The sequence below is a fragment of the Mesorhizobium sp. WSM4989 genome (genome assembly GCF_029625795.1).
In the GTDB taxonomy this organism is placed as follows: Bacteria; Pseudomonadota; Alphaproteobacteria; order Rhizobiales; family Rhizobiaceae; genus Mesorhizobium.
The window spans coordinates 1,424,781-1,480,990 of record NZ_JARTVN010000001.1; the positions used below are offsets into that span (position 1 = coordinate 1,424,781).

Genomic DNA, 56,210 nt, shown 5'->3' on the forward strand with positions numbered 1-56,210 from the left:
GGGCACCAACAGCCTGTTCGAGAACATGACCGTCTCGCTCACCGACCAGGACGGCCAGAACGCCACCGGCACGCTCTCCGTCAACATCGTCGACGACGTGCCGACCGCGGTCGCCGACACCGATGCCGTGCCTGCGGGCTCGTTCGCCTCGATCGGCGGCAACGTCATGACCGGCGCGGGCAGCGACGGCAATGCGGCCGGCGCCGACACCAAGGGCGCCGACGGCGCAACCGTGGTCGGCGTCGCGGCCGGCAACACCAATGCCGATCTCGACAGCGCCGCCACCGTCGGCTCCGTCATCCAGGGCACCTACGGCAAGCTGACGCTCAATGCCGACGGCTCCTACACCTATGTCCGCGACGCCGGCACCGCCGGCGGCCATGACGACGTCTTCACCTACACCATCAAGGACGGCGACGGCGACACCTCGCACACCACGCTGACGATCTCGATCGGCAACACGCCGCCGACCATCACCGACCTGACGCCGGCAGCCAATGGCGGCGACGTGACGGTCAACGAGGACGACCTGCTCGCCAGCCGCGGCGCCGGTGAATCGGCCGGCTCCGACACCTCCAAGGAGAGCACCACCCAGGGCGGCACCTTCACCATCGCCTCGCCCGACGGCATCGCCACGCTCAGCATCGACGGCCACGCCTTCATCACCAACGGCGTCTTCAGCGCCGGCTCCTTCACCACGGCGCTCGGCAACACGCTCAACGTCACCGGCTACAATGCCGCAACCGGCGTCGTCAGCTACACCTACACGCTCAACGACAACGAGACGCATGCCGCCGGCCAGGGCACCAACAGCCTGTTCGAGAACATGACCGTCTCGCTCACCGACCAGGACGGCCAGAACGCCACCGGCACGCTCTGCGTCAACATCGTCGACGACGTGCCGACGCTGAACAGCGTGCAGAGCCAGCAGGCCAGCAACGACCCCGCGCAGACGCCCGCCGTCGGGGCCATCAATTTCGTTCCCGGTGCTGACGGCGCCGGCGCGGCCATGACGATCACGGTCAATACAACCGGATTGACCTCCAATGGGCACAATCTTGTCACAGAGCAGGTCGGCAACGTGCTGACGGCCTACGCCGACAACAACAACAACGGAAGCCATGACGCCGGCGACACGGCGGTCTTCACGGTCACGGTGAACACCGCGGCCGGCACCTCGGGGCAATACACCTTCGATCTGCTGGCCAAGCTTGACGGGTCGACAAGCAATGTCTCTGTCGCCTCAAACGGCGCCTTTGGCTCCGGCCCCAGCAATTCCATCGTCGTGACGGCCGGCGGCCAGAACATCGTGATGGTGACCGGATGGGCACCCACGGATGCCGGCGGCATCTTCACTGGAGCTCACGAGGCTGCCTGGCTGGCAGGCGGCAATCCGTCGCTCGCGCAGACGTCCAATGTCAACGGCTCGACCGCCGGTTGGGGACTTGGCAACAACAACTTCGACGCGGGCGAGTTCATGCGCTTCGATTTCGGTGCGCCGAACGACTACGACGGCGCTGGCGGCTATACGCCCCCGGCCATCACCATGGCGAATGTCAGCTATGCCAAATTTTCGTTCGACGCGGTGAGCGCCAGCAACAAGGTCGAATTCGTCGCCCACTACACCGACGGAAGCACCGCTTCCTTCATTCCAACGACCGGTGCGACGTCGCTGACCATCAATTCGCCTGCAGGCCTGCAGATCGCCTGGGTCGACGCATACGAGTCTTCGGGCAAGACCAAGCTCAACCTCACGGACGTCGGTGTGACATCGACCACGGTCGACCACACGATTCCGGTGACGCTGCAGCTTACGGACGGTGACGGCGACCAGACTGGAACGGCGAATTTCACTGTTCACGTCAAAGACGGCTTGACGCCTTTCGCCGTCGCCACCCCGGTGGTGCTCGACCTCAATCACGACGGGATCCAGACCACCGATCTCACGCACTCCACCGTTTCGTTCGACTACAACGGCGATGGTGTCGCCTCGAAGACCGCCTGGGTAGATTCGCATGACGGTATCCTGGCGATCGACCTCAACGGCGACGGCAAGGTGAACAACGGTTCGGAAATCGTCTTCACCCAGCACGCCGCGGGTGCTGCGACCGACCTTGCCGCGCTCGAGCAGGTCTACGACACGAATCATGACGGCAAGCTGACCGCCGCCGACCACGACTTCGCGCAATTTGGTGTCTGGCAGGATGCCAACGGCAATGGCGTGTCGGACCCAGGTGAGTTCAAGAGCCTTGCCGCTTTGGGCATCGTCGAGATCGGACTGGAAAGCAACAACCAGCATTCGGTGTCGGCCGACGGCTCGGTCCTGACCTATGGCGAAGCAACTTTCACGACCGCCAATGGCGAGACGGGCGCGGTCGCCGATATCGGATTCGGCAATTTCGATAGCGCCGCTTCCGGAGCTGCGTCGACCATGGCCGGCACTTCGGGCGCCGATACGTTCAAGCTGGACAGCCTGGACATCAAGGATCTGATCACCGACTACCACGGCTCGGAGGGCGACAAGATCGACCTCAGCGCCCTGTTCGACACCGCGCCTGCCGGCAATATCAACAACTACGTCCACTATAACAGCGAAACCAATACGGTGAGCGTGGACGCCAGCGGCTCGGGCAATCCCACCAACTTCGTCGACGTCGCCGTTCTTCAGAACGCGCCTGCGGCCGGAACGATCAACATCCTCTATGATGACTCGAACCATCAACAGCACACGGCCACGATTTAGTGCTTATGCGCGGCCGTGCTGCTATGCTATGCGTTAGCGAACCGTGAATTTGCAATTTGGAGAGGGGCTTACATGAAACATTCCGTAAGACTGCTGGCTTCGGCCGTCGCAGTGCTGCTCGCCGGGTCGACCGGCTTTGCCGCAGATATCATCGGCGAGCCGGCGGTGAATTACTGCCGCACCGTCGGCACCTCGGACCTGGTGCTGACCGACAATATCGTCGAGCTCAAGGACAGGGTGGTGAAGCTGATGGACGAATCGGTTGCCGTCGCCAACAGTCCGGAATGGATCAACTCGTCGCGTCCGGCCTTCGTCTGGGCATCGGAAGCCAAGGTCGCCTGCGGCAAGGCCTATGGCTACCTCAAGACGAACTACAAGGACGAGGACTACCTCAACAAATGCGAATGCTTCCACGACCGCATGGTCGAATACATGCACTGAGCTGACGGGCGCGCCGACCAGCTGCGATGATGGCCAAGACAGTCTGCGCCGAGGCCGACGCTTGCGTGCGACCGGCGTGGGTCGCCACGCATGCCGGCGTGGCGCGGCGTTTCCGACGCGGGTTTTCGCGAGCGTTGGAGCGGTTCATCGTTTCCGGGAAACGCCGAACTGGTCCGGCTATGCGTTTTTGCGCAATCGCGGACGGGAAACCGCTGCGCACTTTTCCTGGAATTGCTGCGGCGCTCGCCTTTGCCGTTGTCGCGGCGATCTCCGGCTGCCAGTCGAAGAACGGCGCATCGGAGGTGCTGGATCCCGCCGCGATAGCCGTTCCGGCAAGCCAGGCCGGAGCCACCACCGCCGCGCCCGCGCAGCTGACCGCCAGTTCCGCAGCAACCGCCCCCAAGGCCAATCTGACGCTCGGCACGGGCTCGACCAAGATCGCCATGCTTTTGCCGCTCTCCGCCCCCGGCAGCGCCGGCGAGGACGGCAGGAAGATGTATGATGCCGCGCGGCTGGCAATGGCCGATCTCGGCGACAAGCTGGTGACGCTGACGATCGAGGACACGCGCGGCGACAGCGGCTATGCCAAGGACCTGGCGGTGAAGGCGATCACTTCGGGCGGCGTGAAAATCGTCATCGGGCCGGCCGAGCTTGCGGCGGCCCAGCACCTTGCCAAGCTCTCCGGCACGCAGCGGCCGCCGGTGCTGGCGCTGGCCGACAATTTCGCCGGCGGCCCGGGCGTCTATTCGGTGCGGCTCAGCGAAGCCGACAGCGCGGCGGCGGGCGCGGCAGCGATTGCCGGCAAAGGCGCCAAGAAATTCGTGCTCCTGGTGCCGGCGGGCGCGAACGCCGGCGCCGTCGAGGCGCGGGTCGCCAACGCGCTCAGCATCTATGGCGCGACGCTTGCCGTGACGCTTCCCTATTCGGCGTCGGACGCCGCCAAGGTGGTGTCGGACATGGGCTCGCTGGTCGAGGCGCCCGACGCGGTCGTCGTCGCCAGCGGTGACGGCAGCCCTGTTGCCGTGCTGGCGGCGCTTAAAGCGAAGGGTATTCCGGGCAAGGCCGTGAGCCTGATCGGCACCGAGCGCTGGCTCGAGCGCCCGATCGATCCGCTCTATGAGGGCGCCTATATCGCGACGCTCGACCAGAGCGAGACCGGACCGATCGCCGACCGTTTCAAGGCGACCTACAACTATCAGCCCGACGTCAACGTCGCCTACGCCTATGATATGGTGGCGCTGTCGGCCGGCATAGCAAGCTCGGTCGGCCCGAACGGTTTCTCCAAACAGGTGCTGGAGAACGCCAGCGGCTTCCGCGGCTCGACCGGCCTGTTCCGCTTCCGCGCCGACGGCTCGAGCCAAAGATCGATGCCGTTTTTCAAGGTGGAAAAGGGTAGACTGAAGCTGGTGGAGAAACAGACCGCGGGGTTTTGAAAGCGCTGGCTAGTTAAGCTGCCCTAGAACCCCGGAGCTACTGGCCAGTGCCACATTGGCATAGATCTGAAACGCGATCGTGCAGATCGCAGCTGCCGAGATTGGCACGCCGAAAGGCACGACGCCTTTGCGATCCAGGTGCTGCACATAATGGCGGAACATCCCGGCCGGCAAAAGAAAAGGATTTTTTACCAGGACCGCTGTAGCGAGTGCGAAACCCAGCAGAAACACCGAAAAGACGACGAGACCGCTTCCTCCAATCAGAAACGGTGTGACCGCCATCAGCTTCACATCGCCGGCACCGACCTTGCGCAGAACCCAGAACGGAAAGAGCGCGATGAACAGGACAAGGCCGGCAATGGCGCTCAGGCCCATGTCCCACCACGAGCCCGCCTGGACGGCTAGGAGCTGCAACGCTCCCAGCCCGAGGCAAAGCAGCAGCAGAACGTCACGGTTGGCGATTTTCTGGGTCGAAAAATCGACCCAGGCGACCCTAGCAAGCAGTGGAATGGCTAAAGCCTTGAGCAGCAGCGACGCGGCAAGCAAGAGGCTCATGAACGCTCGATGTTCCGCACGCTGGACGACAGAAGCTTCAGATTGTTGGCCACGGTCGGATCGTTGGGGGCGAGTTCATAGGCCTTGAGGAAATTCGCCCGCGCGTCCTGCAGCTTGCCGCGCAGCAGATAGGAATAGCCGACGTTGTTGTAGTATTCAGGGGTCGCGCCGAGCAGCTTGTAGGCCCGCCTATAGGCCATGTCGGAAAGATCGAAACGACGAATGCGGTCGCAGGAAGCGGCAAGGCCCAGCCAGGCGACACCGTCATTGGGCGCCAGCCGCGTCGCCTTGTAGAACAAGGCACCGGCATTGCCGTAATTTTCCGAACGAAACTGGGTCTTGGCCTCGGTGACCGCCTGGTCCGAAGCGTAGTAATCAACGTCGCTGACGGTCTTCAGCCCGTCGAAGGCATCGCCGAAGGCGGTATAGTCGCCCTTCGCCGGCTCGTTGGTGCGAACCACGCCGTCTCCGATGTCTTTTGTCTGGCAACCTGCAAGGAAGATAAGCAGCAGGCTGGTCGCGACTGCGAGGCGCTTTGTCATTGTGTGTCCCACGAGTCCCCGACTCAGTTCAGAACCTAAGCACATGACGGCTTAGAAGAAAATGCCCTTCATGCGAATGATGATCGGCAACAGGACAATCATCAAAACCACAGGAAACACGCAGACGCCGAGCGGTATCATCATCTTGACCGGCAGCGCATTGCCTCGTTCTTCCGCCCTGAGAATTCTCTTGCTGCGCATCTCATCGCTATAAACTCTCAAAGCATCGGTGAGACTGGTGCCGAGCTCCTCCGATTGGCGGAACAATGTCGAAAGTGCCCTTGCCTCGTCGAGGCCGAGCCGCTCTGAAAGATCCCGAAGGGCCTCGCGCAACGGCTTGCCGGCGCGCAACTGCAGATTCATGATGGAAAGCTGTATCCCCAGCCATTTGTGTGTGCCTGCCAATTCCTGGCTCACGCGCTCCACGGCAGCCTCTAGACTCATGCCGGCATCGGCACAAGTGATCATCATATCCATGAAATCAGGAAAGCCGCGACGGTAGGTCTCTTTCTTAGCATTCTCGAAACGATCCAGCGCGATGCTCGGAATAACCAAACAAGCGAGGCCAAACAGGGCGGCGGCGGCGAAAACAAAAATCCCCGGAATTTGGGACGGGACCACGGCGAGCAAGCCGGTGTACACTCCCAGAAAGCCTATGGCGACAGAGCCAATCCGGGTCAGTGTATAGAATAGCGGAGCGCTCGCTTGGTAGAATCCGGCGCGAAAGAGTTTCGCTTCAAGGGCGTTAGGCTCGCCTCGCTCTTTCTCGACTGATCGGAAGTACGCGTCGACCGGCCGCTGCGCGGCGATCTTGGCGAGTTGTTCCTGCCCGACCAACGACCGCCGGTTCGCAATCCCTTCTGTCAAAAGATTTTGCGCGACCAGTTTCCGCGTCTGCAAGGCAGGCAGGAAAATCAGCGCGCCGAAGAGGAACAGCGCTATCGCTGCCAGGAAAACAGCGAGAGAAACCAGGAAGCTCAGATCCTGTAAATTCGAGAACAGGTTAATCTCTCGCCTCCATCAGAAATCGAAATTAACCATTCGGTACATGATAAAGTCTCCAATCAACGCCCAGATTCCGAAGATCACAAACGCCGGCATGAGGAGGGGACTGTTCCATACTGCCCCGTAGTAGCTTGGCGCGATAACCATCAGGAGGGCCAGCATAACGATCGGAAAAAGCGAAATGATCCATGCCGACATCCTGCCCTCGGCCGACAATGCACGGATCTTCAAACGCAGTTTCTGTCGCTCGCGCAGCACGGACGAGAGATTGGCCAGGATTTCCGTCAGGTTGCCGCCGGTCTTGGCTTGAATGGACAACGATACCGAGAGTAAGTGAAGCCCTTCGAACCCAACTCGCTGCGAAAGCTTTCGTACCGCTTGCTCAAGGCTGAGGCCGAAAGTGATTTCGTCGGAGACGATGCCGAACTCAGTGCCGAGCGGGTCAGGCATTTCGCGGGCCACAAGGGCGATTGCCACAGTGGTCGGGTGCCCTGCCCGGAGCGAACGGACGATCATGTCGAGAGCATCAGGGAGTTGGGCGGCGAATTTCAGAACACGCTTGTTGCGTGCGCGCCGAAGTACCAGAAGCGGCAACGCGAAGCCTATCAGCAAAAAAGCGATGAGCCCCGCCAAAGCCGAAAAACCAAGAAGCAACGGCAAAAGCAGCGCGAGAACCAATCCCGCCAGCAGAAACATCGCGGCAAAAGCCAGCGGATTCCCGGTGATGCCTGACTGCGTGTAGAGCCGGTTCAAGGCGATCATGCCAAAGAGAAAATCACCTGACTCCGTCAACCCGCGTTCGCGCAGCAGACCTTGCAAAGTCTTCTCTGCCGGCGCTTCTTCCGCCAAACGCGAGAGACGCCGGTTTATGACGCCGGTTCGGACGCGACGGGACGCATAAGACAAATAGAACGACTCTGCTGCAAGGATCACCGACGCAGCCGCGAGGACATAGATGAAGTAAAGGAGCGTCTGACCTGTCGGCATCAGAGCGGAACCTGTGGGTTGAAGGCGTCCTTGCCGAAATGGTAACCTAGTGTCGCCGCTTCCGTTGCAAATCGCGGGCGGACACCTGTGGCGCGAAACTCGCCGACAATTTGTCCCTCTGCCGTTACGTCGCGGCGGATGAAGTGATAAATCTCCTGAAGTTGGACGACATTGCCTTCCATCCCGGTAATTTCTGATATGGATATGACCCGCCTGCCGCCGTCGGAAAGACGCTGGGTCTGCACGATGATGTCGAGAGCCGAAGCGATCTGCGCCCGGATGGATTCATGCGTCATCGGCATGCCTGCCATGCCGACCATCTGTTCGAGCCGCGAGATCGCGTCGCGCGGGGTGTTGGCGTGGATAGTCGTCATCGACCCTTCATGGCCGGTGTTCATGGCCTGAAGCATGTCGAAGGCTTCCTCCCCGCGCACTTCGCCGACGATGATGCGATCCGGGCGCATGCGCAGCGCATTCTTGACCAGCTCGCGCTGGCGAACCTCGCCCTTGCCTTCGACATTGGGCGGACGCGTTTCCAGCCGGCCGACATGCGGCTGCTGCAATTGCAGCTCCGCCGCGTCCTCGATGGTAACAAGGCGCTCTTTGGCCGGGATATAGCTCGACAACGCGTTGAGCAATGTCGTCTTGCCGCTGCCGGTGCCGCCGGAAACCAGGATTGATTTTCGCGCTTGCACGGCGATCCGGAGCATGTCGACCATTGGAGGACGGATCGAATTGAAGGCGATCAGACGTTCAAGCGAATAGGGGTGCTTGGAGAATTTGCGGATCGAGACAAGCGGCCCATCAACTGAGATCGGCCGCACCGCGATATTGACGCGCGAGCCGTCGTTCAGCCGCGCATCGACCATGGGCGCGGATTCATCGACGCGCCTGCCTATGGCAGAGACAATCTTGTTAATGACGCGCAGCAGGTGCGCCTCGTCGCGGAAACGGATCGAGGTTTCCTCCAGCACGCCGCGGCGTTCGATGAAAACGCGATTGTGGGTGTTGATCAGGATATCGGCGATCGAGTCATCCTTGAGCAGCGGCTCGATCGGCCCAAGCCCAAGCATCTCGTCGGCAGTGTCGCTGGTCAACTGATCCAGCTCGCGCGCGTTGAGCGGGACATTGCGGCCGCGCACGAACTCGCGCACGATCGGCCGTATCTCGTTCAGGATCTCGTCCTTAGAAGCGTTTTCGAGGGCGGTCAGGTTGAAGCGGTCGATGAGGTGTCGATGCAGTTCGACCTTGAGCGTCAGGAAATCGTCATTCTGGTCCGCTTCTGTCGCCGGAGCGCTCGCCGCTCCATTCATTGCTGCGGCCGGCGCCGGCTGCACCGCTTTCGGTTCATTCTGACCTTTGATGAAGCGACCCAACATGCCGCTGCCCCCCTGCTGTTCCCCCTGTCGAAACTAAGCGTTAACCACGAGAGGCACAAGCGGCCTCTAAGACACACTGGACGTATTACTTGTGACATAGTTAAGAAATCGAGCTATGAGAAATCGTTTTATTTTGCAGTGCATCTCCCTACCGACCAAAGTCCTAGGACCTTTGCCGATATCCGCGTCAATGCACCCTCTAACCCCCTTAATATAAAGGGATATGTTATATAACTAATGTTGTAGCCTGGAAGGCATGGGCATGGCCGAATTGTGAATGAATGGTTAAGACGGCTTGAAAATCAAAGCGAATCAAGCATTTGTAAAAAATGAGGGAATCAAAAATCCAGTATTGAAAGGTTAAGGGACTGTTAATCCGTTTGACTCGGCTTTTTTGCGGGACAAGGATTGAATTCGACGGGGGATGCTTGGGTATGGGGTTCATCCTTAGGCTCGTCTCGTCGGGTTGAAACCTCCAAAGGGAGAAATTGGCATGAAGAAGCTCATGACGATGGCCCGGCAGTTCCGCGACGAAGAAAACGGCGCTGCTATGGTCGAATATTCCATTCTGGTCGGCATCATCGCCGGCGCCGCGATTCTTATCATCGTCGGCATCGGGCTGTGGGTGAACGGTCGCTTTACCGATCTCTGCACCGATTTGAACGCCAGCGGCATCGGCTCTTGCTCCAGCGGCGCTGGCGGCTAATAAAATTCTTCAGGCCCGGATCTATCCGATCCGGGCCTGAATCCAATCGCGGCGGGCGAATTCCCGCCCTTGGGGTTTGGGGCTTGGGTTATGCGCGCGAATACAATCATCATGATCGTCCTCGCTGGCGTGTTCGGCGTCCTGGCGGTGGTGCTTGCCAACATCTGGCTGGCCAATCAGCGTAATGCGCTGGCGCAAGCGAACGGTGTGCAACGCGACACGGTCGTTGTGGCAGCGGTGGCGCTGAAGTTCGGTGACACGCTGACGGCAGAGAAGCTACATGAAATTGCTTGGCCGGCGGGTGCGATACCGGCTGGCGCCTTCAAGACAAGCAAGGAACTCCTGACGGGCGACCCGAAGCAGGCATTGCAGGCGATCGGCGCCAATGAGCCTATCCTCGCGACAAAGATCACCGGTCCCGGCCAACGCGCCACGCTCTCCGCGGTGCTCGGCGAGGGCATGAAAGCCGTTTCCATCCGCGTGAATGACGTGCTCGGCGTCGCCGGATTCGTGTTCCCCGGTGACCGGGTCGACGTGTTGTTGACACGCACCCTGCGCAATCCCGACGGTGCAGACCAGAGTTTTGTTGATGTACTGTTGCAGAGCATGAAGGTGCTGGCCGTCGACCAGGTGGCGGACGAGAGCAAGGACAGCCCCACGGTGGTGAAGTCGGTGACGTTGGAAGTCAGCACCAAGGATGCGCAAAAGCTTACCTTGGCGGCCGGCGCAGGTCAGTTGTCACTGGCGCTGCGCCAAGCGGCAGCCAGCAAGGGGGAAGAGACCGCGCGTATCACACTTTCGGACCTGACCGGCGACACGCCGGACGATGTCGCCAAAAGGCAGGCTGAACTCGCCAAGCAGGCGGCGGCAGAGGCGGCAGCCGCCGAAGAGCGCAAGCGCGCTGATGACAAGCTCGCCGGACTGGCGCAGGCCGTCGAGCGGGTAGGCAGCAGAGTCGACGAGTTGAGCAAGCTCAAGCCGGCTCCTGCTGTGGCTTCCGCACCACAAGTAAAAGAAGTTGTAAAGGAAGTGGTCAAATATGTGCAGCCGGAGCCGCCAGCCCGCGCTACAATCGGAGTGTTTCGCGGCGTAAAGCTCGAGACATACGACGTGCCACGACAGAGATAGCGCACGGCGCATTCGGATAGGGGAGTCCGGGTGTGCCCGCAAGGGGGACGATCTAGATGCGAATTTTTCGGGGATCATTGGCCGCCGCCGCTCTGGCCTGGTCCTGTATTGTGTTGCCGTTGAGCCCTGCGGTTCATGCCGCCGACCGCTTCATCGATGTATCGAGCCCATCGCTGCACCGCGTGTTCGTGCCCGTTTCTCAAACCGCCACCATCCGGGTCAATGCCACGCTTGGCGATATCGTCGTCGGCGACGAAAAGATCGCCGATGCCCAGCCGATGACCGACAAGACGCTCTACATCATCGGCAAGAGCGTCGGCACTACCACGGTCAATCTGTTTTCCGAGGACAAGCGCTCGCTGGGCGCCATCCAGATCGAGGTCGGCCAGGATGTCAGCGACATGGCGGCCGCCATCCGCCAGGTAGCGCCGAGAGCACGCATTGAAATCGGCTCGATCAACGGCAAGGTTCGGCTGAGCGGCCACGTCAAGGACGCCGCGACGCTGGCGTCCATCGTGGAAGTCACACAGCAATACGGCCCCGACGCCATCATCAACGCCGTGACCATCGACGATAGCGAACAGGTCAATCTCTCGGTGCGCATTTTGGAGGCCAAGCGCAATGCCGGCCGCGATCTCGGCGTGTCGTTCAAGAGCACGAACAGGAGCGGCACGACAAAGGTCGGAACCGGCATCGCCGCGGTGGATGAAGACGGTGCAGTGCTCGGGTCAGGCACTTTGCTCAGCGGGCTTCTTTCCAACTCCAGTCCATTCGGGGCCCTGCTCACGCGCGTGATCGACAGCAATATTAAAGTCGACATGTATATCGAAGCGCTGGAGTCGAAGGGCTTGGTGCGACTGCTGGCCGAACCGAACCTTACGACGGTCTCAGGCGAAATCGCGAGCTTCAACGCTGGCGGCGAGGTGCCGATCCGCAGCGTCAACAGCCAGGGCGAGATCGAGATCCAGTTCAAGCAGTTCGGCGTCAATCTCAACTTCACGCCGGTCGTGCTCGACGACGGCAAGATCCATATGAAGCTTGCCCCGGAAGTGAGCGACCTGACCGGCTTCACGCCGGCCGGCGATCCGATCTTCACCAACCGCAAGCTGGCAACCACAGTCAATCTACGCGACGGCCAGAGCTTCGCCGTGGGCGGTCTACTCTCCAGCAAGAACACGAGGTTGCAGGAACAGGTGCCGTGGCTCGGCCAGGTGCCGATCATCGGCGCGCTGTTCAAGAATTCGAGCACACAGAAGGAAGAAACCGAGCTGGTCGTCATCGTCACGCCGCATCTCGTGCGGCCGGTGAAGCCAGGCGAGCAGTTGGCCACGCCCTTCGACAAGACAAGGCCGGCCAACGACCCGGAACTTTTCCTGCTGGGGCAACTCGAAGTCAGCAAGGATATGATCCGGAAATATGAGCTGGGCGACGGCGTCACCGGCCCTTACGGCCACATGCTGGATGTGAAATCGAAGGACAAGCTGGTCTATGTCAAGAAATAAGCTCCTGATCGTCCTTCTCAGCTCCACCCTGCTTGCGGGATGTGCTGCCGACTATTTGAACAATTACGACACGATGACGTTGGCATCTGGTGACTCGCAGAATGCCAACCAACTGCTGCAGACGGTCGACCCCTACAACCCGGCTTCAAACAACACCAAGATTGAAGGCGATGGCGTACGTTCCGTCGCTGTGATCAACAAGTACAGATTCCCGCCCGCCGCGTCATCCGGAGGCAACGCCACGGTCAACGTGGGTACTGGAACCAACACGGGGAATTGAACAGAAGGATGCGGTTTTATAGGCGCCAGGCGAACGAGGGTTTCTGGCGCCAGGGAGCTGAGAGTAAACGCCATGTTGCGAACCATTCGCGCGTTCTGGCACGACCAAAGGGGTATTGCCCTCGTTCTAGTGGCCATCATGTTGCCGGCGATCATTGGCTTTTCGCTGCTGGTGATCGACTTGAGCCGGGCCAACAATTTGCAAAACGACCTCCAAAAAGCTGCCGACGCCTTTTCGTTGGCTGGGGCTGCAGAACTTGATGGTTTTCCGGGTTCATGGGGGCGGGCCGAGCGCGCTATGGCGACGCTGGTCGACAATGAGAGTAATTTCTCAACTTCAGGTCGATTCACTTTGACCTCCGGGCAACCGGGCGGCACGGCACGATGCAACAGCGCCGGAAACATTTCGTGGTGTTTCCTCAAGGCAATCCCCCCTGCGGACGGTACCCAGATAACGACTGCCAACCAGGCTACTTATCTTGCAGATCCCACGCCTGCCGTGGGCGAAGATGAAACCAGATACATACAGGTCAAAGTGACGCCCACGGGCTTCGACACACTATTCCCGATATCGTTCCTGCCAGGCGGCACCGACAATTCGTGGACAATCGGGGCGGTGGCGACTGCCGGGTTCACATCAGGCGTTTGCGAGTACACGCCGGTGTTCATGTGCAACCCGTATGAGGACACAACCATCACGGGCGGCGTCACGCTGGAGCAGGCAGCGCAAACCAGGCAATACCGTCGTCGCCAAATCAAGCTGCGCGGTGACGGGTATTATTTTCCCGGCAACTTCGCTTTCCTGGCTTCGCCGTTCGGCAACGGCGCCAATCAGCTTGAAAAGATGCTCGCCGACTCCAAGCCGCAGAATTGCTATTCGCGCGATGGCGTCGACACCGAGCCGGGACAGAATGCCGGACCGGTAGAGAATGGCATCAACTCGCGATTCGGGATCAATTCGTCCAACTACTCGGACGGTCCTGCGGTCAATGTCCGCAAGGGCGCTAAGAACTGGGACCAGTACGTCAAGAGCAACAAAGTCGAATACGAAACGGACCCCACAAAGGGCGTCGGGCTTGAGCGCGACTCGTGCCAGATCTCTGGCAGTTGCACTATGATGGGTGGCCGCATGGGCGGCGGCGACTGGAACCTTTCCCGATATTGGAAAGCGAACCATCCGCTCCGTGATTCCGGCCATGGTGCAGGCAACCTGCCAGATGCTCTTTCCGGCACGGGCGCCGATCTTCCCACTCGCTATGAGACCTACAAATACGAGCTCGATCCCAATGGCGACGGCAACACCTCCGACAACATTGTCGGCGACGCGGCAGTCAGCGGCGAAAAAGGTACTCCGCCTGCTGGGGCTGGCACGCCGATCTCGACCCCTGACCGCCGGTTGCTTTACGGCGCAATCTTGGACTGCAACGCTCTCAAGGCTTCAGGCATGAACTTCAGCGGCCGCTTGACGGGCATTCCGGTTAGAAGATTCGCCAGTTTCTTCATTACAGAACCGATCAGGGACGGGAAGGACATTTTCGTCGAACTGGTCGACATCACCGGGAAGGGTGGTAGCGGTACGCTCGACAACTACCTGCGCGACGAAGCCCAGCTTTACCGGTGATGGCAATGACCAGAACCCTGTTCCGTCACCTATTCAGATTTCGACGCGACCATCGCGGCACCGCGCTTGTCGAGACGGCGCTGATACTACCTCTGATGGTGCCCCTGTCGGCGGGCGTGTTCGAGTTCGGCAATCTGATCCACGACAAGCTGTTGATGGAGGCCGGGCTCACGGATGGCGCGCGTTTTGCGGCCCGCTGCAACAGCCAGATGTACACCGACAACGGCCTCGCGGCGATCAACTGCGCCAATATCGCGGCCAACATTGCGGTATTCGGCAATGTGGGAGGCACAGGCAGCCCGCGCGTCAAAGGCTGGCAGAAAGCGGGGGGCACATCCAACAATGCGACGGTGACCATCGCCGCGAGCGGTTCCTGCCATGACGCGGTGGTCTCCGGTGTTACCGAATACCGCTCCACCACCGCGCAGGTCTGCATCGTCAGAGCGACGGGCGCCTTTCCATATAGCGGCATCGGGATGCTGTCGTTGCTCGGCATCGGTCCGATCACGCTTAACGGCTTCCACGAGGAGCGGTTGATCCGGTTCTGACGATGATCAGGCGATTTGCAAAAACGGAAGACGGTACGGCGATGGTCGAAATGGCCATCGTTTCGACACTGCTCTTTGCGTTGACGCTGGGCTTCGTCGATTTCGGCTACGCGCTCTATCAATGGAATTCGGCGACCAAGGCCGTCCAGATCGGCGGGCGGCTCGCATCCATCTCCGACCCGGTCGTAACCAATCTAGCGGCTGCCGCGCCGATAGCGACGCCCGGCGCGCCGATTGTAGCCGGCGCGTATGGACCTTTCGTTTGCAAATACAGCGGAACCACCGGAGCTTGCAGCAATGGCGGCACGTTCGACGCTACCAATTTCAGCCGCATCTTCCGGGGAGACACGGCTGTTACCAACAACGACATCTGTCCAAAAATCACCGCAGCCCAGCGACTTACGATGCGGCCCGGCATGTGCCACTTCTTTCCCGGCCTGCGACGCGACAATATCGTCATTACCTATGCAGCCACCGGCCTTGGCTACCAGACACGTCTTGGCGGGCCGGTGCCAACCATCACCGTCAGCCTGCAGAACATGACCTACCAATTCTTCTTTCTGGGTGGACTGTTCGGTCTCGGAGACATGACCATGCCCTCCATGCTGAGCACGGTAACAGGCGAAGATTTGAAGAGTACGTCGCCATGAACGCCATCGACACCAGAGTGCTGCCGACGAAACGCAAGCAGGTCGCGCTGTTTTCGTCCGATGCGAATTTCAGGCACGACGTGACCACCCGGCTCGACGCGCTGGCGATCTACGACGTCAGGGTTTCGGAGGCGGTCGAGTTCCTCAAGGGGCCTCCGGTCGATGCGCGGCCGGGCATCATCATCCTCGATCTCGGCGATGGCGAGCTGCTCGGCAACAATGCGCTGGTCGAGGCGCGCTCGGCCTGGGCTTCGGTGCCGCTGATCGCGGTCTCAGGCGAGCTGACGTCGGAGCAGACGCGGGTGCTGGTGCGCATGAATGCGTCGGACTGGCTGCACAAGCCGCTCGACCCCAAGGAGCTGCTCAACGCCGTCACCTTCCACGACACCGGCAACCAGGGCACAAAGAGCCGGATCGTCACCTTCATTGCCGCCAGCGGCGGCGCCGGCGCGACCACGCTGGCCATCTCGGCGGCCGAGCACCTCGCCTCGAAATCTGCCGAGCGGGCGGCCTCGACCTGCCTTGTCGACCTCGACTTCCAGAGCGCCAATTGCGGCGCCTATCTCAACCAGTTCAATCAGTTCGACCTTGCCGGCATCATCGGCCAGCCGGAGCGGCTCGATGTCGAGCTGATGGACGTCATCAAGCTGTCGCGGCCGTCCGGCCTCACGCTCTATTCCTTCGAGCGGCCGCAATTGCCGTTCGAGCCGCGCGGCGCCGATTTCGTCTTCCGGCTGCTCGACCTCGTCGCCTACCGCTTCGACGACATCGTCATCGACCTGCCCAACATCGAGACGCCGTGGCACGAGTCGGTGCTGCGCACCAGCGACGAGATCTTCATCGTCTTCGAGCTCAACGTCGCCTCGCTCAGGCAGGGCAAGCGGCTCTACAAGAAGATCCGCGAATTGCGCGGCAACGGCGTCTCGATCACGCTGGTCGCGAACAAGCACAAGCGCAAATGGTTCGGCAACCACTTCTCGCGCAGCGAGCTGGAGAAGATCTTCAAGGCGCCGCACATCAAGTCGCTGGTGCTCGACAACGCGCTGCTGGCCGATGCGCTGAATCGCGCCATCCTGCCCTCCGAGGTGGACGGGCGGGCCCGCTTCAACAAGGACCTGAAGCGCATGTTCAAGGAGCGGCTGGACAATGCCCAGCGCTAGAGCAATTCCAGGAGATCCGCGCAGCGGTTTTCCATCAGGATTTGCGACAAGGCAAATGCGGCGGATAGCGACTCGCCTTGCCGGCGCCTGCCTGATCGGCATCGCCCTGGCGGTGCCTTGCGATTTCGCGGATGCCGGATCGGGACTGCCGCCGCTTCCCGCCATGGGTCCCAGCCTGCGCAAGACGGTCGCCTTCCAGACCGGCGAGCAACCGGGAACGATCATCATCCGCAAAAGCGAGAAGGCGCTCTATCTGGTCACGAACAAGAGCCAGGCGCTGCGCTACCAGATCAGCGTCGGCCGCGACGGCTTCGGCTGGACCGGCACCGTCAAGGTCGCCGCCAAGACCGAATGGCCGGAATGGCGCCCGCCCAAAGAAATGCGGGTCCGCCAGCCGGAGCTACCAGCGATGGTGCCCGCCGGCCCCTACAATCCGCTCGGCGCCAGGGCGCTCTATCTGTCGCGCGACGGGCGCGACACACTCTATCGGATCCATGGCACCAACGATCCCAAAGGTGTCGGCTTCGACGGCACGTCCGGATGTTTTCGGCTGACGAACACGGATGTGATAGATCTCTTCAAGCGCGTCGCGGTGGGCGCAAAGGTGGTGGTGGAATGACGATGATCAGCGAGGCGGATATTCCGGCAATCGAACTCAGCGAACAGGAATCGGCGCCGGGCAGGCCGAGCCGGGCGAGAACCATCGGCGTGGTCGCGGCCGGCGCGGTCCTCGTCACCGCCATCAACGTCACCGCCGCCTTCTATCTCTATCGCGGCGTCAACGACCTTCGGGCATTGGAGGCGCGGCTGGACCAGCTCGGCCAGTTCGAGCAGCGGATCGGCGCGCGCATCGATACCGTCAACAACGGCTTCCAGAGCCGGTTCGAGACGCTGGACCGGCAGCTGCAGGCGAGTTTCGGCCAGATAAACGGCAATCTCGCCCGGCTTGAGCAGGGCCAGCCCGTCGCCGCCGATGCCGAGATGCCGCGGGCGCCAGAGCCCAGTTTCGCCAACACGACCGTGGCCGAGGCGTCGGCAGGTGAAAACCCCTCCGTCGGCGCGCCGGGATTCAAGGGCAAGGCCGCGCCGCCCGGACCCAATCCGTCCTATCAGCGCATCCAGCAGGCCGACGGTAAAGTCTACTACAAGAAGATCAACTGACGCGGCATAGGGCGATAGCGGAAGGCATTCCGATCAGCGGGGTCTACAGATCACGCTGCAGCGCCAGGATGCGGACGGCGCGGGCTTCGGCGCGCAGCCTCGCCTCGCGCAGGAAGGCGACATGGCAATAGGCGCAGGCCGCAAGGCCAAGGCACAGCACCATGCAGTTTTTCAAGCTGAAGTCGATCGCCAGCGAGAATTGAAAGCCGCGCGGCGCCGTGAAGTTGGCGATCGTGCTCGCCGTTTCCGAATGGCTGCCGGCCGCTATCATCAGACCGGCGAACATCAGCGCGGCATGGTTGGCGAGGAAGAAGCCGGCGGATCTCTTGGCCTGGCAAGCCATCCAGCAGACGCCTGACGCAACGACGATGACGGCGGCATCGACGGCCATCGAGCCGCCGAGATAGAAGTCCACCTGCTGCCAGAACATCGTCGAGAAGGGGCGCAGCTCGAGCCAGATGCGCCACATGGTCGGGCTGGCCGAATAGCTTCCGAGCAGAAACGTCGCCGTCCGTTCCGCCGCCAGCAGGAACAGCATGAGAGCCGGGAAGGCAAAGAGCAGTATCGGCTTGCGCGTCATGTCATCCCCCTCGACATCCGATGCTCGATTGTAGGCCGCATTGGTTGCGCGAGACTTAACGCAAAGCCTTGCTTTTCAAGCGATGTCATCGGCGCCTAATGTATGATCCGGTGAAACGACGAGGCGCGCTTTGGGCAAGGCGAAATCGACCGGCCGGCTTGCCACGACGCTCGGCAGCCTCGGGCTGGTCGCCGGCGCGCTGCTGGTTGCCGCGTCGAGGCACTGTTTGCCGCCGGACCTGCCCTCCCCGCCCGCCCAGGTCGCGAGCGAAGCCCGACCTGCCTCTCGCATCGCCGTCCATGACACGCGGCCAGGCCAGCCGGCGCGCAGGATAGCCGAGCACCTCATCGCGCCGCCGCCGCTCGACGTGGCGGGGATCGAGCGCATCGAGCCCCGCCCTCCGCTCGGCGAGCTCGGCCTCGCCGTGCCGCCGAAGACGCCGATGCCGCAGGACTGGCGTGAGACGCTGCTCTATCGCCCGGTCGCCACCTCGTCGGCGATCTTCGAGTCCATGGGGCGCAGGGTGATCGTCAGCGGGACCATCGAGGTCGATCCCGCCAAAACCTGCGCGTTCGGCGATGTCATCTGGCCCTGCGGGCAGCGCGCCCGCGCCGCCTTCAATGCCTGGCTGCGCGGCCGGGCGCTCAAATGCGTCCTGCCGCCCGATGCCGACCGTTTTGCCATCGCCGCGCCGTGCATGCTCGGCAAACAGGATGTCGGCGCCTGGCTGGTTGCCAATGGCTGGGCGATGGCGTCCCCCTCGGGCATCTACGGCAAAGCCGAATCCGTCGCCAGGGCTGCCGAGATGGGCGTCTTCGGCCCGCCGCAATAGGACATACCCGGAAAGGCGCGCAACGGCCTTGCCTGCGCCATTGCGTAAAAACGGAATGGCTAAAGCAGCTCGGCGATCCTACCAAACGCTGACCCGTTTCAGCGACGAATCAGATCGAAGCGAGAACCGGGCCGCAGCCGCCGGCGCCATCCAGGGAGAAAGACACTGATTTCCTTCAAATTGTAGGCCACGCTGAAACGGAAATCGTAACACACCGCCTTTATGCCAATGCGTCCAACAGGAGATTGGCCAGTGAGTATGAAAACCGAGACCGCGCCGGCAGAGCCCTGGAAGCATGTCGTCTGGCTGACCCTGCTGGGCACCGCCGGCTGCGTCGGCCTGTCGCTCGGCCTCAACTATCTGCTGCTGCTCAGCGACGCGTTGACGCCGTTCGGCCGCAGCGTCATCACGGCCGCCCTTCTGCCCATTATCATCGGTCTGCCGCTTTTTGCCTTACTCGGCTGGAGAGAGGTCGAGATCCGCCGTTACCGGCAGGAGCTCACCAGATCCGGCACCTACGACCATCTGACCGGCTGCCTCAACGGGGCCGTGTTCACGTCGATGGTCGACAGGCGAGCCGCCAGACCGGCCGGGCCGCGCTCCGGCGCTTTTCTCGTCATCCATCCGGAGCATCTTTCGGCGATCAATTTGCGCTTCGGCCTCGAATGGGGCGACGAAGCCTTGCGGCTGATCGCCACCGCCATCAGGTCCTCGGTGCGCAAGGAGGATCTGATCGGCCGCATCGGAACGGCGATGTTCGGTATTTTCCTCGCGGGCGCGACCGAGGAGGACGCCAAAGAGGTCGGCAAGCGCGTCCGGGAAGCGGTCGGCCAGATCTATTTCGCGCCGAAAGGCGACAAGGACGTGCTCGCCATCCGCGTCGGCGGCGTCGTCTTCGAGCATGAATTGGCTTTCGAAGACATGTTCCGCTCGGCCGAGGAAGGGTTGTCCGAGTTGCAGGACGAGACCGGCTTTCACCTGTCCCATTTCAACAACTGAGCGGCGCAACCAGCAGCCAAACCGCCGACAACCTGGCGCGAGCTGCGGTTCAAATCTCTGCGTCTCAGATGCCGCCCATGCAGAGGTATTTCATCTCAAGATAATTCTCGAGGCCGTGGCGGGACCCCTCCCGCCCGATGCCGGACTGCTTGACGCCACCGAAGGGTGCCGCTTCCGACGACATGCGCCCGGTGTTGATGCCGACCATGCCGTATTCCAGAGCCTCCGCCACACGCCAGACGCGCTTCAGGTTGGACGCATAGAAATAGGCGGCGAGGCCATAGATCGTGTCGTTGGCCTCACGCACGACCTGATCGGCATCCTCGAAACGGATGACGGGGGCCAACGGCCCGAATGTCTCCTCCTGCGCCACCGTCATCGCGCTGGAGACGTCGGTAAGGACCGTCGGCTGGAAAAACGTGCCGTCCCTGGCAATCCGGCCTCCGCCGCACCGGATCGCGCCGCCCTTTGCCACGGCATCGGCGATGTGGGATTCGATCTTGGCGAGCGCCCGCCTGTCGATCAGCGGGCCGATGGCGACGCCGGGATCGAAACCGTCACCGACCTGAAGCTCGCCGACCCGCCGGACGAATTTGTCGACGAACTCATCGTGAACGTCCGACTGGACGTAAAGTCGGTTCGCCGAAACGCAAGTCTGGCCGGCATTGCGGAACTTCGCCTGGACCGCCCCGTCCACGGCGGCATCGATGTCGGCGTCGTCGAAGACGATGAAAGGCGCATTGCCGCCCAGCTCGAGACTGACCTTCTTGATCTGGTCCGAGCACTGGCGCATGAGCAGGCGTCCGACCTCGGTCGAGCCGGTAAAACTGATCTTGCGCACTTTGGGATTGTGGCAGAGCTCGCGCCCCACCGCGGCACCCTCCGAGGCATAGATGAGATTCACGACACCATCGGGAAAGCCGGCCTCGGCGGCGAGCGCGAACATGGCGCCTGCGACAAGCGGCGTCTGTTCGGCAGGCTTAAGCACAATGGCGCAGCCCGCCGCCAGCGCCGGTGAGATCTTGCGCGCCACCATCGATGCGGGAAAGTTCCATGGTGTGATCGTGCCGACGACGCCGATCGGCTGCTTGATAACCAGCATGCGGCGGTCCGTCGACGGTGCCGAGATCGTCTCGCCATAGATGCGATTGGCCTCCTCGGCATACCATTGCAGATACGCCGCCGCATGCGAGACTTCCGATCTGGCTTCGGCGAGCGGCTTGCCCATCTCCGCGGTGAGGATCGCCGCGAGATCGTCGGTGTGGGTGACGATCAGTTGATGCCACTGCCACAGCAATTCGCTGCGCTCCCGGGCGGTCAGCCCCGCCCATTCGGCCTGTGCGGCATAGGCCTTGTCGATCGCGGCGCGCGTCTCCGCAATCCCCATGTCGGGAAGTTCCGCCAGCAATTCGCCCGTCGATGGATTGAAGACCTCGAACGTGCTCCCGCCAACCGGCGTGCCAAGCGCCGGCACACGGTCGATCGCGCCGAACAGGTCAGGCGATTTCAGGTGGCGCATGATCGGCAGGCATAGGGGCAATACCGGTCTCCTCCTTCAACGAGCTGACATTTGAGAAGGTCAAGATGTATTCCGCACGTCTGCGCCTGTCATAGGGCCTGGGAAGGACGGCGGTAGACCCACCTGTGACAACTGGCTTCCTCGAACCATCGGCAGGAATGAGAGCTCGACCAAGGGAGAGGAGGTGCCCCGAAAGCGGGCTGGTGCTGCGAGAGAGGATTGAACTCTCGACCTCTCCCTTACCAAGGGAGTGCTCTACCACTGAGCTACCGCAGCCTGCGATGGCGGCGCTTCTGCCATAACGAACCGGCAAGCGCAAGGCCAAGAAAACCTTAAAACGACGCATGCCTTCGTGCGAAATCGCTGCGCGGTTTTCCCGCGGCATGTGTCGAATGCCGCGGCTGTGGAAGCCGCTTGCGAGCAGGCTTCGATGACATGGCGGCGCCACAATGTTAACTATGCCTGAACCACAGCCGGCTATCCGCCGGCGAGGACCGGCGATGAACGACAAGGCAAATCCGCCGAAAAAACGCGATGGCGAGCGCAAGGACCGGCTGGCCGAGGCGCTGCGTGCCAACCTGCAGAAGCGCAAGGCGCAGGCCCGTTCGCGGCGGGATGGCAATCCTGATGATCGGCCGGAAGGATTGCCGACTGCTGGAAAAATGCACAAGGACTAACCGAAATCAGCCACACTGGCCGATCACACTCGGTCCACAGATGGGGAAATCCTATTTCTTGAACCGCACCGGCCGATAGTCTAGAGCCGGATATACTCAACCGATTGAAACCGGCCCGTCCGGGCCGAGGGGACGTTCTTTCATGGATCGCATCAGAATTGTCGGCGGCAATAAGCTTGCCGGAAGCATTCCGATTTCGGGCGCCAAGAACGCGGCGCTGCCGCTGATGATCGCCTCGCTGCTCACCGACGACACGCTGACGCTCGAAAACGTGCCGCATCTGGCCGATGTCGAGCAACTGATCCGCATCCTCGGCAATCACGGCGTCGACTATTCCGTCAACGGCCGGCGCGAGAAGCAGCAGGAGGGCTATTCGCGCACCATCAATTTCTCCGCCCGCAACATCGTCGACACCACCGCGCCCTACGAGCTGGTGTCCAAGATGCGCGCCTCCTTCTGGGTTATCGGCCCGCTGCTTGCCCGCATGGGTGAGGCCAAGGTGTCGCTGCCGGGCGGCTGCGCCATCGGCACGCGCCCGGTCGACCTCTTCCTCGAAGGCCTGCAGGCGCTGGACGCCGAGCTCGACGTCGACAACGGCTATGTCGTCGCCAAAACCAAGAACGGTCGTCTCCACGGCAACCGCTACGTGTTCCCGAAAGTGTCGGTCGGCGCCACCCATGTGCTGATGATGGCGGCTTCGCTCGCCAAGGGCGAGACGGTACTCGAAAACGCCGCCCGCGAGCCGGAAATCGTCAATCTCGCCGAATGCCTGATCGCCATGGGCGCCAAGATCCACGGCGCCGGCACCTCCACCATCACCATCGAGGGCGTCGAGGCGCTGTCGGGGGCGCGCGTGCGCGTCATTCCCGATCGCATCGAGACCGGAACCTATGCCATGGCGGTGGCGATGACCGGCGGCGACGTGGTGCTGGAAGGCGCGCGCCCCGACCTGTTGCAGAGCGCGCTCGACGTCATTGCCGAGACCGGCGCCGAGATCACGCCGACCAATGCCGGCATCCGCGTCAAGCGCAACGGCACCTGCATCGCACCGGTGGATGTGACGACCGCGCCCTTCCCCGCCTTCCCGACCGACCTGCAGGCGCAGTTCATGGGCCTGATGACGATGGCGAAGGGCAAGTCGCGCATCACCGAGACGATCTTCGAGAACCGCTTCATGCATGTGCAGGAGCTTGCCCGCCTCGGCGCCCACATTACGCTGTCCGGCCAGACGGCGATCGTCGACGGCGTCGCCAAGCTGAAGGGCGCGCCGGTCATGGCGACCGACCTGCGCGCCTCGGTGTCGCTGGTCATCGCAGGCCTTGCCGCCGAAGGCGAAACCACCGTCAACCGGGTCTACCACCTCGACCGCGGTTTCGAGCGCCTGGAGGAGAAGCTTTCCGGCTGCGGCGCGGTGATCGAGCGGATTTCGGGCTGACAAAGCGCCTCGGTTGCGCAGAGCGGAAAGACCGCATAACAGAAGATTGACTAATCAACCTTCAGGTTTGCATTCCGCATGGCCCTCAAGCTCATCGCGCTCGACGACCAGGATCTGAGCATCATCTCGGCCCACGTCCAGGACGCCGTGATGAAGGTCTCCGACCTCGAATACCTGCCGGCGGCCAAACGTTTCGTGCTGACCATGAACCGCTTCGTCTGGGAGGCGAGGTCCGGCTTCTTCCGCCAGCACAATGAACGGCGCCAGAGCGTGCTGCATTTCGACCGCGTGCTGGGCGCCAAGACCAGCGGCATCGCCCGCGACAAGCCGGCGGAGATACTGTCGCTGCTGGCGGTCAGCTTCGTCGCATTCAGCAAGCCGGCCGGCATCATCGAGCTGGTTTTTTCCGGAGGCGGCACGATCATGCTCGACGTCGAGTGCATCGAGGCGCGGCTCGCCGATGTCGGCGGCTCCTGGGAAGCCACCTCGCGCCCGGTTCACAGGACCTGAGCACCGACGATGGCCATCACGCTTAGCCAAACCGACGCCGATTTCGAGCTGCGTTTTTCGGCATTCCTCACCACCAAGCGCGAGGTGTCGGCCGACGTCGAAGCCGTGGTGCGCGACATCGTCGCGCGCGTGCGCGCCGAAGGCGACAAGGCGCTCATCGACTACACGCTGAAATTCGACAAGGCCGATCTCAGCAGGCTCGGCATCGCCGTCTCCAGGGCCCACATCGAAAAGGCATACGCTGCGGCCGATCCAGCCACAGTCGCGGCGCTCGAATTCGCACGCGACCGCATCCGCTCCCATCACGAGCGGCAGAAGCCGAAGGACGACCGCTACACGGACGGGGCCGGCGTCGAGCTCGGCTCGCGCTGGAGCGCGATCGAAGCCGTGGGGCTCTATGTGCCCGGCGGCACAGCGAGCTATCCGAGCTCGGTGCTGATGAATGCCGTGCCGGCCAAAGTCGCCGGTGTCGAGCGCATCGTGATCGTGGTGCCGGCCTCTGGCGGCGTCATCAATCCGCTGGTTCTGGTCGCGGCCGACCTTGCCGGCGTTTCCGAGATCTACCGCGTCGGCGGCGCGCAAGCCGTCGCCGCGCTCGCCTATGGCACCGAGACGATCCGGCCGGTCGCCAAGATCGTCGGGCCGGGCAATGCCTATGTCGCGGCAGCCAAGCGCCAGGTGTTCGGCAGCGTCGGCATCGACATGATCGCCGGGCCGTCGGAAGTGCTGGTCGTGGCAGATGCGGACAACGATCCGGACTGGATCGCCGCCGATCTGCTGGCGCAAGCCGAGCACGACGCGTCGGCGCAGTCGATCCTGATCACCGACAATGCCGCATTCGGCACGGCGGTGGAGCAGGCGGTCGAGCGCCAGTTGAAGAGCCTGCCGCGCGCCGCGACGGCCGCGGCGAGCTGGCGCGATTTCGGCGCCGTGATCCTGGTGCCGACGATCGAGGCTTCGCTGCCGCTGGTCGACCGCATCGCGGCCGAGCATGTCGAGCTCGCCTTCGACGACGCCGAGAACTTCCTCGCTGGGATGCGCAATGCCGGTGCCGTCTTCCTCGGCCGCCACACGCCGGAAGTCATCGGCGATTATGTCGGCGGCTCCAACCACGTGCTGCCGACCGCGCGCTCGGCGCGCTTCTCGTCTGGTTTGTCCGTGCTCGATTTCGTCAAGCGCACCTCGATCCTGAAGCTCGGCCCGGAGCAGCTCAAGGCGCTGGCGCCGGCGGCGATCGCGCTCGCCAAGGCGGAAGGGCTCGACGCCCACGCACGATCGGTGGCGATCAGGCTGAACATGTAGCGATGTCCGGCCACCACCAAAACCGCGACAGGCTGATCGACGTCGAGCTCGACGAATCGATCGGGCGTTCGACGCCCGATGTCGAGCATGAGCGGGCAGTGGCGATCTTCGACCTGATCGAGGAAAACAGTTTCCGGCCGGTCAACGACGATGGCGCCGGCCCATACAGGCTGAAGCTGTCGCTGGCCGAGTCGCGCCTGGTGTTCGCCGTCAGCCGCCAGAATGGCGCCGATGTGGTTACCCACATCCTGTCGCTGACGCCGCTTAGGCGCATCGTCAAGGATTACTATCTGATCTGCGAAAGCTATTATGAGGCGATCCGCTCCTCCACGCCCAGCCATATCGAGGCAATCGACATGGGCCGCCGCGGCCTGCACAATGAGGGCTCGCAAACACTGATGGACCGGCTCGCCGGCAAGATCGAGATCGACTTCGACACGGCGCGCCGGTTGTTCACGCTCGTCTGCGTGCTGCACTGGCGGGGGTAGTCCTGGCCGCGCTGCCGCATTCGATTCTTTTTGTGTGCGGCATGAATGCCGTGCGCTCGCCGATGGCCGAGCAACTGGCGCGGCGGATGCTGCCCGCCACCACTTTCGTCGCCTCGGCCGGCGTGCGCAGCGGCGAGCGCGACCCCTTCGTCGATGCCGTGCTTGCCGACGAGGGTCTCACGCTCGGCGAGCGGCAGCCGAGGACGCTGGACGAGCTGGAAGACGATTATTTCGACCTGATCGTTACGCTGGCGCCGGAAGCGCATCACGCCGCGCTCGAGCTTACCCGCTCGCTCGCCGTCGAGGTCGAGTACTGGCCGATGCCGGACCCGACCGACACCGGTGGCACGCGCGAGCATATCATGGCCGCCTATTGCGATGTGCGAGAGCGGCTGAAGACGCGCATAAGCCGGCGTTTCTTGCTTCCGGAAGCAAAAAACGCGACGGATTAAGCATGTTCACAAGCGGGCGATTATCATATAGGTTCCGCCGCAAATTCCGGCTGGAGTCGGACGAGTTCAGGTCTGTTCGACCTGAAATCGTCCGGCTCCAGATCAAGAGTAGAGCATGATGTCGTCCGAAAACCGCTTCACACTTTGCGGCATCATGCTCTAGGCCCCGGAACCGCCATCCAAGCAAAGGTATCGAATGCCGAAGGAAGAAGTCCTCGAATTTCCGGGCGTGGTCACGGAACTGCTGCCCAATGCGATGTTCCGGGTGAAGCTCGAAAACGAGCACGAAATCATCGCCCACACGGCCGGCCGCATGCGCAAGAACCGCATCCGCGTGCTGACCGGCGACAAGGTCCTGGTCGAAATGACGCCTTACGACCTGACCAAGGGCCGCATCACCTACCGCTTCAAGTAACAATTCGGCGCGAACCGCGATGAGCATTCTGCAGAAGCTCGTGCTTGCCTCGGGTTCGCCGCGTCGCATCGAGCTGTTGCAGCAGGCCGGCATCGAACCGGCCCGGGTGCTGCCCGCCAATGTCGACGAGACGCCGCTGCGCGCCGAGCATCCGCGCTCGCTGGCGAAGCGCCTTTCCAAGGACAAGGCCGAGAAGGCGTTCGCCTCGCTGAAAAGCGAGGAAGACTATGCGCCGGCCTTCATCCTGGCCGCCGACACGGTGGTGGCTGTGGGACGGCGCATCCTGCCCAAGGCCGAGACGATCGACGACGCGGTGAACTGCCTCGGCCTGCTTTCCGGCCGCTCGCACCGGGTCTATTCCGGCATCTGCCTGATCACACCGGGCGGCAAGCTCAGGCAGCGGCTGGTGGAGACCAGGGTGCGCTTCAAGCGACTGCCGCGCGAGGAGATCGACGCCTATGTCGCGTCAGGGGAATGGCGCGGCAAGGCCGGCGGCTATGCCGTGCAGGGCCTCGCCGGCTCCTTCGTCGTCAAGCTGGTCGGCTCCTACACCAATGTGGTCGGCCTGCCGCTCTACGAAAGTATCGCACTGCTGTCCGGCGAGGGCTTCAAGCCGCACAAGAACTGGCACGTCGCGCGGCCATGACCCCGGACGAAAAGGTCACGCCGCTGAGGCCGAAGCGCCCCTGCCCCGAATGCGGCAAGCCTTCGGTGCGGGAGCACTATCCGTTTTGCTCGACACGCTGCAAGGACATCGACCTCAATCGCTGGCTGAAAGGCGCCTACGTCATTCCCGGCCGCGACGACGAAGAGGAAGAAGACGGAGGCCCCAAGCAAGGCCCTTCGTCCACAGACGAGCAGTGAAGGCCGGTAGCAATACGCCGTTTCCCGGCGATTTTTCTTTATCAACACCTAAGCGCTGGACAGGGCGAATTCCCGTGCTATAACCCACGCGCTTTCGAGGGGGGCGCCACCCGGCGCTTCCGTGAAACCCGGCGGACGAGCCCGTCAGCCGGCGCAGGCCCAGATAGCTCAGTTGGTAGAGCAGCGGACTGAAAATCCGCGTGTCGGTGGTTCGAATCCGCCTCTGGGCACCATCACCCTCTTCTCCCCGCATTCGCTTTCGCCGAAGCTTCTACGCTGCAGCAAGCAGCTGGTGTTGGCGATCTTTTTGCTAGCGATGGCGCAATTTGGCGGGATTAGGAGCGCTGCGCTGGAGCTGTTACGGCTGCACGCTTGCCAGCCGGTTTAGCCGTGCCCAGGTTCTTCGAGCTTTTCCAGTCTCGCGGACAGCCGGTCAAGGTCAGTTGTGCCCTGGCCGAAAAGGCTCATGGCCCTCATGGCGACCAACTGGCGGTCTTCCTCGCTCTCAAGTCCATGCCTTGAACAATAGCGATGGACAGCTTTTGAGAGGATTTCAAGTTGGGTGGAATCCAAAACACCATGCAGGGACATGCGTGCCTCCTAGCCAGGGGCGAAAGCACGATACCGCTTTCAAGCGTCCGCTTGCCTCACTACTCGGTACGAACGACAAAGGGGTGATACGCCTCTCCGGCAAGTCGCGCGCTAACAAATGAGGCCGTGATGAAAATCGCGCCTGAGCGGTTACGTCTTCTTGAGAAGGCGCGCCTGCCGAAGAAGCGAAGCTGCGTCGATGCTGATCAAGTCGATGAGCTCGCGTGCTTGGCTGCGGGGATGCCGGTCCCGCGGGGCTGAAATCGCACCCGAAATTCCTTTTCGGCCTGTGACATTCCACCTGAACGTCGGGTACGCGAGCCTTGGCGGCGGCCCGTCTCGCTTGTCATGTGACAGCCATCAAAGACCCAAGAATATCAATCGGCACTTCGCGAACGTTTTCTCCGCTCCAGGCTTTTCGCCTTTCGGCGAGCGATTCTGAGTTCGCCAAGCGTCGGCCGCCACCACCCTCTCGATCGTTCCGCTGATCCGGCAGGACGCCGCGCCGGCCATGTCTTGATCAGTTCAGCCAAGGTCGGCGGCCGCCACCTCGCCCAAACGGCGCCGAAGCCGGTCTCCATCGACTGTGGGTAGAACGGCGCCAGCTCAGAGGGGTCGGCGAGCTCGCCTGAAATCCCGGTGAAGACAACAACGTCATATTGCACCGTCGCCACGGCGCGACCGAGCGGAGGCAGGTCTTCGGCTGGAACCGGATAGCGCCGGCGCCTGCGTTCGGCATGGCGCAGCCTGGCGGCCTTGTGCTCATCGGAGTGTTTACCAGCCTCCCGCCGGCGTTTCCTCTCCTCCGGCTCGGCGCGCTGGGCGGCTCTTTCGATGCTTGGCCAACGGCGCCGCAGCTCCTCATAAGCGCGAAAAGGCACCCGCCAGACCCGCAGTTCGTCGTCCCAACTCGCCCATGGAACCGCTCGCAGTTCCTCCAGCACGGTCTTCGAATAAGGCGTGCGAATGCGCAGGTCGTCCGCGACTTCCAGATAGTGGCTCGACAGTGGATCGAAGGCGAAGGCATCCCGCCCCTTACTGTCGTCATGGGCTGCGCGAGCCGCTGTCTCCTGTGCCAGCCAGCGCTCGATCCGCCGCGCCGCCGTTTTTCCGGGCACGAACCAGCTCCTGAGCTCGTCGCTCCACCTCGCGCGCGGAAACGCAAGCTGGAACCGCTCAACTGCCGCTCGATCGTACGGGAAGCGCGCTTCGGCACCACGAGGCTTCTGCGGTTCAAAATGGGCTTCGGATTTTTCCATCGGATTGCGCTCGCTAGCTCTGCTCGCAAGGAACGCCGCGCAAGTTCCTTGGGTTCAAGCCACACAGCCGAGACAAGCCGAACTGCTCGAGGAACCGCGAGCGGAAACCTTCCCGGCATTCGACGGTTAATCCGGATCAGGAGAGGTCAGCCCATGGCGAGACGACGTGATGCAGATGAAACAGCGGCGAGCCGGCCCAGAAGGCCACGTTCGCGCCCGCTGAAAGGCGAAGAAACGGAAGTGAACCATATCGTGGAAACGCAAAACATCTCGCCGGCCCAGGCGCGGGAGCTGGTGCGGCGTCACGGAAACGATTGGCGCAAGATCGATGAGGCCGCCAAATCCTACAAGAAAGACAGCTAGTATTCCAAACCAAGTATCGGGGTGACTGCCCGGAGAGATCATCGGCCAAGATAACCGGATGACCAGGATCGCTACTTTCAACGTAAATGGCGTCAATGGGCGATTGCCGGTCCTCCTGAAATGGCTTGGCGAAACCGGCTATGACATCGTCTGCCTGCAGGAGCTCAAGACATCCGATGAGAAGTTCCCTGCCGAGGCGATCCGGCAGGCTGGTTACTGCGCCGTCTGGCATGGGCCGAAATCTTACAACGGCGTAGCGATTCTGGCCCGTGGGAAACAGCCGCAGGAGCGCAGGCGCGGACTGCCAGGCGACCCGGACGATACGCACAGCCGCTACATCGAGGCCGAGGTGGATGGGCTGGTGATCGGCTGCATCTATCTGCCGAACGGCAATCCCGCGCCTGGACCTAAATTCGATTACAAGCTCGCGTGGTTCCAGCGTTTGATCAGCTATTCCCAGACCCTGCTTAAAGAGGAAACGGTCCTGTGCGGCGATTACAACGTGGTGCCAACCCCGATTGATGCGGTGGTGCCGGCGCGCTGGTTGGGCGATGCAGTGTTTTTCCCGCAGAGTCGTGACGCTTACGCCGATTTGCTGAAGATGGGCTGGATGGATGCGGTTCGGCAGATCCATCCCGAGAAGGGGGTCTACACCTACTGGAACTTCTCCTACCGGGGCGGTTATGACCGGAGCTCCGGCCTGCGAATGGACCATCTCCTGATCAGTCCGGCACTTTCAAACCGGCTGCGAGGGGCGGGCGTCGATGCTGCGGTAAGAGCTTTGGAAAGGCCAAGCGATCATGCCCCGGCGTGGATCGAGCTGACCTGGCCTGGAAAGCTCGACTGAGGTTCCGATGGCCTGCCCAGGAGCGGCATCAGCCCGAGCGTATCACGCCGGGCTCATCGGTCTGTTCGTGGGCTTGTCCGACAGCTTGGGGCGCGGCCACAAGGTCCTGGAATCCGATCGTGGCGACCAGATACCCCGCTTCGTCGTAGATTCTCGTAACCCACGATGTCGGGTCGACGCCTTCGACAATCCCATCGAGCATCGCCTCCTTAGCCGCGCGTTTCGCCTCGGCCTTGGCGGCATCCAAATTTTCCATGTCGACCTGGATGGCCGGCTGCGCCGTACTTTCGATGAACTCAAAACGGAACTTCGGCATTGGTTTCTCCATTCGGCGCCGCCGGGAGCGGATCGGGCGGGCTCTCAATCTTGCCGTTGCTGGAAGTTTCGTCTCCGAGCACTGTTTCCGCGATGTATTGCTTGAGATCGCCGACTTCGTCGCCGATATCCTCAGCCAGTATTCCCAGGCCTTCGGCATCGGCGATGCATTGTTCGGCGAGCTTCTCGGCGGCGATTTCGGCCGGGATTGCAGCTGCGGCTTCCGCCTTGTGCTCGTCGATCCATTCCCCGACGAAATGTGCGGTCTTGTTCACGATGATATCCGGTTCCTGAGCGGAAACCGTGTCAGCGTCAGTTGGCTTCGTGTCCATGTCTAAACCCGCCCTCTAGGATCCTTCTTCAACGCCGATTGCCTGCGAAGGATGCAGGCGTTGGTCGAAAGTTGTTATAGCTTCAGGCTTGCACTTCAGACTCCCGGCTCAAGGCTGGAACCTGCGTCAGGATCAACAGTTCTTGAGCATGGCAAATCACCCGATAACGAGTTTCCTCACCTCAATCGGCACTTTTGCGTCCCGTCCCGCCGCATTCCTGGTGCTGCTGGCCTACGCAGCACTGTGTGTCGTTTTCGATCGGCAAAGTCTGAATTGGTATGGGGCGGCCACCCTGGCGCCTCCAGCGGGCGCGTGAAAGGTGAGATTTGGTCGGAACCGGCGGAGGCTGCTCAGCAGCCTCAAGTATTTGGCCGTCGCGCTTGTCGCCAGTCTGGTCACGCTGCTCGCGATCAACTTGATCCCCGAGACCCGTGTCATCCGCACCATCGTGCCGCACCGTTTCGATGCGGCAGATCCGCAATTCGCAAGGAGCATGAGCAGCTATTCGCAGGGGCAGATGTTCGAGGCGAACGCCGTGCAGACCCTCGTCAACGGCGACGAGATTTTTCCCGCCATGCTGCAAGCGATCCGTTCGGCCCGAAAGACCATCAACATGGAAACCTACATCTATTGGTCGGGCTCGGTCGGCTACGAGTTCGCCACGTCTTTGGCTGCGAAAGCCCGAGAGGGTGTCGAAGTGCGCGTGCTCGTCGATTGGCTTGGCAGTCTTCCCTTCGATGAGAAGCTGATCCAAATCATGACGAGTGCTGGCGTTCGGTTCGAGCGCTATCGGCCGATCCACTGGTACACGCTCGACCGCGTCAACAACCGGACGCATCGCAAGCTGCTCATTGTGGACGGGCGGGTCGCCTTCACAGGCGGGGTCGGCATCGCGGACAACTGGCTGGGAGATGCGCGCAACCCCAATGAGTGGCGCGACACGCACTACCAGATCGAAGGGCCTGCTGTGCCCGGGTTCCAGGCGGCCTTCGCCGAGAACTGGCTGGAAACAGTGGGCGAGACGTTGCAGGGCGAGAACTTCTACCTGCCGCCCGAAGCCGCGGGTGCGCTCCGTGCCCAGCTGATCCTTTCTTCGCAGCCGAACGGCTCCGAAAACATGGAGCTGATGATGCTGGCCGCCATAGCCGCGGCCAAAGACCACCTGCGCATCGGCATGGCCTATTTCCTCCCGGACGACATCGCCCTGCAGCAGATATTGGACGCCAGAAAAAGAGGCGTCGCCGTCGATGTGATCGTTCCCAATTCCCTGACGGATGTTCCGATCGTCCGCAAAGCTTCGCGCTATTTCTGGGGCAAATTGCTCGAGGCCGGGGTGCGGATCTACGAGTTTCAGCCCACGATGTATCACCCCAAACTGCTGATCGTGGACGACGTCTGGGCGAGCTTCGGTTCCACCAACCTGGACCAGCGGTCTTTGCGTTTGAACGATGAGGCCACGCTCAACGTCTATGGCAAGGAATTCGCACGAACGCAGATCGACTTGTTCAACGAAGATCTGAAGCGCTCGAGGCAGATCAGCCTTGCCGAATGGAGATCGCGTCCCATGCGCGAAAAGTTCACCGATTGGCTGGCCAGCACGCTCCACGCGCAGCTCTAGTCAGCCCATGGAGCCGAACGCAAACACCAGCCGCTGCTTGTCTCTTCGGCCGCCCGTCACCCAGATCGGCGGAGTTGCCAACCCACCCCAGGTGAGCCAGGGTCGGCCGCCACGGGGCGGCTCTTGACGCCGAAAATCGCGCTTCCAATATTTCACCTCAGCGCCGCCGGCACATGCCCAACACCTTGCTGAGCATCTGTTTGGCCTGCCGGCGATTGGCGCATCAAGCGGAGGAAGGTCATGGGCCCAAATGTCTTCGGGGAGCCCGTTGGGCGTGCTTTGATTTCTCGGCAAAGCGACAACTATGGTCACGACCACGGCGCGGCAGAACCAGGCGCGATGAGCACTGATGTGTTCGCTGAACCTGTCCTTGTTGATGACGTGCCATTTGGCGTGAGGAAAATCCGTTGCGCGATGGACGCCATCGAATTCCTGGAGGAGTGGCCGTTCGAGAAGCGGTGCCGCCTGCACGGTTTGGCCAGCGACGCTTGCTGCGCGGCATATGATGGCCGCGGGCCGGTCGCCGCGGCCAGGAAAGTGTTCGTCAGCTGGGCGATCCAGACCGGGATTTGCGCGAGCGCGCCTTGCCTCGAGCTCGACGCCGCCGAGGCAGCGGATCAAGTCACAGGCAGTGGCACGTCCTGATGAGGAAGAACACGCCGATCCCATAGGGAAGCAACAAAAGCAGCAGGGCCAGCCAGTAACCGGGCTGTGCGATCGGCGCGAAATCTGAACGAAGCTGCTCCATTGCCCGTCCAACGCAGGGCGGCACAGCTGGTTCCTCTACTGCACATGTCGCAAGACCAAGCAGCCGCGTACCTCCTGCTGTTGACGGCTGCAGCAATCGAGGAACGCTGGCCGCCTCCCAGGAGCGGTGATGGCACCGCCAGGTCCTTGGTGCTGTTGGGCCGGACTTCGATATGGATGCACCTGCCACACGCAATTCTTGCAGTCCCTTTCTGGGCAGCAGGAACAAAGGGGCTCGTTGTCCGTTCGGTTTCGCGCAGCAAGAGCAGGATCAGCTTGCAGAACGGCGAGACCGGAGTTTCTGCCGCCAGATTTCTGTTTTCCCTTGTTGTCCGCGTTGAACAAGGTGTTCCGAAGCGCCATGCATTTCCGCCAGTGTCCGTCGGCCGCTCTTGGCCTCCTGCTCTTGGCCATCGCGGTGCTGCCACACAATCCCGCTTGGGCGCAAGCGCCCTGCCCGACCGATCACGACAAACTGCTGTCGGCCTTGAAGGCCAATGTCAAGGCGAGTGGCGGGCCGGCAAATGGCGGCTTCGAGAGCAATGAATGGGCCGCGATCGTTGCCCGTGACGGTACGGTCTGCGCCGTCGCCTTCAGCGGCCCTACCGTGGACGCGCAATGGCCCGGCAGCCGGCTGGTCGCGGCCGAGAAGGCCAACACGGCCAACGGGCTCAGCCTGGCGAATATGGCCCTGTCGACCGCCAATCTTTATGCCGGGGTGCAACCAGGCGGGCCGCTGTTCGGCCTGCAGGCCACCAACCCCGTCAATCAGGCGGCGGCTTACGCCGGCGACGCCAAGACATTCGGCAGCCCCAATGATCCGCTGATCGGCAAACCGATCGGAGGCGTGGTGGTGTTCGGCGGAGGCCTGGCCCTGTACGACGGCAAGGCGATCGTCGGCGGCCTCGGGGTCAGCGGCGATTCCTCCTGCGCCGACCACAACGTCGCCTGGCGCGTCCGCGCAGCGCTCGGCCTCGACAAGGTTCCGGCAGGCGTCAATCCCAACCGCAAGGACGCCATCATCTATGACCTCGACCCAGGCGGCAAAAGCGCATCCGGCTGGGGTCATCCGCTTTGCGCCGGGCGCGAGGCCGACATAGCCGCCGAACTGGGCGCCAGCGTCGGAGGCTCGGTCCCGAAATGAAGGCAGCGCGACAGCTGACGGCGAGGTGTGCGCAGTCCGGACGCGCTCGCCTCACCCGGGCTGCGCGGCAATATGCGGGATTAAGCATTGTTGGGGCGATGATGCTGGCCTGTCTCCCAGTTCTGATGGCCGCCTCGGAGTCGCCCTCGACGCCTGCGATCTCGCCGCCGGCCTCCGCCGCCCCGCCCGACGACGGCCAATGGACGATGCCAGCCAAGAACTACGCCTCGACCCGCTATAGCGAGCTCGCGGAAATCAATGCAGGCAACGTCAAGAACCTGCAGGTCGCCTTCACCTTCTCGACCGGCGTGAACAAGGGCCAGGAAGCGGCACCGCTGGTGGTCGGCAGCACGATGTATATCGTGACGCCCTTTCCCAACATCGTCTACGCGCTCGACCTCTCCAAACCTGGCGCACCGATCAAGTGGAAATACGAACCCAATCCCGAGCCCGCGGCACAAGGGGTGGCGTGCTGCGACGTCGTCAATCGCGGCGCCGCCTTCACCGACGGGCGCATCTTCTTCAACACGCTGGACGGCCACACGATCGCGCTCGATGCGAACTCCGGCCAGCCGATCTGGAACACCCATATCGGCAACATCAATGTCGGCGAGACCCTCACCATGGCGCCGCTGGTGGTGAAGGGCAAAGTGCTCGTCGGCAATTCGGGCGGCGAGATGGGCGTACGCGGCTGGGTCAAGGCGCTCGACGCCGGCGATGGCCATGTCGTCTGGACGGCTTACAGCACGGGTCCCGACAAGGAGGTGCTGATCGGCCCGGATTTCAAGCCGCATTACGACATGGACAAGGGCAGGGACCTCGGTGTGACGACCTGGCCGCCGGAGGCCTGGAAGATCGGCGGCGGCAATATGTGGGGCTGGATCTCCTATGATCCCGATCTCAATCTGATCTTCCACGGCACCGGCAATCCAGGCCCCTGGAACCCTGACCTGCGCCCCGGCGACAACAAATGGACATCGGGCATTTTTGCCCGCGATCCCGATACCGGAGCGGCCAAATGGTTCTATCAGTGGACGCCGCACGATCTGCACGACTATGACGGCATCAATGAGCAGATCCTGCTCGACATGAACTGGCAGGGCAAGCCGCGCAAGGTGCTGGTCCGGCCGGAGCGCAACGGCTATCTCTACGTCCTTGATCGCACCACCGGCGAGGTCCTGTCCGCAAAACCCTATGGCCCCGTCAACTCCAGCAAGGGTGTGGATCTCAAGACGGGCAGGCTGATGGCAAACCCGGACAAGAAGACCGGGACCGGCAAGGTCGTCCGCGACATCTGCCCGACCGCCTCGGGGCTCAAGGACTGGCAGCCTTCCGCCTTCTCGCCGAAGACGGGCCTGCTCTACATCCCGCACAACAATCTGTGCATGGACGAACAAGGCGTCGAGGTGAACTACATCGCCGGCACGCCCTATGTCGGAATGAACGTGCGCATGATCCCGGGGCCCGGCGGCAATCGCGGCGCCTTCACCGCCTGGGATATCGCCGCGGAGAGACCCGCCTGGAGTCTCAAGGAAAACTTCCCGGTATGGAGCGGCGCGGTCGTAACCGCCGGCGATATCGTCTTCTACGGAACCATGGAAGGCTGGTTCAAGGCCGTCAGCGCGAAGACCGGCGAACTGCTTTGGCAGTTCAAGACCTCCTCCGGCATCATCGGCCAGCCGGTGACTTATCGCGGCCCCGACGGACACCAATATGTCGCGATCCTGTCCGGCGTCGGCGGCTGGGCCGGCGCCATCGTCTCGGGCGATCTCGACCCGCGCGATGCCACTGCTGCGCTCGGTTTCGTCAACGCGATGAAGGACTTGAAAAACACGACAACGGCGGGAGGCACGCTCTATGTGTTCCGACTGCCTTGATGCATTCAAACCGACGGCACTGGCGAAAAGATCCGCCCCGCGGGCCCTCGTGGCCGGTCTCGTCGCGTTGGTCTGGCTGGTTCTGGCCGGCGCGGCGGATGCGCGGGAACTGCGCGCCTGCGCCGATCCCAACAACATGCCGTTCTCCGACGCCAGCGGCGAAGGCTTCGAGAACAAGATCGCCGAGATCGTTGCGGCCGACCTTGGCGCGAAGCTTACCTACACCTGGTGGGCGCAGCGCCGCGGCTTCGTTCGCAACACGCTGAAAGCGGGGCTTTGCGATCTGGTGCTCGGAACGCCGGCAAATGTCGAAATGCTACGCACCACCTCGCCCTACTACAGATCCTCCTACGTCTTTGTCGCACGACAGGATGGACCGGACGTAACGTCCTTTAACGATCCACGGCTGCGCGACATGCGCATCGGCGTTCAGCTCATCGGCGATGACGGCGCCAATTCGCCGCCGGTCCAGGCGCTCGGCCGTCGCGGCATTGTCGGACATCTCGTCGGCTACCCGGTCTACGGCGACTATTCCGCTCCCAACCCCGCGGCGCGCATTGTGGAAGCTGTCGCGAGCGGCGAGGTCGACGTCGCCGTGGTCTGGGGCCCGCTCGCCGGTTACTTCGCTACGAAGCAAAAGGTGCCGCTCCGGATCACGCCGGTCACACCTCGCATCGATGGACCGCAACTGCCACTGATGTACGACATCTCGATGGGCGTTCGGCGCGAGGACGAGCGACTGCGCGGCGATGTGAATAGCGCGCTCGCCAGGCACAAGGCCGAGATCGACGCGGTTCTGACGCAATATGGCGTTCCGCTTCTCGACATCGCCGGGAGCCCGGTGCGATGAGGCTGGGTCTCGCGACGCTGCTGTCCGTGACGCTCGCCTTGGCGGCATGCCAGCGCGAGGAGCGGGACACGCGCCCGCAATCTTCGCTCGGCTCCGGCGGGCAACCGACGCCCGTGACTACGCTGGAACCTGGCGGCCAAAGGCCCTCCGCCAGCAACAACAAGGCGGCGAGCTTCGAGGCGAACGCCTTTCATCTCAGCGAGGGCAAGCGCCTGTTCGGCTGGTTCAACTGTTCGGGATGCCACGCCAATGGCGGCGGCGGCATGGGCCCGGCGCTGATGGACCAGAAATGGATCTATGGCAGCTCGATGGAAAGCATTCACGCCACCATCCGCGACGGACGTCCGAACGGGATGCCGAGCTTCCGCAACAAGATCCCCGACGATCAGATCTGGGAACTGGCGGCCTTCGTGCGTTCGCTAAGCGGCAACGCGCCCTCTTCCGCTGCGCCACAGCGAAATGACGACATGATGCCCCATCCGTCGGAAAACCGCATGCCGGATGCCGCCACGCTGGGGAAGTCGCCGTGAAAGGCCTCGCCTCGATGGCGTTTGCCGCGGCAAGCGTCCTTTCTCTCCAGGGATGCGCGGGCTGGCAATCGGCGCTCGACCCGAAAGGCCCCGCGGCGAGCGAGTTGGCATGGCTGATCTGGTTCTTCATAGGGCTTTGCTCGGTAGTGTGGGTGCTGGTGATGATCGCTCTCGCCGCACCGCTGTTGATGCGGCCACCCAGGCGCACCGAGCCGCTGATGCTCGACGCCAGCGCCGACCATCGCAAATTGCGCGTTGTGGTCATCGCTGTCGGGCTGACCGCAGCGACGCTGGTCGGGCTGACCCTGCTCAGCTTCTTGGCCAACAGGACGCTTGCGGCAATCGGCTCGGACGCTGCGCTCACCATTCGGGTGACCGGGCACCAGTGGTGGTGGGAGGTGCGCTATGAGGATGCCACGCCGAGCCGCATCCTGACGACGGCGAACGAAATCCACATCCCCGCCGGCGAGCCGGTGCGGCTTCTTCTGACCTCGACCGATGTGATCCATTCCTTCTGGATCCCAAGTCTGGCCGGCAAGCTAGACCTCATCCCCGGTCACATGAACGTGCTGGATATCAAGGCGGACAAGCCCGGAACCTATCGCGGCCAGTGCGCCGAGTTCTGCGGCGCGCAGCATGCGAACATGGGCACCTTTATCATCGCCGAGCCGCGGGCAAAGTTCGACGCCTGGTGGAACGACCAGCTGCAGCCGGCCGCGGCCCCGACGGGCGACGAGGCGAAGGCGGGCGCGGACTTGTTTCTCAAGCGTCCCTGCGTGATGTGCCACAAGATCGGCGGCACGCCCGCGGGCGGAACGGTCGCTCCGGATCTCACCCATATTGCCAGCCGGCAAACACTTGCCGCGGGAACCTTGAGGATGAGCCGCGGCAATCTCGCCGCCTGGATAGCCGATCCGCAAGGCATCAAGCCCGGCTCCCACATGCCGGTGGTCGAGCTCAATGGCGACGAGCTCAACGCGATCGTCGCCTATCTCGAGGGCCTGAAATGAGCAGCGCGGACCTGGCCAGCGAACGCGACCTGCCGCCGGAACGTGAGGCGACTGCCAAGGGCGACGTTGCCCCCGAACGTGATGGGCCGCGCGACACCGGCATGGACGATGCCAGCCTTCACCGCTGGCTCGCGCGCACATGGCGGACGCCGCCCGGCATCATCGGCGCGTTGTCCAGCGTTGATCACAAGGTCGTCGCAAGGCGCTATCTGATCACGGCATTCGGGTTTCTGTGCCTGGGCGGGCTGAGCGCCGTCGCCATGCGCATCCAGCTTTCGGGACCGCAACGCGGCCTGATCGGGCCGGACCTCTACAACCAGCTGTTCACCATGCATGGCGTCACCATGATGTTCCTGTTTGCCGTGCCCATCGTGCAGGCGACCGGCATCTATCTGGTGCCGCTGATGGTCGGCAGCCGCAACATCGCCTTTCCGCGCCTGAACGCGTTCAGTTACTGGATTTATGTCTCGGGAGGTCTCTTCGCCTGGGTGTCCTTCGCCCTTGCAATGGCGCCGGATGTCGGCTGGTTCGCCTATGTGCCGCTGTCAGGTCCCGAATTCAGTCCCGGCAAGCGCGCCGACGTGTGGGCGCAGATGATCACCTATACCGAGGTCTCATCGCTGGCGGTCGCCGTCGCGACCATTGTCACCGTATTGAAGCAGCGTGCGGCAGGCATGTCGCTGGACAAGATCCCGCTCTATGTCTGGGCGTTGCTGGTGACCTCATTCGTCGTCGTCTTCGCCATGCCGGCGGTCATGATCACCTCGACCTTCCTGATCCTCGACCGGCTGGTCGGAACGCATATTTTCAATCCAGCGGAGGGCGGCGACGCCCTGCTGTTCCAGCACCTGTTCTGGTTCTTCGGTCACCCCGAGGTCTACATCATCTTCCTGCCGGCGACAGGCATCGTCTCCGCGATCATTCCCGCTTTCGCTCGAAGGCCGGCGTTCGGCTATCTCGGGCTGGTCCTGTCGTTGATCGCGGTCGGCTTTCTGTCGTTCGGTCTCTGGGTCCACCACATGTTCGCGACGGGATTGCCGAAGCTCGGTGCAAGCTTCTTCACGGCATCCAGCATGTTGATCGCCATTCCCAACGGCGTGCAGATCTTTTGCTGGCTGGCGACCTTGTGGGACGGCAGACCGGTGATCCGCACGCCGTTGCTCTTCGTCTTCGGTTTCTTCTTCATCTTCGTCATCGGCGGTCTCACCGGTGTGATGCTGGCCTCGGTGCCGCTCGACCTGCAGGTGCACGACACCTATTTCGTCGTCGCGCATTTCCACTATGTGCTGATCGGCGGCTCGGTTTTCCCACTGCTGGGTGCCGCCTATTTCTGGTTCCCCAAGATCACCGGCCGCATGATGAGCGAGCGCCTCGGACGCTGGCATTTCTGGCTGGCCTTCATCGGCTTCAACGCGGCCTTCTTCCCGATGCACCTTGTCGGCCTGTGGGGCATGCCGCGCAGGGTCTATACCTATCCGGCCGAGCTTGGCTGGGGGAACATCAACCTGTTCATCACCGGCGGCGCGGTGCTCTTCTTCCTGAGCTTCGTGCTGTTCACCTTCAACCTCGTGCATGGCGCCTTGAAAGGCGCGCCGGCCGGCGACAATCCCTGGGATGCCGGCACGCTGGAATGGGCCACGTCTTCGCCGCCTCCAAGCTATAATTTCGCGCGCATTCCAATCGTCACGAATGTCGAGCCGCTCTGGGCCGAACGCGAGGCCCTTCCCGTCGCCACCGGCCTTCGCGTCGATGTGCGCGAGCTCCTCATCTCGACGGTGGCGGAAGCGCATCCCGATATCCGCGAGAAATCGGCGACGCCGTCGATCTGGCCCTTGTTCGCTGCGATCGCTGTCGGCGGCACCTTTCTGTATTCGATCTTCACGCCGTGGGCGATCGTCTGGGGCGCGGCGCCGATCGCGATCACCCTGATCGGCTGGTTCTGGCCGAAAGATACGCCGGAGGACGAGGAATGAAGCAGCGTCCCGCCGCCGATCTGTCGGGCCTGCCAAGCTTCGGGCTTGGTCCGCGCAGCCCGACCTGGTGGGGTACGCTCGGTTTCATGGCGTTGGAAGGAATGGGCTTTGCGCTGGCGGCCGGCGCTTATCTGTATCTGGCGACCTTGTGGCCCAACTGGCGTCTGAGCGCCCCCGAGCCCAAACATTGGCCCGGAACAATCGTGACCCTGCTTCTTGTCGTCAGCCTGGTGCCGAACCACATCCTCAACCGCTACGCCAAGCAATGCGCGATCGGGCCGGTGCGGATCGGCATGGTGGTGATGTCGCTGCTCGGCAGCGCACCGCTCATCGTGCGCTGGTTCGAGTTTCCGGCCCTGAACATCTATTGGGACACCAACGCTTATGGCTCGATGCTGTGGGTGCTGCTCGGGCTGCATACCATCCATCTGATCACCGATGTCGGCGACACGATCGTTCTGACAGTGCTGATGTTCACGCGCCACGCCTATAGCGGCCGGCGTTTCGGCGACGTCGGCGACAACGTCTTCTACTGGGATTTCGTGGTCTTGACCTGGATCCCGATCTATCTGCTCATCTACTGGGTCCCGAGGCTAGGCTGATGCGCGCGCTGCGTTTGGGAACGTCCTGGGGTGGTCTTGTGTCGGGGCCTCTGGCCTGGGCCATCTCTACGCAGCTGAATTACGCGCTGGTGCCCTGGCAATGTAATCGCCAGGTCCCGGTGGTGCTTCCCGTCGCACTGGTGCTCATGGTGTTTTCGCTCCTCGGCGGCGTCCTGTCGTGGCAGGCGAAGCGGCAAGGCGGCGCCGCCTTCAAACCGGAGCGTACACGCAGCACCGAGCGATTCATCGCCGATCTCGGCATGCTTTCGGCTTTGCTGTTTGCCCTCGTCATCGTCATGCAGGCCAGCGCCGCGCTCATCCTCGACGAGTGCCTGCGATGAGTTTCGAGGCGTTCTTCTCGACCTCGATCTGCTACGGCGCCGGCGCGCCCGAGACCGGGTGGACGCTTGCCCTTCCCATCGCGCTTCCGCTGGCCGCGCTCGCGCTGGTCTATGCGACCGGCGCCAACCGGCTGTGGCGCCGCAGCAGCCGAGGCCGACCAGAGCGGATACGACAAACCTTGCTGTTCGCCGCAGGGTGGTGCGTGCTGACGGGAGCGCTGGTCAGCCCGATCCATGCGCTCGGCGAGCGGGTCTTTGCCGCTCACATGATCGAGCACGAGCTGCTGATGGCGCTGGCGGCTCCGCTGCTGGTTGCAGCCCGCCCCGGCGCGGCACTGGTATGGGCATTACCGGTCGCGTTTCGGCAGAGAACGGGAAGGCTCACGCATGGCAAGATGCTGCAGGCGGTCTGGGCCTTCGCCAGCCGCCCTCTCAACGCAACAATCATCCACGCGATCGCCATCTGGATCTGGCACATCCCGTTCCTGTTCGAGGCAGCCCTGCAGCGGGGCGTGCTGCACTATACCCAGCATGCGAGCTTCCTCGGCACTGCCTTGCTGTTCTGGTGGGCGCTTCTGCCCCGTTCCGGTCGGCAGCAGGCCTATGGCAGCGCTGTCATGCATCTCTTCTTCACCTCGATGCACACCGGCCTGCTCGGCGTGCTGCTGCTGCTGTCGCCCAAACTATGGTATCCGGAAAATGCCGGTGGCGCAGCGCTGTGGGGTTTAAGCCCGATCGAGGACCAGCAGCTTGCGGGTCTGGTGATGTGGGTTCCGGCTGGCCTGATCTATGGCGGAGCCGCTTTGCTGCTCGCCGGCCTCTGGATAAGCAAGAGCGAAACCAGGGAGGCGACGCATGCGCTCCGATCTGGCTAGACTGATCGCCGGCGCCCTCGCCGCCATGATCGTAGTTGCCGTAGCCGTCGCCGCCGTGGCCTTATGGGCCGACCGGCGTGATCGTGTCCGGCACGAGTCGGACGCGGGAACCGGCGGCGTGGGCGCGCGCGCCATTCCGATCATGACCGCGAACGGCTGCTCCGGCTGCCATACGATCCCTGGCGTGCCGGGCGCGCAAGGTCAGGTCGGCCCGCGCCTCGACGCCAGCCTCGCCGGCCGGGTCATTATCGGCGGCGTGCTGGCGAACAATCCGGAGAACCTGATCCGCTGGATACGCGGCGCCAGAGAGATTAATCCGCACACCGCCATGCCATCGACGAGGATCACCGAGCAGCAGGCGCGTGATATCGCGGCCTATCTCTATGCTTTGAAATAATTGAACCCCGCCGCGTCGGAACCCGGACTGTCACGCAACCTTCGACAGGACACTGATATCGCATCTGGCGAGGCCATATCGCCAGCGATGGTTCGTCGCCGCGACACGGCTCTGATAAAAAAGCGTGAGCTGTTCGCCCTCGATCATGACGGTCGAGTGACCGTTTTCTCCTGGCCCGCCTGGATCAAGAACCGGACCGATCGAAACGTAGGGTCCGGTAACCTCGGCGGCGATGGCGAAAAACACGCGTTGTCGGCTGCCTCGCGCTCCCCGCGGAAGGAAGCACGTGGCGTTCAGAAGCACGCGGCCATCGGGGAGCTCGACCAGTTGGGCGCCTTCGATCCCCCACTCGTAGTCGGGATCATCGCGCGTATTGTGGTGTGGGATCTCACTATGGTCGAGGATCTTGCCCAGCCGCTTCCAAGGTCCGAACCACGAGTCCGACTGGCTGCGCGCCAGGTAGACATCGGGTTGCGGCACACGACTGAATTTCGGCATGCCGGAATAGACGATGTAGCGCTTGCCGCCGATGATCGCCGGATGCGGATCATAGATCCCATCTTCGTCCGTGCCAGGGATCGACAGGATTGCCGGGTTGAGCACCACCCAGTTGAAGCCATCATTCGACACCGCGTGCTCACAGCGGCCGCCGGACTTCATGAACTCGGTCTGGATGAACATGTGGAAGACGCCGAGCTCGTAGACAACACCGGGCGCGGCAACGCCCGATCCTGTGACAGGAAGCTCGATGGGCTCGTGCTCCGTCCAGGGACCATGCAGCTCCGGCGCGGTTGCGTGAAGTATCTTCCAGCTCTCGGTTGTTACCGTGCCGCTCGAGCCGAAGACGTGCCAAAGCCTGCCGTCAAAGACGGGGCATGGATCCTTAAGATCGTCCACCGCCTGCGGATGGAAGAGCGGGAACACATTCGTCTCGAACTCGATCTTCATCACCTGCCCCAGCAATTGCCGGCCGTTTGAGGCTCGTTTGGCTCCGGTCCAGGCGAATCGTTGGAGCCGTCGAACAGCTTAGCTGCCCATGCTACCGAAATACGGCCACCGAGTGACCGTCCCCAAGAACCTGCGTGCGAATCTTGGCTCCACCTCCCAAAGGGGCAGCAGCACCGCGGCATGATCCTTCGCCGCTTTAACGGTTCGCGACTGGAACAAGTTATTCGACGGAAAGTTAGACGGAAAGGTGGATCTCGTCTCGCGCTGCCTGCGATTAACAAATGTTAATCGCAATATAATTTCGGCTGCCACTAGGGAAATTTGTATGGACTCGGCAATAAGAATACCAACTCGCAGAAGAACCACCAAGACGCAAGACTTACTGGTATGTCTCTCTCATTTACGATGGAATTTTGTTTATCAGCGTCCACAGCATATTCTTACCTTGGCCGCGAAGGAACATGAGATTATCTATTTCGAGGAACCTGTTTTCGAGGAGCGCTCGCATCCTTCGATGCGTTTCTCAGAGGTGGCGCCGGCAATTCGGGTCGCGACTCCTCTGCTTCCAATTGGCACAAGCCCGGCCAGAGCTGATGCCGTGCAGCGCAAATATCTCGACCGGATCATCGCTTCGACGCCGCACACTAACCTGACCGCCTGGTACTACACGCCCATGGCCCTACGCTTCAGCGCGCACATCAATTGCGATGTCTGCGTCTATGACTGCATGGACGAACTTTCGGCGTTCAAGAATGCGCCAACCGAGTTGGCCATGATGGAGCGAGCCCTCTTCGGGCGTGCCGACGTGGTCTTCACCGGCGGCTTGAGCCTCTTTGAAGCGAAGCGCTGCCAGCACCGTGCCATCTATCCGTTTCCGAGCAGCATCGACGTCAGCCACTTCCACAAGGCAAGGACACCCGGCAAGGACCCGGCCGATCAATTCGGCATTCCTCATCCACGGGTGGGCTTCTTCGGCGTCATCGACGAGCGCCTCGACATCGATCTCGTGGCCCAGGCCTCCAAGGCCATGCCGGACGTGCATTTCGTCATGCTCGGTCCGGTGGTCAAGATCGACCCGAGCAGCCTGCCGACAGCGGGCAATCTGCATTGGCTCGGCGGGAAAGCCTATGCCGATCTTCCAGATTATCTGCGCCACTGGGACGCCGGCTGGATGCCGTTCGCGCTCAACGAGGCCACACGCTTCATCAGCCCGACAAAAACGCCGGAGTTCCTCGCCGCTGGCCTGCCAGTGGTTTCAACAGCAATTGTCGATGTTGTGCGAACCTACGGCGCAGCCGGGCTCGTCGACATAGTGGACGCCGAGGACGTCGACATCAAGCTGCGATCCGTCCTTACCCAATCGCGCGAGGCGCGGCTTCAGCAGGTCGATGCCTATCTCCGGGACATGTCCTGGAAGCGCACATGGAATGGCATGGCCGCTCATATCAGGAACGCCAGTGCTCGGAAAAAGGTCGTCCCGTTCCGCAGGAGCGCCTGACCATGTTCGACTGGCTGATCGTCGGCGCCGGCTTCGCCGGCAGCGTTCTCGCCGAACGGATTGCCTCGCAGCGGGGAGAAAGCGTTCTCCTCATCGATCGCCGCAATCACATCGGGGGTAACGCCTATGACTGCTACGACGAAGCAGGCATCCTCATCCACCGCTACGGGCCGCACATATTCCATACAAATGCGCGGTCCATCGTGGATTATCTGTCACACTTCACGACATGGCGGCCGTATGAACATCGTGTGCTGGCGGCGGTCGACGGAATGCTTCTCCCGATCCCCATCAATCTCGATACGATCAACCGCCTCTATGGTCTCGATTTGGATCCGGTGGAACTGGAAGACTTCTTCGCGTCTCGCCGCGAGACCATCGAGGAAGTCCACACGGCCGAGGACGTCGTGGTCAGCACTGTCGGGCGGGAACTCTATGAGAAATTCTTCCGCGGCTACACCAGGAAGCAATGGGGCGTAGACCCCTCCCAGCTTAGCAAATCGGTAACCGCCCGGGTTCCGACCAGGACCAACCGCGACGACCGCTACTTCGGCGACAGCTTCCAGCACATGCCCGCGAACGGGTACACGCGCATGTTCGAGCGCATGCTCAACCATCCCAATATCAAGATCATGCTGCAGACGGATTATCGTGAGGTCCGGGACCGGATTCCGTTCCGCAAGCTGATCTACACCGGCCCTGTCGACGAATTCTTCGACTGGAGACTTGGCCGTCTGCCGTATCGCTCACTGCGTTTCGAGCACGTGACCGTCGAATGCGAACAGTTCCAGCCGGTCGCTGTGGTCAACTATCCGCAAACGGAGGACTTCACCCGGATCACCGAGTACAAGCATCTGACCGGCCAGAAGAACGCCCGGACAAGCCTCACCTATGAATACCCGACCGACATTGGCGATCCGTATTACCCGGTGCCCAGGCCGGAAAACGAAGCGCTCTACAAGCAATATGAAGCCTTGTCCGCCAGTCGCCCGGATGTCTGGTTTGTCGGCCGCCTTGCGACATACCGCTATTACAATATGGACCAGGTCGTGGGTCAGGCTCTGACTACTTTCGCCCGCATTCAGAAGACGGTCCCAATTGGAGGCGCCTTGCAGCCGGCAATGGCTGTGCCGGGCTAAAGCCGCTTGCTACTCCGGCAAAGGCTGCGTGGGTCGAGAACGCTGGCCAAACACCCTCTGCTGCCTCGCCAGTTCATCGGCCATGGGCTGACGGGTGCGGCGCGATCCATCCGCATGGATGACGGAGAAAAGGCCAACTTCGGCGTGGCGTGAATTGTCCCATCCCGGGTAAGCCGTAATCGGATAAAGGCAGATTCCCTCCACCGGCGCGCCTTGGCTCACGGCGTCCCGCACCTCGTCGCACACATAGTGAAGCCATGCCGGGCCTCCCGATCCTTCCGCACCGGTCTCTGCAATGTACATCGGCTGTCGGTAGCGTTGGGCGACCTCGACGAGCATTTCCGACAGAGCCCGGTATTCGTGATGCCCCATCGGGATTGTTGGCCCGTGCAGGTACCACTGATTGTGCGGGTAAAAATTCAGACCGATGACATCGATGAGATCTTCGCTGCCGCCAAGCTGCGGCTCGACGCGCCCCATCAGCATGTCGTACGCTTCGAACTGTCCTTGACGGACTTTTTCAGCCGCCCGTATCTCCGCGCGGCTTCGATCGCGCGGCGCGATGTGAATTAGCGGCTCGGCCCAGATGAACCGGCATTCTGGATCCGCTTGGCGCATGGCTCGTATGCCTTGCACGGCAGCCTTGACAAGGTGGCGTTTGAACCAACCCCTTCGCCTTGGGCCGGCCGGCGGAAAATAGCCCACTTCGACTGCCCAGGCGAAGAACGATATCTCGTTGATCGGGCAGACGAGCGCAGGCTTCCCGCTGACGGCCCGATGCAACCGGACAGCTTCCGCTGCGAAATCGGCATAGCGCTCGATCAGCTCCGTCCCGCCCTGGTCAAGATAATCGGGGGTTCCGTAGTGAAAGACATCCCAGATGACCTGAACGCCGGCGAGATTTGCCGCTTCAATCATCGGCGCCCAACTCGACCAATCGTACACGCCCGGCGCCTTCTCGATCAGGTGCCAGCGTAACCCGTCACGAACAGTTCTGAGCCCAAGGTTCGCGCAGCCGCGATAGTCGCGTTCTGCGTGAGAATCATGGCCAGTCGCCCGCACGAGATCGAGACGCACGCCATCCTTTCGCCGGTGCGAGGAGCATTCGAAACCGCCCATGAAAAAACTGTCGAATGTGACCGCGCTGGCAGCCGGATTCACGTTTGGGCTAACGGCTTGCGGCACATTCTTACTCCTTGCATTGGCCGGCACGGTCGACCAACGGCCGAAACCCTCTTTGGGTTGGGCAAATTCTTCGTTCTTGCCGCGTGCTGAACGGCGTTCAGCCCAGCGTGATCTCCTGATCGTTCACAACCTCGGCCAGCCGACTGAGGAAACTCACGAGACCGACTTCCGGATCGTCGTTGTCGCCTGTGAGCACGGAGATACCCCAACGCCCCAGCACGGCTTCTTCGACGGGGTCTCGGCTCGCCATGAAAATGTATGACGGCGGCCGATCCGCCTCGTAGCCCGAACGGTTCCATGTCTGCCAAAGCCGATGCAACAGCAGCCGGATGTTCAGGTCCGAGAGACTATAGCCGACGAACAGAACCGTGCTGCCCAGCGCATCGGAACGAAACCGCACATCGAGCGGCGAATCGAAGGATAACCGATCGAGATAGTCGGTTTCCGTAAGGACCAGCGAGGAATCGTCATCGAAGTCGCCGTGGAATTTCACGATGCAAGCGACGTCCCGGCGAGCCTTCGAGACATCCCTAGCATTGGCCACCTTCACGTATGCGCGGCCGTGTATCTCAAAGGCGACTTCGAGGTTCCGGTCATAGTTGGTGGTGTAGATCACCGGAAAATCCAGCGCGACGATCAGACGATGCAGTTCGGACTCCCGAATCTTCTCCCTCGTCACGGTCCAGTGCCTGTCCATCCAACTGCGCAACGGCCCGATGCTGCCATGCTTGATCCGGTAATACTCGGCCAGGGTTTGGAAGCGATCACGCGGTCTCGCGCCATCCAGGCCGAGTTCGCTCGCCATGCGCTCAATCAGCTTCTCCCAGGAAGGCAGCCCCACGCTCATCGAAACACCAGCTCCGACAAAGAGCACCGCATTGCGCTCTCGGATCGCTTTCGCGAGTGGAATAATCGGGTCCTCGTTCATTGCCGAAGCTGAGCGGGCTGCCGCGGGCGGCGCATGACGCATAACTTCCGAACCCGAAGGTGGATGAAGTGTTCCCCGCTCAGCCGCGAAAATCTAGAAGACCGCCGATACTCCCGGTCGGTCTCGGCAAGGTCTCGGAGCTGCCATCGAGCAAGGCAAAGCAGAGACGGACGGGCTGGCTTCGGTCCCTCTCAGCATCGGCGGATCGCGAGCGCGACATCGGTCGCGAACGGTGGCACCTCCAGCGTCAACCTACCGTCCGCTTGCGCCCGCCATTCCGCCGCTTGCGTGCCGGCCGCAGTATCCCAGCCGACTATGCGGTAGCTACCCGGAGCCAGCCCAGGCAGGACGATCATGACGGGCTCGGTTTGCACGTCGGCCTGCAGCATGCCGTTGGGCCCGATCGTTTCGCGGTGCACCAGCCAGGCCACCGCCTGGGCATCGTCGCCGCAGGCTACCGCCGCGACATCGGGGCGGGAAACCCGCACCCGGCCGCAGAGATGGACACGTCGGAACCGACTCCAGTCGATCAGCGGCAGGAAACCCGCCAGCGAGCGCTGCGCCCGCCGCATGCCGGGTGTGAGCACATGCGGCGTGCGGTTCGGCCAGCGCATGCCGCCACCGGCACCGCCGGCAGCCAGGTGCGCCCATTGCATATGGCGGAAATATTCGTCGTCGAACGGCTCCGGCAGCGTGATCTTCTTGTCCTTGAAGGTATGGATCGGGCCATGTTCGCTGTCGAGGAACGGCCGGCCATCGCGAGTTTCGGCCAGGGCCTCGCCGACGATCCGCCCCAGGCCGAGCGCCGGGGCCACTGTGTCGCGGGGATGATCGATCGTGCCCTCCTCGTAGATGTGGAGGGAGGCGAAGTCGAGATCCGGATGCCGGAAGATAGGTTCGCGGAGCGGCATGTGCGCCCGCCAGCGAAGCTCCGGTCCGAAGAGCGAAACCGTTTGCGGGTGGGAGCGGCCGTAGAGCGAAATCTCCAGCCGGCGAACGAAAGCACCGAGATCGTGGATGAAGTCGCCGAAATCGTCGGCGCTGCCTTCGGCCTGCTCGGGATGGATCTCATTCCAGAGGTCCCAAGCGAAGAGCGCGCCGCTGCCGCCCCATCTGCGCACCGCGAATTCCAGCCTTGCCTTGATGGCGCGGCGCGTGGCCGTGCAGACCAGAAAGCGCGAGGGCTGATCCAGCACGCCGCCGTTCCTCTGATTATAGGGGTGATGACGCCAGTGCCGCCACTGCCAAAATGTATCGAACGGGGTGAGCAGTATTCTCAAACCGTGCTTTTCACAGAGACGAAAAAGATCGTCCCACAGCCGCACGATAGCAGGAACGAAGCGACCGAGCGGCCGCTCGAAGTAGCGGTGGCGGACCTGAGCATATTCCAGCATCAGCCTGAGGCAGGTGACGCCGCTTTGCTTAAGCCAGCGGAGGTGAGCCTCCACGCCGGCTATGTCCTTGCGCCGGAACAGTCCATTTAGCTCGGGCCAGCTTATCGCGTCATTCTGCCCGATCGGCATCCACGGCTCGCCGTCCTCAGTGGCGAAATACGAGCCGCTCACCGTGATCCACTGCAGACCCGCGGACCGGACAGCGAATACGCCCTCCGCGTCACTGGTCGTGCTTCCCGTTAATCCCGTATTGTCCAAGTGGCTTTCCGGTATTCCCCAAGGCACTCCAAACTGTCTCAGGGGAAAAATGTTCACCGGCGCCGGAGCAAAAATCGCAGCCCGCCCGGGCCTCATCGCCGAGAGAATGGCCCGTTATTAAAGAATGGCCAGCTGATCTGCTCCAGCTTCGCTCGACTGAAAACCCTAGCTAGGATCCGCTCGCCACCATCCCGGCCGTAGGGGCCTGGGCAGGCCACCGAAAGCCAACCAAGTCAAGTCATAGCGACGAGTAGAGATTCGCCGGCGGGATCTCGCCAACCAGGAAGGCCGGCTTCAGGCGATCCTCTGCTGAAGCTGCGGCATGTCTTCGCTCTTCCGCAGACCCGTTGCGACGACCGACACCCGAAACTTTCCGGCCAATGCCTGGTCGAAGATGGCGCCGACGATAATGTCGGCGTCGGCGTCGACCTCTTCCCGTATCCGTGTCGCGGCTTCGTCGACCTCGAAGAGCGTCATGTCCGTGCCGCCGCAGATCGATACCAGCAGGCCTCTGGCGCCCGTCATGGAAGCCTCATCGAGCAGCGGGTTGGCGATTGCTGCCTCGGCCGCCGTCCTTGCGCGGCCCTCCCCCGAGGCCTCACCGGTTCCCATCATCGCCCGGCCCATGTCCCGCATCACCGACTTCACGTCGGCAAAATCGAGATTGATCAGGCCTTCCTTCACGATGAGATCCGTGATGCAGCCGACACCGGCGTAGAGAACACGGTCCGCCATAGCGAAGGCATCGGCAAACGTCGTCCTGGCGTCGGCGACCCTGAAAAGGTTCTGGTTGGGGATGACGATCACGGTGTCGGCGCTTTCGCGAAGGCGTTCTATGCCCTCTTCGGCGGCCTGGGACCTGCGCTTGCCCTCGAACGTGAAAGGCTTGGTAACGACGGCCACCGTCAAAATGCCGGCATCGCGCGCCGCACGCGCAATGACGGGCGCGGCGCCAGTCCCGGTGCCGCCGCCCATGCCCGCCGTGATGAAACACATGTGCGTTCCCGCAAGATGATCCATGATCTCGTCGATGGATTCCTCGGCGGCCGCGCTGCCGACGTGGGGGAGAGATCCGGCGCCCAAGCCTTCGGTCACATGCGCACCCAACTGGATCAGCCGCGGCGACTTCGACATGGTGAGCGCCTGGGCGTCGGTATTGGCGACGACGAACTCGACCCCCTGCAGGCCTTCAGCGATCATGTTGTTGACGGCGTTTCCGCCAGCGCCACCGACCCCCACAACGGTTATCTTAGGTCTCATCTCCAGGATTTCCGGCTTGGCGGTCATTGTGATCTCTCTACGGGACGCAGTGGCTGCGCCAGAGCAACTAGCAAACGAATCAGATGGTCCCGCCAAGATCAGGGAATCAGAGGACAGGCCTCGCCGCAAGGTCAAGCTGAGGGCGTCAAATCGCAAGTTTTGCTTCAGGAGCGCCGTGGTCCGAGCGCAACCTGCGTGAACCGGTGGGGGTGCGGGGGGCGACGAAAGACAAATGGTTCGCCGAAGCAACTCTTCCCTGAGATACGTCCGGGCCGCTTCGGACCGTCGCGCGGCCAGCATCGTTCGGAACTTACTGCGCAGTTGCCGGCAGAGCCGGAGACGTCCTGCTCACGAGGTTGATAAATCCCGCCGGCTCTCTAAGTTCGCCTTGGGACACCTTGACTTCGCGCTGGTCCGGCAAACGATCGGACTTAGGCGCAAGAACGGTGATTTGTCGATGACAAGCGCGGTGTCGGGCACCTTGGCGGCCCTTTTGTGCTTTCTGTCGATGACCGCTGCTGCTCCGCGTGCGTTCGCCCAGCAACCGACCGTGCAGCCGGCCGGAGCGATCAAGCCGGACGAGAAGACAACCGAAATCAAGATAGGCTATTTACGGGCCTACGCGCCGCGCCTGACGCTTTCCCTGCTGGACGAGCCGCCGCGTGACGAAGGTGTCGCGGGCGCCAATGTCGCCATCGGCGACAACAACACCACGGGCAGGTTCATCAATCAGAAATTCAGCCTCGACGTCACCGAGATAAAACCGGAGGCCGACGCGGTTCAGGCATTCAACGCGTTGAATGCCAAAGGCGACCGCTATGTGATCGCGGACCTCTCGGCCAAGCAGCTGCTGTCGATCGCCGACATCGCCCGCGACAAGGGCGTGCTGATCTTCAACGTGGGCGCCACCGACGACAGACTGCGCGAGGAGGACTGCCGCATAAACGTCTTCCACATCGCGCCGACGCGAAGCATGCTCGCCGACGCTCTGGCGCAGTATCTGATGGTGAAGAAATGGCCGAACTGGGTGCTGCTCTACGGCTCGCATGACGAGGACCGCCTTTATGCCGACGCGTTGCGCCGCGCGGCAGCCCGCTTCGGCGGGCAGATCGTCGCGGAGAAGGAATTCAAGGATACCGGGACGGCGCGCCGCACTGACACCGGAGCCACGCAGATACAGCAACAGATTTCGGTATTCACGCAGGACCTGCCGGAGCATGACGTGCTGCTTGTGGCCGATGAAAGCGAGGTGTTCGGGACCTACGTGCCCTACCGCAGCTGGACGCCGCGGCTCGTCGCAGGCACGGCCGGTCTTGTGGCATCGTCATGGCATCCCGCGAGTGAACAGTGGGGCGGCATTCAAATGCAAAATCGCTTCCTGAAGACGGCAGGCCGGCGAATGATGTCCAAGGACATGTCGGCCTGGACGGCCGTGCGGGCCGTCGGCGAAGCCACCACGCGCACCAATGGTGACGATCCGAAAAAGATCAGCGATTACATCCGCTCGGACGACTTCTCGGTCGCCGCGTTCAAGGGACAGAAGCTGACCTTCCGCAAATGGAACCTCCAGCTTCGCCAGCCGATCCTGCTTGGCGATGCCAAATCGGTCGTCTCGACATCTCCCCAGGAGGGCTATCTCCACGAAGTCTCCGAACTCGACACCCTCGGCATCGATCAGCCGGAAACGAAATGCGTTCTCAGGTAGCGCCGATCGGGAGGAATTCGTGCAGAGCCGAGCTTGCGTACTCGCCATTCTCGCAACCGGCGTCATGGCCGGCCCGGCATCGGCCTACACGGCCTATGTCTCAAACGAGAAGGACAATACGATGACCGTCGTCGATACGGCGACCATGCAGGTGGTCAAGACCGTCGACGTCGGCCAGAGACCGCGCGGCATCACCATCTCGCACGACGGCAAGTTCATCTATTTGTGCGCCAGCGACGACAATACGATCCAAATCATCGATACCACGACGCTGCAGGTCGTCGGCACGCTGCCCTCCGGCGACGATCCCGAATTGTTCGTGCTTTCGCCCGACGGCAAGGCGCTCTACGTCGCCAACGAAAACGACAATCTGGTCACCGCGATCGACCTCGACAGCAAGCAAGTCACGTCCGAGATCCCGGTCGGCGTGGAACCCGAAGGCATGGCCGTCAGCCCCGACGGCAAGACCCTGGTCAACACCTCGGAGACCACCAGCATGGCGCATTTCATCGACACCGAGAGCCATGAGGTAACCGACAACGTGCTGGTCGACACGCGCCCGCGCTTCGCCGCGTTCAAGCCCGACGGCTCGCAGGCCTGGGTCAGTGCCGAGATCGGCGGCACCGTCAGCGTCATCGACAACGCCAAGCGCCAGGTCGTGAAGAGGATCAAGTTCGCGATTCCCGGACTGCGAGCCGAAACCATCCAGCCGGTCGGCATCGCCATCAGCGCCGACGGGAAGAAGGCCTATATCGCGCTCGGCCCGGCGAACCATGTCGCAGTGATCAACACCGAAACCTACGAGGTGGAAAACTACATCCTCGTCGGACAGCGCGTCTGGCATCTGGACTTCACCCCGGATCAGAAGACACTGATCACAACGAACGGCAATTCCAACGACATCACTTTCATCGATACGGCGACCGAGGAGCCGGTTCAGTCGGTCACCGTGGGGCAGCAGCCGTGGGGCGTGGTCATATCGCCCAAATAGAAAAGCAGGCTAAAGATTAAGGCCATGAAGCCGGGCCAAAGACGTCGAGCGCGCTAGATAGCATCTGAAGGAGCATCCATGCAGCATGCGAGGACGGCGAAAACGGGGACCGGAGCGGCGGCACTCGATGTCGCCGGCGTCAGCCATTCCTATGGCCCGACGCGGGCGCTCAACGACGTCTCGTTCTCGATAGCGCCGGCGACTTTCACCGGCCTTCTCGGTCTCAACGGCGCCGGCAAGACGACCCTGTTCTCGCTGATCAGCCACCTCTACGACACGCGCCAGGGATCGATCCGCATCTTCGGCCATGATGTCCGCCGTGCGTCCGGCGAGGCGCTCAGGCGGGTCGGCATTGTGTTCCAGGCACGCACGCTCGACCTCGACCTGAGCGTATACCAGAACCTCTCCTATCACGCCTCGCTGCACGGCATCGGACGGCACGAAGCCCGGCAGCGCATTGCAGCGCTGATCGAGACGGTCGACATGCAAGGCCGTCAGCATGACAAGGCTCGCGGCCCGCCCGGGCGCTGCTCCATAGCCCGTCCCTGCTGCTGCTCGACGAGGCGACGGTGGGTCTCGACATCCAATCGCGCGCGGGCATTCTCGCCACCATCCGCAAGCTGGTCGAAACCGAGGGCATCGGCGTGCTTTGGGCCACCCACCTGATCGACGAGGTTGAAGATGGCGACCATGTCGTCGTGCTGCGGCAAGGTGACCTGGTCGCCAAGGGCAAAGTGGCCGAAGTGGTCAAAGCGAGTGGTGCCGCGTCGATCCGCGACGCCTTTTCCAAACTCAGCCGCGGCGAAGCAGCCGGCCAGGCGGAGATCTCGCCATGAGCACTCCCGCAATGCCGGAAAAGGTCGCCGCCGTCACCCCGGTGAAGTCCGACGCGTTCGGCTTTCGTCACTACCTCATCTGCCTCAAAGGCGTCGTCGTGCGGGAAGGGCTGCGCTTCCTGCACCAGCGCGAGCGCTTCATCTCGTCGCTGGTGCGACCGCTCGTCTGGCTGTTCATTTTTGCCGCCGGGTTCCGGCAGGTGCTCGGTGTCTCGATCATCCCGCCCTACAAGACCTACGTGCTCTACGAGGTCTACATCACGCCGGGCTTGTGCGGCATGATCCTGCTGTTCTCGGGCATGCAGTCTTCGCTGTCGATGGTCTACGACCGTGAGATGGGCAATATGCGCATCCTGCTGGTCAGCCCATTTCCCCGCTGGTATCTGCTGGTGTCGAAGATGCTCGCCGGCGTCTCCGTGTCGATCGCGCAGGTTTATGCCTTTCTGATCGTTGCCTGGTTCTGGGGCGTCAAGGCGCCGCCGCT

59 protein-coding genes, 2 tRNA genes and 1 pseudogene (1 of these 62 only partly in view) are annotated in these 56,210 nt (G+C 62.3%); 45 read left to right on the plus strand and 17 right to left on the minus strand.

Annotated features, from left to right (window positions below; translation table 11 throughout):
* From P9217_RS06905 to P9217_RS06915, 3 genes are all read left to right on the plus strand, one after another.
* Positions 1–2,743: type I secretion C-terminal target domain-containing protein (locus P9217_RS06905; protein ID WP_278086352.1), on the plus strand; the 2,743-nt coding region annotated here is incomplete at its 5' end.
* Positions 2,744–2,815: 72 nt separating this feature from the next.
* The gene (locus tag P9217_RS06910; RefSeq protein WP_278086351.1) at positions 2,816–3,184 is read left to right on the plus strand and encodes a hypothetical protein; all 369 of its coding nucleotides are present in this window, start codon (positions 2,816–2,818) and stop codon (positions 3,182–3,184) included.
* Positions 3,185–3,363: 179 nt separating this feature from the next.
* Entirely contained in the window at positions 3,364–4,617 is a 1,254-nt protein-coding gene (locus P9217_RS06915; RefSeq protein WP_278086350.1) for a penicillin-binding protein activator, read from the plus strand.
* 9 nt (positions 4,618–4,626) lie between these two features.
* Here P9217_RS06915 and P9217_RS06920 read toward each other — a convergent pair whose 3' ends face one another.
* Genes P9217_RS06920 through P9217_RS06940 form a run of 5 tightly spaced genes read right to left on the minus strand, consistent with a single transcriptional unit; the run spans position 4,627 to position 9,085 of the window.
* Positions 4,627–5,172: a prepilin peptidase gene (locus P9217_RS06920; RefSeq protein WP_278086349.1), complete on the minus strand. Its 546-nt coding sequence runs from the start codon at positions 5,170–5,172 to the stop codon at positions 4,627–4,629.
* Positions 5,169–5,714, minus strand: coding sequence for a tetratricopeptide repeat protein (locus tag P9217_RS06925; protein WP_278086348.1), 546 nt, complete (start codon positions 5,712–5,714; stop codon positions 5,169–5,171). The genes P9217_RS06920 and P9217_RS06925 overlap by 4 nt, the downstream gene beginning before the upstream one ends.
* A 51-nt stretch (positions 5,715–5,765) precedes the next feature.
* The gene (locus P9217_RS06930; protein WP_278086944.1) at positions 5,766–6,716 is read right to left on the minus strand and encodes a type II secretion system F family protein; all 951 of its coding nucleotides are present in this window, start codon (positions 6,714–6,716) and stop codon (positions 5,766–5,768) included.
* 18 nt (positions 6,717–6,734) lie between these two features.
* Entirely contained in the window at positions 6,735–7,706 is a 972-nt protein-coding gene (locus P9217_RS06935) for a type II secretion system F family protein (protein ID WP_278086347.1), read from the minus strand.
* Positions 7,706–9,085: a CpaF family protein gene (locus P9217_RS06940; RefSeq protein WP_278086346.1), complete on the minus strand. Its 1,380-nt coding sequence runs from the start codon at positions 9,083–9,085 to the stop codon at positions 7,706–7,708. The genes P9217_RS06935 and P9217_RS06940 overlap by 1 nt, the downstream gene beginning before the upstream one ends.
* 493 nt (positions 9,086–9,578) lie before the next feature.
* On the opposite strand from P9217_RS06940, the gene P9217_RS06945 reads away from it, so the two are divergent.
* From P9217_RS06945 to P9217_RS06990, 10 genes are all read left to right on the plus strand, one after another.
* On the plus strand, positions 9,579–9,791 hold the full coding sequence (locus P9217_RS06945; RefSeq protein WP_278086345.1) for a Flp family type IVb pilin: 213 nt from the start codon (positions 9,579–9,581) through the stop codon (positions 9,789–9,791).
* A 90-nt stretch (positions 9,792–9,881) separates the two neighbouring features.
* Positions 9,882–10,919 (plus strand): Flp pilus assembly protein CpaB, encoded by a 1,038-nt coding sequence (cpaB, locus tag P9217_RS06950; protein ID WP_278086344.1) that lies wholly within the window; start codon positions 9,882–9,884, stop codon positions 10,917–10,919.
* A 110-nt stretch (positions 10,920–11,029) separates the two neighbouring features.
* A complete protein-coding gene (locus P9217_RS06955) occupies positions 11,030–12,421 on the plus strand; it encodes a type II and III secretion system protein family protein (protein WP_278086943.1) in 1,392 nt (463 codons plus the stop codon).
* Positions 12,408–12,701, plus strand: coding sequence for a hypothetical protein (locus P9217_RS06960; protein ID WP_278086343.1), 294 nt, complete (start codon positions 12,408–12,410; stop codon positions 12,699–12,701). Before P9217_RS06955 ends, P9217_RS06960 begins: the two co-directional genes overlap by 14 nt.
* Positions 12,702–12,773: 72 nt before the next feature.
* Positions 12,774–14,321 carry a TadE/TadG family type IV pilus assembly protein gene (locus P9217_RS06965; protein ID WP_278086342.1) on the plus strand — a complete coding sequence of 516 codons (1,548 nt, stop codon included), beginning with the start codon at positions 12,774–12,776 and terminating at the stop codon, positions 14,319–14,321.
* A 5-nt stretch (positions 14,322–14,326) separates the two neighbouring features.
* Entirely contained in the window at positions 14,327–14,869 is a 543-nt protein-coding gene (locus P9217_RS06970; protein ID WP_278088288.1) for a TadE/TadG family type IV pilus assembly protein, read from the plus strand.
* A gap of 2 nt (positions 14,870–14,871) precedes the next feature.
* Positions 14,872–15,519 carry a TadE/TadG family type IV pilus assembly protein gene (locus P9217_RS06975; protein WP_278086340.1) on the plus strand — a complete coding sequence of 216 codons (648 nt, stop codon included), beginning with the start codon at positions 14,872–14,874 and terminating at the stop codon, positions 15,517–15,519.
* Complete coding sequence (locus P9217_RS06980; RefSeq protein ID WP_095802502.1) at positions 15,516–16,679, plus strand: AAA family ATPase; 1,164 nt, start codon at positions 15,516–15,518, stop codon at positions 16,677–16,679. The genes P9217_RS06975 and P9217_RS06980 overlap by 4 nt, the downstream gene beginning before the upstream one ends.
* Positions 16,680–16,734: 55 nt before the next feature.
* On the plus strand, positions 16,735–17,298 hold the full coding sequence (locus tag P9217_RS06985) for a L,D-transpeptidase (RefSeq protein WP_278086339.1): 564 nt from the start codon (positions 16,735–16,737) through the stop codon (positions 17,296–17,298).
* Complete coding sequence (locus tag P9217_RS06990) at positions 17,295–17,840, plus strand: hypothetical protein (RefSeq protein ID WP_278086338.1); 546 nt, start codon at positions 17,295–17,297, stop codon at positions 17,838–17,840. Before P9217_RS06985 ends, P9217_RS06990 begins: the two co-directional genes overlap by 4 nt.
* A gap of 43 nt (positions 17,841–17,883) precedes the next feature.
* Here P9217_RS06990 and P9217_RS06995 read toward each other — a convergent pair whose 3' ends face one another.
* The gene (locus P9217_RS06995) at positions 17,884–18,420 is read right to left on the minus strand and encodes a hypothetical protein (RefSeq protein WP_127248283.1); all 537 of its coding nucleotides are present in this window, start codon (positions 18,418–18,420) and stop codon (positions 17,884–17,886) included.
* Positions 18,421–18,550: 130 nt separating this feature from the next.
* On the opposite strand from P9217_RS06995, the gene P9217_RS07000 reads away from it, so the two are divergent.
* Together P9217_RS07000 and P9217_RS07005 are read left to right on the plus strand one after the other, a co-directional pair.
* Entirely contained in the window at positions 18,551–19,252 is a 702-nt protein-coding gene (locus P9217_RS07000) for a thermonuclease family protein (protein WP_278086337.1), read from the plus strand.
* Positions 19,253–19,510: 258 nt separating this feature from the next.
* Positions 19,511–20,251 (plus strand): GGDEF domain-containing protein, encoded by a 741-nt coding sequence (locus tag P9217_RS07005; protein WP_278086942.1) that lies wholly within the window; start codon positions 19,511–19,513, stop codon positions 20,249–20,251.
* Between the two features lie 64 nt (positions 20,252–20,315).
* On the opposite strand, the gene P9217_RS07010 is transcribed toward P9217_RS07005, so the two are convergent.
* Both P9217_RS07010 and P9217_RS07015 read right to left on the minus strand, forming a co-directional pair.
* Entirely contained in the window at positions 20,316–21,791 is a 1,476-nt protein-coding gene (locus P9217_RS07010; RefSeq protein ID WP_278052766.1) for an NAD-dependent succinate-semialdehyde dehydrogenase, read from the minus strand.
* Between the two features lie 180 nt (positions 21,792–21,971).
* Positions 21,972–22,046 (minus strand) — tRNA-Thr (locus P9217_RS07015).
* Between the two features lie 224 nt (positions 22,047–22,270).
* Between P9217_RS07015 and P9217_RS07020 the strand changes: the two genes are divergently transcribed.
* From P9217_RS07020 to P9217_RS07065, 10 genes are all read left to right on the plus strand, one after another.
* Positions 22,271–22,447, plus strand: a complete 177-nt coding sequence (locus P9217_RS07020; protein WP_095782987.1) for a hypothetical protein — start codon at positions 22,271–22,273, stop codon at positions 22,445–22,447.
* Positions 22,448–22,589: 142 nt separating this feature from the next.
* The gene (gene murA, locus P9217_RS07025; protein WP_278086336.1) at positions 22,590–23,882 is read left to right on the plus strand and encodes a UDP-N-acetylglucosamine 1-carboxyvinyltransferase; all 1,293 of its coding nucleotides are present in this window, start codon (positions 22,590–22,592) and stop codon (positions 23,880–23,882) included.
* A 78-nt stretch (positions 23,883–23,960) separates the two neighbouring features.
* Complete coding sequence (locus P9217_RS07030; RefSeq protein WP_067328564.1) at positions 23,961–24,392, plus strand: DUF2948 family protein; 432 nt, start codon at positions 23,961–23,963, stop codon at positions 24,390–24,392.
* A gap of 9 nt (positions 24,393–24,401) precedes the next feature.
* Positions 24,402–25,694 carry a histidinol dehydrogenase gene (hisD, locus tag P9217_RS07035; protein WP_278086335.1) on the plus strand — a complete coding sequence of 431 codons (1,293 nt, stop codon included), beginning with the start codon at positions 24,402–24,404 and terminating at the stop codon, positions 25,692–25,694.
* Positions 25,695–25,696: 2 nt separating this feature from the next.
* Complete coding sequence (locus P9217_RS07040) at positions 25,697–26,182, plus strand: UPF0262 family protein (RefSeq protein ID WP_066993793.1); 486 nt, start codon at positions 25,697–25,699, stop codon at positions 26,180–26,182.
* A complete protein-coding gene (locus P9217_RS07045; RefSeq protein WP_278086941.1) occupies positions 26,170–26,634 on the plus strand; it encodes a low molecular weight phosphatase family protein in 465 nt (154 codons plus the stop codon). The genes P9217_RS07040 and P9217_RS07045 overlap by 13 nt, the downstream gene beginning before the upstream one ends.
* A gap of 196 nt (positions 26,635–26,830) precedes the next feature.
* Positions 26,831–27,049 (plus strand): translation initiation factor IF-1, encoded by a 219-nt coding sequence (gene infA, locus P9217_RS07050; protein ID WP_006200926.1) that lies wholly within the window; start codon positions 26,831–26,833, stop codon positions 27,047–27,049.
* A 19-nt stretch (positions 27,050–27,068) separates the two neighbouring features.
* Positions 27,069–27,695: a Maf-like protein gene (locus P9217_RS07055; protein ID WP_278086334.1), complete on the plus strand. Its 627-nt coding sequence runs from the start codon at positions 27,069–27,071 to the stop codon at positions 27,693–27,695.
* Positions 27,692–27,913 (plus strand): DNA gyrase inhibitor YacG, encoded by a 222-nt coding sequence (gene yacG / locus P9217_RS07060; RefSeq protein WP_278086333.1) that lies wholly within the window; start codon positions 27,692–27,694, stop codon positions 27,911–27,913. The genes P9217_RS07055 and yacG overlap by 4 nt, the downstream gene beginning before the upstream one ends.
* A gap of 157 nt (positions 27,914–28,070) precedes the next feature.
* Positions 28,071–28,146 (plus strand) — tRNA-Phe (locus P9217_RS07065).
* A gap of 151 nt (positions 28,147–28,297) precedes the next feature.
* Here the strand turns inward: P9217_RS07065 and P9217_RS07070 are convergent.
* Positions 28,298–28,504 (minus strand): hypothetical protein, encoded by a 207-nt coding sequence (locus P9217_RS07070; protein WP_066993806.1) that lies wholly within the window; start codon positions 28,502–28,504, stop codon positions 28,298–28,300.
* Positions 28,505–28,881: 377 nt separating this feature from the next.
* Positions 28,882–29,763 (minus strand): hypothetical protein, encoded by an 882-nt coding sequence (locus tag P9217_RS07075; RefSeq protein ID WP_127248491.1) that lies wholly within the window; start codon positions 29,761–29,763, stop codon positions 28,882–28,884.
* Between the two features lie 153 nt (positions 29,764–29,916).
* Here P9217_RS07075 and P9217_RS07080 point away from each other — a divergent pair, with 153 nt between their 5' ends.
* Together P9217_RS07080 and xth are read left to right on the plus strand one after the other, a co-directional pair.
* Positions 29,917–30,126, plus strand: coding sequence for a hypothetical protein (locus P9217_RS07080; protein WP_066993812.1), 210 nt, complete (start codon positions 29,917–29,919; stop codon positions 30,124–30,126).
* A 58-nt stretch (positions 30,127–30,184) separates the two neighbouring features.
* Positions 30,185–30,973 (plus strand): exodeoxyribonuclease III, encoded by a 789-nt coding sequence (gene xth / locus P9217_RS07085; protein WP_278086332.1) that lies wholly within the window; start codon positions 30,185–30,187, stop codon positions 30,971–30,973.
* Positions 30,974–31,001: 28 nt separating this feature from the next.
* On the opposite strand, the gene P9217_RS07090 is transcribed toward xth, so the two are convergent.
* Both P9217_RS07090 and P9217_RS07095 read right to left on the minus strand, forming a co-directional pair.
* A complete protein-coding gene (locus P9217_RS07090; protein WP_066993818.1) occupies positions 31,002–31,289 on the minus strand; it encodes a hypothetical protein in 288 nt (95 codons plus the stop codon).
* Positions 31,270–31,620 (minus strand): DUF768 domain-containing protein, encoded by a 351-nt coding sequence (locus P9217_RS07095; protein ID WP_095777394.1) that lies wholly within the window; start codon positions 31,618–31,620, stop codon positions 31,270–31,272. Before P9217_RS07095 ends, P9217_RS07090 begins: the two co-directional genes overlap by 20 nt.
* A gap of 367 nt (positions 31,621–31,987) precedes the next feature.
* On the opposite strand from P9217_RS07095, the gene P9217_RS07100 reads away from it, so the two are divergent.
* The 12 genes from P9217_RS07100 to P9217_RS07155 all read left to right on the plus strand — a co-directional run bounded on the left by P9217_RS07100 (position 31,988) and on the right by P9217_RS07155 (position 43,584).
* Positions 31,988–33,238 carry a phospholipase D-like domain-containing protein gene (locus P9217_RS07100; RefSeq protein ID WP_245432959.1) on the plus strand — a complete coding sequence of 417 codons (1,251 nt, stop codon included), beginning with the start codon at positions 31,988–31,990 and terminating at the stop codon, positions 33,236–33,238.
* Between the two features lie 240 nt (positions 33,239–33,478).
* Complete coding sequence (locus P9217_RS07105; protein ID WP_095782978.1) at positions 33,479–33,883, plus strand: DUF982 domain-containing protein; 405 nt, start codon at positions 33,479–33,481, stop codon at positions 33,881–33,883.
* Between the two features lie 463 nt (positions 33,884–34,346).
* Entirely contained in the window at positions 34,347–35,129 is a 783-nt protein-coding gene (locus tag P9217_RS07110; protein WP_245322486.1) for a heme-binding protein, read from the plus strand.
* 125 nt (positions 35,130–35,254) lie between these two features.
* Positions 35,255–37,006, plus strand: a complete 1,752-nt coding sequence (locus P9217_RS07115) for a methanol/ethanol family PQQ-dependent dehydrogenase (protein WP_278052655.1) — start codon at positions 35,255–35,257, stop codon at positions 37,004–37,006.
* Positions 37,007–37,055: 49 nt separating this feature from the next.
* Entirely contained in the window at positions 37,056–37,856 is an 801-nt protein-coding gene (locus P9217_RS07120) for a substrate-binding domain-containing protein (protein ID WP_245322488.1), read from the plus strand.
* The gene (locus P9217_RS07125; RefSeq protein WP_095826015.1) at positions 37,853–38,386 is read left to right on the plus strand and encodes a c-type cytochrome; all 534 of its coding nucleotides are present in this window, start codon (positions 37,853–37,855) and stop codon (positions 38,384–38,386) included. The genes P9217_RS07120 and P9217_RS07125 overlap by 4 nt, the downstream gene beginning before the upstream one ends.
* Positions 38,383–39,396 (plus strand): cytochrome c oxidase subunit II, encoded by a 1,014-nt coding sequence (gene coxB / locus P9217_RS07130; RefSeq protein ID WP_278086331.1) that lies wholly within the window; start codon positions 38,383–38,385, stop codon positions 39,394–39,396. The genes P9217_RS07125 and coxB overlap by 4 nt, the downstream gene beginning before the upstream one ends.
* A complete protein-coding gene (gene ctaD, locus P9217_RS07135; protein WP_082954049.1) occupies positions 39,393–41,369 on the plus strand; it encodes a cytochrome c oxidase subunit I in 1,977 nt (658 codons plus the stop codon). The genes coxB and ctaD overlap by 4 nt, the downstream gene beginning before the upstream one ends.
* The gene (locus P9217_RS07140) at positions 41,366–41,971 is read left to right on the plus strand and encodes a cytochrome c oxidase subunit 3 (protein ID WP_278086330.1); all 606 of its coding nucleotides are present in this window, start codon (positions 41,366–41,368) and stop codon (positions 41,969–41,971) included. Before ctaD ends, P9217_RS07140 begins: the two co-directional genes overlap by 4 nt.
* Complete coding sequence (locus P9217_RS07145) at positions 41,971–42,312, plus strand: hypothetical protein (RefSeq protein WP_095826018.1); 342 nt, start codon at positions 41,971–41,973, stop codon at positions 42,310–42,312. The genes P9217_RS07140 and P9217_RS07145 overlap by 1 nt, the downstream gene beginning before the upstream one ends.
* On the plus strand, positions 42,309–43,187 hold the full coding sequence (locus P9217_RS07150; RefSeq protein ID WP_278086329.1) for a cytochrome c oxidase assembly protein: 879 nt from the start codon (positions 42,309–42,311) through the stop codon (positions 43,185–43,187). Before P9217_RS07145 ends, P9217_RS07150 begins: the two co-directional genes overlap by 4 nt.
* On the plus strand, positions 43,168–43,584 hold the full coding sequence (locus tag P9217_RS07155) for a c-type cytochrome (protein ID WP_278086328.1): 417 nt from the start codon (positions 43,168–43,170) through the stop codon (positions 43,582–43,584). Before P9217_RS07150 ends, P9217_RS07155 begins: the two co-directional genes overlap by 20 nt.
* A gap of 30 nt (positions 43,585–43,614) precedes the next feature.
* On the opposite strand, the gene P9217_RS07160 is transcribed toward P9217_RS07155, so the two are convergent.
* Complete coding sequence (locus tag P9217_RS07160; protein WP_067328531.1) at positions 43,615–44,532, minus strand: hypothetical protein; 918 nt, start codon at positions 44,530–44,532, stop codon at positions 43,615–43,617.
* A gap of 325 nt (positions 44,533–44,857) precedes the next feature.
* Here P9217_RS07160 and P9217_RS07165 point away from each other — a divergent pair, with 325 nt between their 5' ends.
* Both P9217_RS07165 and glf read left to right on the plus strand, forming a co-directional pair.
* Positions 44,858–46,030, plus strand: coding sequence for a glycosyltransferase (locus P9217_RS07165; protein WP_278086327.1), 1,173 nt, complete (start codon positions 44,858–44,860; stop codon positions 46,028–46,030).
* Positions 46,031–46,032: 2 nt separating this feature from the next.
* Positions 46,033–47,169, plus strand: coding sequence for a UDP-galactopyranose mutase (gene glf, locus P9217_RS07170; RefSeq protein ID WP_278086939.1), 1,137 nt, complete (start codon positions 46,033–46,035; stop codon positions 47,167–47,169).
* 9 nt (positions 47,170–47,178) lie between these two features.
* Here glf and P9217_RS07175 read toward each other — a convergent pair whose 3' ends face one another.
* The 4 genes from P9217_RS07175 to ftsZ form a co-directional block, all read right to left on the minus strand.
* Positions 47,179–48,354, minus strand: coding sequence for a beta-glucosidase (locus P9217_RS07175; protein ID WP_278086326.1), 1,176 nt, complete (start codon positions 48,352–48,354; stop codon positions 47,179–47,181).
* A gap of 97 nt (positions 48,355–48,451) precedes the next feature.
* Complete coding sequence (locus tag P9217_RS07180) at positions 48,452–49,282, minus strand: SIR2 family protein (protein WP_095777407.1); 831 nt, start codon at positions 49,280–49,282, stop codon at positions 48,452–48,454.
* Between the two features lie 191 nt (positions 49,283–49,473).
* Positions 49,474–50,847, minus strand: a complete 1,374-nt coding sequence (locus P9217_RS07185; RefSeq protein WP_278086325.1) for a hypothetical protein — start codon at positions 50,845–50,847, stop codon at positions 49,474–49,476.
* Between the two features lie 381 nt (positions 50,848–51,228).
* Positions 51,229–52,221, minus strand: a complete 993-nt coding sequence (ftsZ, locus tag P9217_RS07190; protein ID WP_067328519.1) for a cell division protein FtsZ — start codon at positions 52,219–52,221, stop codon at positions 51,229–51,231.
* Between the two features lie 430 nt (positions 52,222–52,651).
* On the opposite strand from ftsZ, the gene P9217_RS07195 reads away from it, so the two are divergent.
* The 4 genes and pseudogenes from P9217_RS07195 to P9217_RS07210 form a co-directional block, all read left to right on the plus strand.
* Positions 52,652–53,899 (plus strand): ABC transporter substrate-binding protein, encoded by a 1,248-nt coding sequence (locus P9217_RS07195; RefSeq protein WP_278086324.1) that lies wholly within the window; start codon positions 52,652–52,654, stop codon positions 53,897–53,899.
* Between the two features lie 19 nt (positions 53,900–53,918).
* Positions 53,919–54,890: a YVTN family beta-propeller repeat protein gene (locus tag P9217_RS07200; protein WP_127323740.1), complete on the plus strand. Its 972-nt coding sequence runs from the start codon at positions 53,919–53,921 to the stop codon at positions 54,888–54,890.
* 78 nt (positions 54,891–54,968) lie between these two features.
* Positions 54,969–55,726 (plus strand): annotated as a pseudogene (locus tag P9217_RS07205) (ATP-binding cassette domain-containing protein).
* A gap of 11 nt (positions 55,727–55,737) precedes the next feature.
* Positions 55,738–56,210, plus strand: partial view of an ABC transporter permease gene (locus P9217_RS07210; protein ID WP_278086938.1) — the 5' portion only. It continues 388 nt past the right edge of the window; only the first 473 of its 861 coding nucleotides appear in the window; the start codon lies at positions 55,738–55,740; its stop codon lies off the right edge, out of view.

Excerpts from the sequence above, each read along its gene's own strand:
- ctaD (WP_082954049.1), top strand. The coding sequence starts at position 39,393 with ATGAGCAGCGCGGACCTGGCCAGCGAACGCGACCTGCCGCCGGAACGT.
- P9217_RS07195 (WP_278086324.1), top strand. The coding sequence starts at position 52,652 with ATGACAAGCGCGGTGTCGGGCACCTTGGCGGCCCTTTTGTGCTTTCTG.
- P9217_RS06915 (WP_278086350.1), top strand. The coding sequence starts at position 3,364 with ATGCGTTTTTGCGCAATCGCGGACGGGAAACCGCTGCGCACTTTTCCT.
- P9217_RS07070 (WP_066993806.1), bottom strand. The coding sequence starts at position 28,504 with ATGTCCCTGCATGGTGTTTTGGATTCCACCCAACTTGAAATCCTCTCA.
- P9217_RS06995 (WP_127248283.1), bottom strand. The coding sequence starts at position 18,420 with ATGACGCGCAAGCCGATACTGCTCTTTGCCTTCCCGGCTCTCATGCTG.
- P9217_RS06980 (WP_095802502.1), top strand. The coding sequence starts at position 15,516 with ATGAACGCCATCGACACCAGAGTGCTGCCGACGAAACGCAAGCAGGTC.
- P9217_RS07160 (WP_067328531.1), bottom strand. The coding sequence starts at position 44,532 with ATGAAGATCGAGTTCGAGACGAATGTGTTCCCGCTCTTCCATCCGCAG.
- P9217_RS06910 (WP_278086351.1), top strand. The coding sequence starts at position 2,816 with ATGAAACATTCCGTAAGACTGCTGGCTTCGGCCGTCGCAGTGCTGCTC.
- P9217_RS07145 (WP_095826018.1), top strand. The coding sequence starts at position 41,971 with ATGCGCGCGCTGCGTTTGGGAACGTCCTGGGGTGGTCTTGTGTCGGGG.
- cpaB (WP_278086344.1), top strand. The coding sequence starts at position 9,882 with ATGCGCGCGAATACAATCATCATGATCGTCCTCGCTGGCGTGTTCGGC.
- P9217_RS06975 (WP_278086340.1), top strand. The coding sequence starts at position 14,872 with ATGATCAGGCGATTTGCAAAAACGGAAGACGGTACGGCGATGGTCGAA.
- hisD (WP_278086335.1), top strand. The coding sequence starts at position 24,402 with ATGGCCATCACGCTTAGCCAAACCGACGCCGATTTCGAGCTGCGTTTT.
- P9217_RS07165 (WP_278086327.1), top strand. The coding sequence starts at position 44,858 with ATGGACTCGGCAATAAGAATACCAACTCGCAGAAGAACCACCAAGACG.
- P9217_RS07005 (WP_278086942.1), top strand. The coding sequence starts at position 19,511 with ATGAAAACCGAGACCGCGCCGGCAGAGCCCTGGAAGCATGTCGTCTGG.
- P9217_RS06970 (WP_278088288.1), top strand. The coding sequence starts at position 14,327 with ATGACCAGAACCCTGTTCCGTCACCTATTCAGATTTCGACGCGACCAT.
- P9217_RS06940 (WP_278086346.1), bottom strand. The coding sequence starts at position 9,085 with ATGTTGGGTCGCTTCATCAAAGGTCAGAATGAACCGAAAGCGGTGCAG.
- P9217_RS07080 (WP_066993812.1), top strand. The coding sequence starts at position 29,917 with ATGGCGAGACGACGTGATGCAGATGAAACAGCGGCGAGCCGGCCCAGA.
- P9217_RS06920 (WP_278086349.1), bottom strand. The coding sequence starts at position 5,172 with ATGAGCCTCTTGCTTGCCGCGTCGCTGCTGCTCAAGGCTTTAGCCATT.
- P9217_RS07055 (WP_278086334.1), top strand. The coding sequence starts at position 27,069 with ATGAGCATTCTGCAGAAGCTCGTGCTTGCCTCGGGTTCGCCGCGTCGC.
- P9217_RS07090 (WP_066993818.1), bottom strand. The coding sequence starts at position 31,289 with ATGCCGAAGTTCCGTTTTGAGTTCATCGAAAGTACGGCGCAGCCGGCC.
- P9217_RS06990 (WP_278086338.1), top strand. The coding sequence starts at position 17,295 with ATGACGATGATCAGCGAGGCGGATATTCCGGCAATCGAACTCAGCGAA.
- yacG (WP_278086333.1), top strand. The coding sequence starts at position 27,692 with ATGACCCCGGACGAAAAGGTCACGCCGCTGAGGCCGAAGCGCCCCTGC.
- P9217_RS07150 (WP_278086329.1), top strand. The coding sequence starts at position 42,309 with ATGAGTTTCGAGGCGTTCTTCTCGACCTCGATCTGCTACGGCGCCGGC.
- P9217_RS07110 (WP_245322486.1), top strand. The coding sequence starts at position 34,347 with ATGCATTTCCGCCAGTGTCCGTCGGCCGCTCTTGGCCTCCTGCTCTTG.
- P9217_RS06985 (WP_278086339.1), top strand. The coding sequence starts at position 16,735 with ATGCGGCGGATAGCGACTCGCCTTGCCGGCGCCTGCCTGATCGGCATC.
- P9217_RS06945 (WP_278086345.1), top strand. The coding sequence starts at position 9,579 with ATGAAGAAGCTCATGACGATGGCCCGGCAGTTCCGCGACGAAGAAAAC.
- P9217_RS07020 (WP_095782987.1), top strand. The coding sequence starts at position 22,271 with ATGAACGACAAGGCAAATCCGCCGAAAAAACGCGATGGCGAGCGCAAG.
- P9217_RS06925 (WP_278086348.1), bottom strand. The coding sequence starts at position 5,714 with ATGACAAAGCGCCTCGCAGTCGCGACCAGCCTGCTGCTTATCTTCCTT.
- P9217_RS07095 (WP_095777394.1), bottom strand. The coding sequence starts at position 31,620 with ATGGACACGAAGCCAACTGACGCTGACACGGTTTCCGCTCAGGAACCG.
- P9217_RS07115 (WP_278052655.1), top strand. The coding sequence starts at position 35,255 with ATGGCCGCCTCGGAGTCGCCCTCGACGCCTGCGATCTCGCCGCCGGCC.
- P9217_RS07030 (WP_067328564.1), top strand. The coding sequence starts at position 23,961 with ATGGCCCTCAAGCTCATCGCGCTCGACGACCAGGATCTGAGCATCATC.
- P9217_RS07040 (WP_066993793.1), top strand. The coding sequence starts at position 25,697 with ATGTCCGGCCACCACCAAAACCGCGACAGGCTGATCGACGTCGAGCTC.
- P9217_RS06965 (WP_278086342.1), top strand. The coding sequence starts at position 12,774 with ATGTTGCGAACCATTCGCGCGTTCTGGCACGACCAAAGGGGTATTGCC.
- P9217_RS07180 (WP_095777407.1), bottom strand. The coding sequence starts at position 49,282 with ATGAACGAGGACCCGATTATTCCACTCGCGAAAGCGATCCGAGAGCGC.
- glf (WP_278086939.1), top strand. The coding sequence starts at position 46,033 with ATGTTCGACTGGCTGATCGTCGGCGCCGGCTTCGCCGGCAGCGTTCTC.
- ftsZ (WP_067328519.1), bottom strand. The coding sequence starts at position 52,221 with ATGACCGCCAAGCCGGAAATCCTGGAGATGAGACCTAAGATAACCGTT.
- P9217_RS07125 (WP_095826015.1), top strand. The coding sequence starts at position 37,853 with ATGAGGCTGGGTCTCGCGACGCTGCTGTCCGTGACGCTCGCCTTGGCG.
- infA (WP_006200926.1), top strand. The coding sequence starts at position 26,831 with ATGCCGAAGGAAGAAGTCCTCGAATTTCCGGGCGTGGTCACGGAACTG.
- P9217_RS06935 (WP_278086347.1), bottom strand. The coding sequence starts at position 7,706 with ATGCCGACAGGTCAGACGCTCCTTTACTTCATCTATGTCCTCGCGGCT.
- murA (WP_278086336.1), top strand. The coding sequence starts at position 22,590 with ATGGATCGCATCAGAATTGTCGGCGGCAATAAGCTTGCCGGAAGCATT.
- P9217_RS06960 (WP_278086343.1), top strand. The coding sequence starts at position 12,408 with ATGTCAAGAAATAAGCTCCTGATCGTCCTTCTCAGCTCCACCCTGCTT.
- xth (WP_278086332.1), top strand. The coding sequence starts at position 30,185 with ATGACCAGGATCGCTACTTTCAACGTAAATGGCGTCAATGGGCGATTG.
- P9217_RS07155 (WP_278086328.1), top strand. The coding sequence starts at position 43,168 with ATGCGCTCCGATCTGGCTAGACTGATCGCCGGCGCCCTCGCCGCCATG.
- P9217_RS07075 (WP_127248491.1), bottom strand. The coding sequence starts at position 29,763 with ATGGAAAAATCCGAAGCCCATTTTGAACCGCAGAAGCCTCGTGGTGCC.
- P9217_RS07105 (WP_095782978.1), top strand. The coding sequence starts at position 33,479 with ATGGGCCCAAATGTCTTCGGGGAGCCCGTTGGGCGTGCTTTGATTTCT.
- P9217_RS07140 (WP_278086330.1), top strand. The coding sequence starts at position 41,366 with ATGAAGCAGCGTCCCGCCGCCGATCTGTCGGGCCTGCCAAGCTTCGGG.